General features: G+C 63.8%; 70 protein-coding genes and 1 tRNA gene (2 of these 71 only partly in view). 17 read left to right on the top strand and 54 right to left on the bottom strand.

What is annotated here, in order from left to right:
• The 7 genes from E4S58_RS13465 to E4S58_RS13435 all read right to left on the bottom strand — a co-directional run.
• A protein-coding gene (locus E4S58_RS13465) for a S49 family peptidase (protein ID WP_136637585.1) crosses the window boundary here: on the bottom strand, nt 1-185 show its start. 613 nt of this gene lie to the left of the window's left edge; only the first 185 of its 798 coding nucleotides appear in the window; the start codon lies at nt 183-185; its stop codon lies beyond the left edge, outside the window.
• A 95-nt stretch (nt 186-280) separates the two neighbouring features.
• On the bottom strand, nt 281-1,042 hold the full coding sequence (locus tag E4S58_RS13460) for an ABC transporter permease (protein ID WP_136636957.1): 762 nt from the start codon (nt 1,040-1,042) through the stop codon (nt 281-283).
• Complete coding sequence (locus E4S58_RS13455) at nt 1,039-1,968, bottom strand: ABC transporter ATP-binding protein (RefSeq protein ID WP_136636956.1); 930 nt, start codon at nt 1,966-1,968, stop codon at nt 1,039-1,041. Before E4S58_RS13455 ends, E4S58_RS13460 begins: the two co-directional genes overlap by 4 nt.
• Before the next feature lie 202 nt (nt 1,969-2,170).
• Nucleotides 2,171-2,247, bottom strand: a tRNA-Arg gene (locus E4S58_RS13450).
• 61 nt (nt 2,248-2,308) lie between these two features.
• Nucleotides 2,309-3,709: a sensor histidine kinase gene (locus E4S58_RS13445; RefSeq protein WP_136636955.1), complete on the bottom strand. Its 1,401-nt coding sequence runs from the start codon at nt 3,707-3,709 to the stop codon at nt 2,309-2,311.
• 19 nt (nt 3,710-3,728) lie between these two features.
• Nucleotides 3,729-5,138, bottom strand: a complete 1,410-nt coding sequence (locus E4S58_RS13440) for a dihydrolipoyl dehydrogenase family protein (protein WP_136636954.1) — start codon at nt 5,136-5,138, stop codon at nt 3,729-3,731.
• Complete coding sequence (locus E4S58_RS13435) at nt 5,135-5,857, bottom strand: TVP38/TMEM64 family protein (protein WP_420821283.1); 723 nt, start codon at nt 5,855-5,857, stop codon at nt 5,135-5,137. The genes E4S58_RS13440 and E4S58_RS13435 overlap by 4 nt, the downstream gene beginning before the upstream one ends.
• 278 nt (nt 5,858-6,135) lie before the next feature.
• Between E4S58_RS13435 and rpmH the strand changes: the two genes are divergently transcribed.
• From rpmH to E4S58_RS13410, 5 genes are all read left to right on the top strand, one after another.
• Nucleotides 6,136-6,270 (top strand): 50S ribosomal protein L34, encoded by a 135-nt coding sequence (gene rpmH, locus E4S58_RS13430; protein WP_136636952.1) that lies wholly within the window; start codon nt 6,136-6,138, stop codon nt 6,268-6,270.
• A 96-nt stretch (nt 6,271-6,366) separates the two neighbouring features.
• On the top strand, nt 6,367-6,705 hold the full coding sequence (gene rnpA, locus E4S58_RS13425) for a ribonuclease P protein component (RefSeq protein ID WP_240789560.1): 339 nt from the start codon (nt 6,367-6,369) through the stop codon (nt 6,703-6,705).
• On the top strand, nt 6,702-6,923 hold the full coding sequence (yidD, locus tag E4S58_RS13420; protein WP_136636951.1) for a membrane protein insertion efficiency factor YidD: 222 nt from the start codon (nt 6,702-6,704) through the stop codon (nt 6,921-6,923). The genes rnpA and yidD overlap by 4 nt, the downstream gene beginning before the upstream one ends.
• 108 nt (nt 6,924-7,031) lie before the next feature.
• Nucleotides 7,032-8,177 carry an aromatic ring-hydroxylating oxygenase subunit alpha gene (locus E4S58_RS13415; RefSeq protein WP_136636950.1) on the top strand — a complete coding sequence of 382 codons (1,146 nt, stop codon included), beginning with the start codon at nt 7,032-7,034 and terminating at the stop codon, nt 8,175-8,177.
• Nucleotides 8,174-8,380 carry a hypothetical protein gene (locus E4S58_RS13410; RefSeq protein WP_136636949.1) on the top strand — a complete coding sequence of 69 codons (207 nt, stop codon included), beginning with the start codon at nt 8,174-8,176 and terminating at the stop codon, nt 8,378-8,380. Before E4S58_RS13415 ends, E4S58_RS13410 begins: the two co-directional genes overlap by 4 nt.
• A gap of 4 nt (nt 8,381-8,384) precedes the next feature.
• On the opposite strand, the gene E4S58_RS13405 is transcribed toward E4S58_RS13410, so the two are convergent.
• Nucleotides 8,385-9,620, bottom strand: coding sequence for an NAD(P)/FAD-dependent oxidoreductase (locus E4S58_RS13405; RefSeq protein ID WP_136636948.1), 1,236 nt, complete (start codon nt 9,618-9,620; stop codon nt 8,385-8,387).
• Between the two features lie 90 nt (nt 9,621-9,710).
• Between E4S58_RS13405 and ttcA the strand changes: the two genes are divergently transcribed.
• From ttcA to yihA, 5 genes are all read left to right on the top strand, one after another.
• A complete protein-coding gene (ttcA, locus tag E4S58_RS13400) occupies nt 9,711-10,580 on the top strand; it encodes a tRNA 2-thiocytidine(32) synthetase TtcA (protein WP_136636947.1) in 870 nt (289 codons plus the stop codon).
• 57 nt (nt 10,581-10,637) lie between these two features.
• Nucleotides 10,638-12,182 carry a putative bifunctional diguanylate cyclase/phosphodiesterase gene (locus tag E4S58_RS13395; RefSeq protein ID WP_136636946.1) on the top strand — a complete coding sequence of 515 codons (1,545 nt, stop codon included), beginning with the start codon at nt 10,638-10,640 and terminating at the stop codon, nt 12,180-12,182.
• Nucleotides 12,183-12,307: 125 nt separating this feature from the next.
• Complete coding sequence (gene yidC / locus E4S58_RS13390; protein WP_136636945.1) at nt 12,308-14,128, top strand: membrane protein insertase YidC; 1,821 nt, start codon at nt 12,308-12,310, stop codon at nt 14,126-14,128.
• Nucleotides 14,128-14,865 (top strand): MOSC domain-containing protein, encoded by a 738-nt coding sequence (locus tag E4S58_RS13385; protein WP_136636944.1) that lies wholly within the window; start codon nt 14,128-14,130, stop codon nt 14,863-14,865. The genes yidC and E4S58_RS13385 overlap by 1 nt, the downstream gene beginning before the upstream one ends.
• A complete protein-coding gene (gene yihA, locus E4S58_RS13380) occupies nt 14,862-15,515 on the top strand; it encodes a ribosome biogenesis GTP-binding protein YihA/YsxC (protein WP_136636943.1) in 654 nt (217 codons plus the stop codon). The genes E4S58_RS13385 and yihA overlap by 4 nt, the downstream gene beginning before the upstream one ends.
• On the opposite strand, the gene E4S58_RS13375 is transcribed toward yihA, so the two are convergent.
• The gene (locus tag E4S58_RS13375) at nt 15,516-16,094 is read right to left on the bottom strand and encodes an outer membrane protein (RefSeq protein ID WP_136636942.1); all 579 of its coding nucleotides are present in this window, start codon (nt 16,092-16,094) and stop codon (nt 15,516-15,518) included.
• Between the two features lie 189 nt (nt 16,095-16,283).
• Here E4S58_RS13375 and argB point away from each other — a divergent pair, with 189 nt between their 5' ends.
• The 4 genes from argB to E4S58_RS13355 all read left to right on the top strand — a co-directional run bounded on the left by argB (nt 16,284) and on the right by E4S58_RS13355 (nt 18,771).
• Nucleotides 16,284-17,147: an acetylglutamate kinase gene (gene argB / locus E4S58_RS13370; RefSeq protein WP_136636941.1), complete on the top strand. Its 864-nt coding sequence runs from the start codon at nt 16,284-16,286 to the stop codon at nt 17,145-17,147.
• Nucleotides 17,148-17,150: 3 nt separating this feature from the next.
• On the top strand, nt 17,151-17,807 hold the full coding sequence (locus E4S58_RS13365) for a type 1 glutamine amidotransferase family protein (RefSeq protein ID WP_136636940.1): 657 nt from the start codon (nt 17,151-17,153) through the stop codon (nt 17,805-17,807).
• Between the two features lie 19 nt (nt 17,808-17,826).
• Complete coding sequence (locus E4S58_RS13360; RefSeq protein WP_136636939.1) at nt 17,827-18,339, top strand: SixA phosphatase family protein; 513 nt, start codon at nt 17,827-17,829, stop codon at nt 18,337-18,339.
• A gap of 102 nt (nt 18,340-18,441) precedes the next feature.
• Nucleotides 18,442-18,771 (top strand): DMT family transporter, encoded by a 330-nt coding sequence (locus tag E4S58_RS13355; RefSeq protein WP_136636938.1) that lies wholly within the window; start codon nt 18,442-18,444, stop codon nt 18,769-18,771.
• Here E4S58_RS13355 and E4S58_RS13350 read toward each other — a convergent pair.
• The 20 genes from E4S58_RS13350 to rplO form a co-directional block, all read right to left on the bottom strand.
• Nucleotides 18,768-19,646 (bottom strand): sulfotransferase domain-containing protein, encoded by an 879-nt coding sequence (locus tag E4S58_RS13350; protein ID WP_169052673.1) that lies wholly within the window; start codon nt 19,644-19,646, stop codon nt 18,768-18,770. The two genes, E4S58_RS13355 and E4S58_RS13350, sit on opposite strands and share 4 nt — an antisense overlap.
• Before the next feature lie 208 nt (nt 19,647-19,854).
• Complete coding sequence (locus tag E4S58_RS13345; protein ID WP_136636936.1) at nt 19,855-20,655, bottom strand: amino acid ABC transporter ATP-binding protein; 801 nt, start codon at nt 20,653-20,655, stop codon at nt 19,855-19,857.
• 12 nt (nt 20,656-20,667) lie between these two features.
• Complete coding sequence (locus E4S58_RS13340) at nt 20,668-21,996, bottom strand: amino acid ABC transporter permease (RefSeq protein WP_136636935.1); 1,329 nt, start codon at nt 21,994-21,996, stop codon at nt 20,668-20,670.
• Nucleotide 21,997: 1 nt separating this feature from the next.
• Complete coding sequence (locus E4S58_RS13335; protein ID WP_136636934.1) at nt 21,998-23,266, bottom strand: amino acid ABC transporter permease; 1,269 nt, start codon at nt 23,264-23,266, stop codon at nt 21,998-22,000.
• Between the two features lie 134 nt (nt 23,267-23,400).
• The gene (locus E4S58_RS13330; protein ID WP_136636933.1) at nt 23,401-24,420 is read right to left on the bottom strand and encodes an amino acid ABC transporter substrate-binding protein; all 1,020 of its coding nucleotides are present in this window, start codon (nt 24,418-24,420) and stop codon (nt 23,401-23,403) included.
• Between the two features lie 280 nt (nt 24,421-24,700).
• Nucleotides 24,701-25,414, bottom strand: a complete 714-nt coding sequence (locus E4S58_RS13325; RefSeq protein ID WP_136636932.1) for an ATP12 family chaperone protein — start codon at nt 25,412-25,414, stop codon at nt 24,701-24,703.
• A complete protein-coding gene (locus E4S58_RS13320) occupies nt 25,411-26,076 on the bottom strand; it encodes an HAD-IA family hydrolase (RefSeq protein ID WP_136636931.1) in 666 nt (221 codons plus the stop codon). Before E4S58_RS13320 ends, E4S58_RS13325 begins: the two co-directional genes overlap by 4 nt.
• Nucleotides 26,076-27,122: an RluA family pseudouridine synthase gene (locus E4S58_RS13315; protein ID WP_136636930.1), complete on the bottom strand. Its 1,047-nt coding sequence runs from the start codon at nt 27,120-27,122 to the stop codon at nt 26,076-26,078. The genes E4S58_RS13320 and E4S58_RS13315 overlap by 1 nt, the downstream gene beginning before the upstream one ends.
• Nucleotides 27,119-27,493 carry a fluoride efflux transporter CrcB gene (gene crcB / locus E4S58_RS13310; RefSeq protein ID WP_136636929.1) on the bottom strand — a complete coding sequence of 125 codons (375 nt, stop codon included), beginning with the start codon at nt 27,491-27,493 and terminating at the stop codon, nt 27,119-27,121. Before crcB ends, E4S58_RS13315 begins: the two co-directional genes overlap by 4 nt.
• 111 nt (nt 27,494-27,604) lie before the next feature.
• Entirely contained in the window at nt 27,605-28,912 is a 1,308-nt protein-coding gene (locus tag E4S58_RS13305; RefSeq protein ID WP_136636928.1) for a replication-associated recombination protein A, read from the bottom strand.
• Complete coding sequence (locus tag E4S58_RS13300; RefSeq protein WP_136636927.1) at nt 28,912-30,309, bottom strand: trypsin-like peptidase domain-containing protein; 1,398 nt, start codon at nt 30,307-30,309, stop codon at nt 28,912-28,914. The genes E4S58_RS13305 and E4S58_RS13300 overlap by 1 nt, the downstream gene beginning before the upstream one ends.
• A 117-nt stretch (nt 30,310-30,426) precedes the next feature.
• Nucleotides 30,427-30,846: a 50S ribosomal protein L17 gene (gene rplQ / locus E4S58_RS13295; RefSeq protein ID WP_136636926.1), complete on the bottom strand. Its 420-nt coding sequence runs from the start codon at nt 30,844-30,846 to the stop codon at nt 30,427-30,429.
• A 251-nt stretch (nt 30,847-31,097) separates the two neighbouring features.
• Nucleotides 31,098-32,114 carry a DNA-directed RNA polymerase subunit alpha gene (locus tag E4S58_RS13290; protein ID WP_136636925.1) on the bottom strand — a complete coding sequence of 339 codons (1,017 nt, stop codon included), beginning with the start codon at nt 32,112-32,114 and terminating at the stop codon, nt 31,098-31,100.
• A gap of 112 nt (nt 32,115-32,226) precedes the next feature.
• A complete protein-coding gene (gene rpsK, locus E4S58_RS13285) occupies nt 32,227-32,619 on the bottom strand; it encodes a 30S ribosomal protein S11 (protein WP_136636924.1) in 393 nt (130 codons plus the stop codon).
• A gap of 15 nt (nt 32,620-32,634) precedes the next feature.
• Nucleotides 32,635-33,003 carry a 30S ribosomal protein S13 gene (gene rpsM, locus E4S58_RS13280; RefSeq protein ID WP_136636923.1) on the bottom strand — a complete coding sequence of 123 codons (369 nt, stop codon included), beginning with the start codon at nt 33,001-33,003 and terminating at the stop codon, nt 32,635-32,637.
• Nucleotides 33,004-33,419: 416 nt separating this feature from the next.
• Nucleotides 33,420-33,797 carry a rhodanese-like domain-containing protein gene (locus tag E4S58_RS13275; protein WP_136636922.1) on the bottom strand — a complete coding sequence of 126 codons (378 nt, stop codon included), beginning with the start codon at nt 33,795-33,797 and terminating at the stop codon, nt 33,420-33,422.
• 11 nt (nt 33,798-33,808) lie between these two features.
• Nucleotides 33,809-34,711 carry an MBL fold metallo-hydrolase gene (locus tag E4S58_RS13270; RefSeq protein WP_136636921.1) on the bottom strand — a complete coding sequence of 301 codons (903 nt, stop codon included), beginning with the start codon at nt 34,709-34,711 and terminating at the stop codon, nt 33,809-33,811.
• 138 nt (nt 34,712-34,849) lie between these two features.
• A complete protein-coding gene (locus tag E4S58_RS13265) occupies nt 34,850-35,428 on the bottom strand; it encodes an adenylate kinase (protein ID WP_136636920.1) in 579 nt (192 codons plus the stop codon).
• Complete coding sequence (gene secY, locus E4S58_RS13260) at nt 35,425-36,795, bottom strand: preprotein translocase subunit SecY (RefSeq protein ID WP_136636919.1); 1,371 nt, start codon at nt 36,793-36,795, stop codon at nt 35,425-35,427. Before secY ends, E4S58_RS13265 begins: the two co-directional genes overlap by 4 nt.
• A 106-nt stretch (nt 36,796-36,901) precedes the next feature.
• Nucleotides 36,902-37,375, bottom strand: coding sequence for a 50S ribosomal protein L15 (gene rplO, locus E4S58_RS13255; protein ID WP_136636918.1), 474 nt, complete (start codon nt 37,373-37,375; stop codon nt 36,902-36,904).
• Between the two features lie 216 nt (nt 37,376-37,591).
• Between rplO and E4S58_RS13250 the strand changes: the two genes are divergently transcribed.
• Entirely contained in the window at nt 37,592-38,320 is a 729-nt protein-coding gene (locus E4S58_RS13250; protein WP_136637583.1) for a vWA domain-containing protein, read from the top strand.
• On the opposite strand, the gene E4S58_RS13245 is transcribed toward E4S58_RS13250, so the two are convergent.
• The 17 genes from E4S58_RS13245 to E4S58_RS13165 all read right to left on the bottom strand — a co-directional run bounded on the left by E4S58_RS13245 (nt 38,317) and on the right by E4S58_RS13165 (nt 46,773).
• Complete coding sequence (locus E4S58_RS13245) at nt 38,317-39,039, bottom strand: gamma-glutamylcyclotransferase (protein ID WP_136636917.1); 723 nt, start codon at nt 39,037-39,039, stop codon at nt 38,317-38,319. The two genes, E4S58_RS13250 and E4S58_RS13245, sit on opposite strands and share 4 nt — an antisense overlap.
• A gap of 136 nt (nt 39,040-39,175) precedes the next feature.
• Entirely contained in the window at nt 39,176-39,361 is a 186-nt protein-coding gene (gene rpmD, locus E4S58_RS13240) for a 50S ribosomal protein L30 (protein WP_009805798.1), read from the bottom strand.
• Nucleotides 39,362-39,364: 3 nt separating this feature from the next.
• Complete coding sequence (gene rpsE, locus E4S58_RS13235; RefSeq protein ID WP_136636916.1) at nt 39,365-39,940, bottom strand: 30S ribosomal protein S5; 576 nt, start codon at nt 39,938-39,940, stop codon at nt 39,365-39,367.
• Between the two features lie 204 nt (nt 39,941-40,144).
• Entirely contained in the window at nt 40,145-40,504 is a 360-nt protein-coding gene (gene rplR, locus E4S58_RS13230) for a 50S ribosomal protein L18 (protein ID WP_136636915.1), read from the bottom strand.
• Between the two features lie 12 nt (nt 40,505-40,516).
• Nucleotides 40,517-41,050 (bottom strand): 50S ribosomal protein L6, encoded by a 534-nt coding sequence (gene rplF, locus E4S58_RS13225; protein ID WP_136636914.1) that lies wholly within the window; start codon nt 41,048-41,050, stop codon nt 40,517-40,519.
• Between the two features lie 12 nt (nt 41,051-41,062).
• Nucleotides 41,063-41,455, bottom strand: coding sequence for a 30S ribosomal protein S8 (rpsH, locus tag E4S58_RS13220; protein WP_136636913.1), 393 nt, complete (start codon nt 41,453-41,455; stop codon nt 41,063-41,065).
• Between the two features lie 13 nt (nt 41,456-41,468).
• Nucleotides 41,469-41,774 (bottom strand): 30S ribosomal protein S14, encoded by a 306-nt coding sequence (rpsN, locus tag E4S58_RS13215; RefSeq protein ID WP_136636912.1) that lies wholly within the window; start codon nt 41,772-41,774, stop codon nt 41,469-41,471.
• A gap of 16 nt (nt 41,775-41,790) precedes the next feature.
• A complete protein-coding gene (rplE, locus tag E4S58_RS13210; protein ID WP_136636911.1) occupies nt 41,791-42,354 on the bottom strand; it encodes a 50S ribosomal protein L5 in 564 nt (187 codons plus the stop codon).
• A complete protein-coding gene (gene rplX, locus E4S58_RS13205) occupies nt 42,347-42,658 on the bottom strand; it encodes a 50S ribosomal protein L24 (protein WP_136636910.1) in 312 nt (103 codons plus the stop codon). Before rplX ends, rplE begins: the two co-directional genes overlap by 8 nt.
• Complete coding sequence (rplN, locus tag E4S58_RS13200) at nt 42,658-43,026, bottom strand: 50S ribosomal protein L14 (protein ID WP_009805806.1); 369 nt, start codon at nt 43,024-43,026, stop codon at nt 42,658-42,660. The genes rplX and rplN overlap by 1 nt, the downstream gene beginning before the upstream one ends.
• 78 nt (nt 43,027-43,104) lie before the next feature.
• Nucleotides 43,105-43,335: a 30S ribosomal protein S17 gene (gene rpsQ, locus E4S58_RS13195; RefSeq protein ID WP_136636909.1), complete on the bottom strand. Its 231-nt coding sequence runs from the start codon at nt 43,333-43,335 to the stop codon at nt 43,105-43,107.
• A gap of 12 nt (nt 43,336-43,347) precedes the next feature.
• Nucleotides 43,348-43,548, bottom strand: coding sequence for a 50S ribosomal protein L29 (gene rpmC, locus E4S58_RS13190; protein ID WP_136636908.1), 201 nt, complete (start codon nt 43,546-43,548; stop codon nt 43,348-43,350).
• Nucleotides 43,549-43,777: 229 nt separating this feature from the next.
• Nucleotides 43,778-44,233 (bottom strand): DUF3237 domain-containing protein, encoded by a 456-nt coding sequence (locus E4S58_RS13185; RefSeq protein WP_136636907.1) that lies wholly within the window; start codon nt 44,231-44,233, stop codon nt 43,778-43,780.
• A gap of 120 nt (nt 44,234-44,353) precedes the next feature.
• Nucleotides 44,354-44,908, bottom strand: coding sequence for a VPLPA-CTERM sorting domain-containing protein (locus E4S58_RS13180; RefSeq protein ID WP_136636906.1), 555 nt, complete (start codon nt 44,906-44,908; stop codon nt 44,354-44,356).
• Nucleotides 44,909-45,229: 321 nt separating this feature from the next.
• Nucleotides 45,230-45,682: a DUF3237 domain-containing protein gene (locus tag E4S58_RS13175; protein WP_136636905.1), complete on the bottom strand. Its 453-nt coding sequence runs from the start codon at nt 45,680-45,682 to the stop codon at nt 45,230-45,232.
• A 4-nt stretch (nt 45,683-45,686) separates the two neighbouring features.
• Nucleotides 45,687-46,307, bottom strand: coding sequence for a TIGR02466 family protein (locus E4S58_RS13170; RefSeq protein WP_136636904.1), 621 nt, complete (start codon nt 46,305-46,307; stop codon nt 45,687-45,689).
• A 61-nt stretch (nt 46,308-46,368) separates the two neighbouring features.
• Nucleotides 46,369-46,773 (bottom strand): winged helix-turn-helix transcriptional regulator, encoded by a 405-nt coding sequence (locus E4S58_RS13165; RefSeq protein WP_136636903.1) that lies wholly within the window; start codon nt 46,771-46,773, stop codon nt 46,369-46,371.
• 89 nt (nt 46,774-46,862) lie between these two features.
• On the opposite strand from E4S58_RS13165, the gene E4S58_RS13160 reads away from it, so the two are divergent.
• Nucleotides 46,863-47,702 carry an SDR family oxidoreductase gene (locus tag E4S58_RS13160; protein ID WP_136636902.1) on the top strand — a complete coding sequence of 280 codons (840 nt, stop codon included), beginning with the start codon at nt 46,863-46,865 and terminating at the stop codon, nt 47,700-47,702.
• A 117-nt stretch (nt 47,703-47,819) separates the two neighbouring features.
• On the opposite strand, the gene rplP is transcribed toward E4S58_RS13160, so the two are convergent.
• From rplP to rplB, 5 genes are read right to left on the bottom strand one after another with little or no spacing between them, the layout of a single operon-like run.
• On the bottom strand, nt 47,820-48,233 hold the full coding sequence (gene rplP, locus E4S58_RS13155) for a 50S ribosomal protein L16 (RefSeq protein WP_136636901.1): 414 nt from the start codon (nt 48,231-48,233) through the stop codon (nt 47,820-47,822).
• Between the two features lie 12 nt (nt 48,234-48,245).
• Nucleotides 48,246-48,971: a 30S ribosomal protein S3 gene (gene rpsC, locus E4S58_RS13150; RefSeq protein WP_136636900.1), complete on the bottom strand. Its 726-nt coding sequence runs from the start codon at nt 48,969-48,971 to the stop codon at nt 48,246-48,248.
• Nucleotides 48,971-49,351, bottom strand: a complete 381-nt coding sequence (gene rplV / locus E4S58_RS13145; protein ID WP_136636899.1) for a 50S ribosomal protein L22 — start codon at nt 49,349-49,351, stop codon at nt 48,971-48,973. Before rplV ends, rpsC begins: the two co-directional genes overlap by 1 nt.
• 3 nt (nt 49,352-49,354) lie before the next feature.
• Nucleotides 49,355-49,633: a 30S ribosomal protein S19 gene (rpsS, locus tag E4S58_RS13140; RefSeq protein ID WP_136636898.1), complete on the bottom strand. Its 279-nt coding sequence runs from the start codon at nt 49,631-49,633 to the stop codon at nt 49,355-49,357.
• A 3-nt stretch (nt 49,634-49,636) separates the two neighbouring features.
• Nucleotides 49,637-50,479, bottom strand: coding sequence for a 50S ribosomal protein L2 (gene rplB / locus E4S58_RS13135; protein WP_136636897.1), 843 nt, complete (start codon nt 50,477-50,479; stop codon nt 49,637-49,639).
• A gap of 528 nt (nt 50,480-51,007) precedes the next feature.
• Here rplB and E4S58_RS13130 point away from each other — a divergent pair.
• Nucleotides 51,008-51,202: a hypothetical protein gene (locus E4S58_RS13130; RefSeq protein ID WP_136636896.1), complete on the top strand. Its 195-nt coding sequence runs from the start codon at nt 51,008-51,010 to the stop codon at nt 51,200-51,202.
• Nucleotides 51,203-51,355: 153 nt separating this feature from the next.
• On the opposite strand, the gene E4S58_RS13125 is transcribed toward E4S58_RS13130, so the two are convergent.
• The 3 genes in view from E4S58_RS13125 to rplC are tightly spaced (each overlapping or abutting the next) and all read right to left on the bottom strand, a layout consistent with a single transcriptional unit that may run on beyond the window.
• Nucleotides 51,356-51,652: a 50S ribosomal protein L23 gene (locus E4S58_RS13125; RefSeq protein ID WP_136636895.1), complete on the bottom strand. Its 297-nt coding sequence runs from the start codon at nt 51,650-51,652 to the stop codon at nt 51,356-51,358.
• The gene (gene rplD, locus E4S58_RS13120) at nt 51,649-52,263 is read right to left on the bottom strand and encodes a 50S ribosomal protein L4 (protein ID WP_136636894.1); all 615 of its coding nucleotides are present in this window, start codon (nt 52,261-52,263) and stop codon (nt 51,649-51,651) included. The genes E4S58_RS13125 and rplD overlap by 4 nt, the downstream gene beginning before the upstream one ends.
• Nucleotides 52,260-52,520: the 3' end of a 50S ribosomal protein L3 gene (rplC, locus tag E4S58_RS13115; RefSeq protein WP_136636893.1), read on the bottom strand. It continues 582 nt past the right edge of the window; the window shows 261 of its 843 coding nt (coding positions 583-843); its start codon lies beyond the right edge, outside the window; its stop codon occupies nt 52,260-52,262. The genes rplD and rplC overlap by 4 nt, the downstream gene beginning before the upstream one ends.

The raw sequence follows: 52,520 nt of genomic DNA, 5'->3' as shown, positions 1-52,520 counted from the left end.
GATCCGCCCGGCGAGTTGATGACCAGCGCCACCGCCTTCGGCTTCCCCTTGCGGAAGGCCTTTTCGATCACCGGGGCGAGGCCCTCGTCACTCAGCGGGCCGCGCGGGCCCGAGGCGATCATGCCCTGCAGGCGAATGACGGCCACGACGGGCGGGCGTTTGCGGATGCGGTCTATCAGGTTCATACCGCCGATGTAGAGGCGCACGGGCCCTCCGACAAGGCGGAGAGCCCGTGTTATTCCGATCTTCGGCCCACGTCAGGACGCGGCCCGCCCAAAGCTCAGGCGCGGATGCGCCAGCCGGTGCGGAAGATCAACCAGACAATCGCCAGGCACAGCCCCGTGAAGGCCGCGATGGCCAGCAGGCTGATGCCGATCGGCACGTCGGCCATGTCGAAGAACGCCCAACGGAATCCCGAGATCAGGTAGACCACCGGGTTGAACAGCGTGATCGTCTGCCAGATGTCCGGCAGCATCGAGATCGAATAGAACGACCCGCCGAGGAAGACGAGCGGAGTCACGATCAGCAGCGGCACCAGCTGCAGCTGTTCGAAGTTCCCCGCCCAGATGCCGATGATGAACCCCATGAGCGCGAAGGACACGCAGGTCAGCACCAGGAAGGCAATCATCGCAAAGGGATGCGCGATGGTCAGGTCGACGAACAGCGACGCCGTGCCCAGGATCACCAAGCCGATGAACAGCGATTTCGTCGCCGCAGCACCGACATAGCCGATAACGATTTCCAGAAAGTTGATCGGCGCAGAAAGCAGTTCGTAGATCGTGCCGATGAACTTGGGAAAGTAGATCCCGAAGGACGCGTTCGAGATCGACTGCATGATCACCGACAGCATGATCAGGCCCGGAACTATGAAGGCGCCATAGCTCACCCCCTCGACCTCCTGGATGCGGCTGCCGATGGCGGTTCCGAAGACCACGAAATACAGGGACGTCGAGATGACCGGAGAGATGAAGCTTTGCATCAAGGTGCGGAAGAACCGCGTCATTTCATAGCGATAGATCGCCCAGACTGCCCGGAAGTTCATGCCGCGCCCTCCTTCACCAGACCCACGAAAATTTCTTCCAGCGACGACTGGCGGGTCACCAGGTCGCGCAGCACGATGCCATTGTCCGACAGGGCCGACAGCAGGGTCGTGATCCCCGTGCGTTCCTTGCGGGTGTCATAGCTGTAGGTCAGCGTCTGCCCCTCTTCGCCCAGCTCCAGATCGAACTCGGCCAGGGCCTCGGGAACGGCGCTCAGGGGTTCGCGCAGTTCGATCGTCAGCTGCTTCTGGCCCATCCGTTCCATCAGGGCCTTTTTCTCTTCTACCAGAAGAAGTTGTCCGCCATTGATCACCCCGACCCGATCGGAAATCGCCTCGGCTTCCTCAATGTAGTGGGTCGTCAGGATGATGGTGACGCCCTGCTTTTTCAGTTCGGCCACGATCTCCCACATGTCCTTGCGCAGCTCGACGTCGACACCGGCTGTCGGTTCGTCCAGGAACAGCACGCGCGGTTCGTGGCTCAGCGCCTTGGCGATCAGAACGCGGCGCTTCATGCCGCCCGACAGCTCCTTGATCCGGGTGTCTTTCTTGTCCCATAGCGACAAGCGGCGCAGGATATCCTCAAGCAGCGCGTCGTCACGCTTCTTGCCGAACATCCCCCGTGTGAGTCGCACGGTGTTCCAGACCTTCTCGAACGGTTCGAGGTTGATTTCCTGCGGCACCAGCCCGATCTGGCTGCGCGCGGCGCGGTAATCCGTGATGATGTCGTGCCCGCCGACGGTGACCGTGCCGCTGGTCGGAACGGTGATGCCGCAGACAGTTGAAATGAGGGTGGTCTTGCCCGCCCCGTTCGGACCGAGAAGCGCGAGGATCTCGCCTTCCTCGATGTCCAGCGACACGCCTTTCAGCGCCTCGAACCCTCCGTCATAGGTCTTTTTCAGGTCCGTGATCCGCAAGATCGGTGCCATGGCTCTTCCTTCTCTGTGCGCAGCCTTACCTAGTGTTCCGTCCCCCGCGCTTCCAGAACTAAACCGGGCAGTTCAGGCGCACAAATGCACAGACGCCCTGTCCAAACTGCAGAGATGTGGAAACCAAAGCACTTTGCGCGCAACGACGCACGGCAGGCGTCAGGCGCAAGTGACTGAAATGTTCGGGGAGTTCAGATCAAGGTGGCGGACCGAGGAGGATTCGAACCCCCGACCCCTTGATTCGTAGTCAAGTACTCTATCCAGCTGAGCTATCGGTCCGTAGGGCGTGCATCTAACGGTGGCCCCGAGAGAGTTCAAGCGGAAAGTTTCATCTTTTTTGTCATTCCGCCGCGTCGTCCAGCCGAACAACGCTTTTCGGCAGGTCGATCCGAAACCGCGTCCCCTCGGGCCCGGTGCTCTCAAGCGTCAGCGTGCCTCCATGGCCCCGGATCAATTCGGCCGAGATCGCCAGGCCCAGCCCTGCCCCGCCCCGGGTCACACCGCCCTGGAACGGCGTGAAGAGGTTCTGCTGCGCCTTGGGCGGCAGTCCCGGCCCGGTGTCGGTCACCACGATCCACCAGTGATCGTCGTCTTCCTGCCCCGCGACCGAGATCTCTCCGGGTTTGCCGGTCGCCACGATCGCCTGCCGCGCGTTCCGCACGAGGTTCAGCAACACGCGGTGCAGCTGTTCGGCATCCGCCCGCAGCGACAGGGTCGCCGGGATATCTTCCGAGAAACTGACATCCGCCTCGCCGACGGCCAGCCGTTCGCCGTCGATCACGTCACCCACCAGTTCGGCCAGGGTCACCAGCGTCAGGCGCGGCGCGGGTTCTTCGGCCCGTCCGAAGGCCAGCGTGCTTTCACACAGGTTCACCGCTCGCGTGATCGAATTCACCAGCTTGGGGGCCAGCCGCACAACCGCCGGGTCCTCGGACTGTTCGATCCGGTCGGTGAACAGCTGGGCCGAGGTCAGGATGTTGCGCAGGTCGTGGCTGATCTTGGCCACGGCGCCCCCCAGCTGCGCCAGCCGCTCTTTCTGCTTCAGGGCCGCGGTCAGTTCGGTTTCCAGCGACCGCAGCGCCTGTTCGGCCTCGCGCAGTTCGGTGATGTCGGCCGAGGGCTCGATGATCCGGCGGGCGTCTTCGGGGGCGGCCGCATAGCTTTGCATCTGCCCGATCACATGCTTGATCGGCCGCACCAGCAACATCCGCACGGCCAAAAACAGCAGGACCGAGGTGATGATCGAAATCGCCAGCGACAGCCACAGCACCCGCCAGCCATAGGCGAACATCGCCGAACGCAGGTCATCCGTCGGCATCGTGACCTCGATCAGCAGGCCGGCCTCGCGCACCGGGTTGCCGAAGACCCGGATGATGCGCGGTTCGGGGTCGATCATCCGCGCCAGCGCATCGCGCATCAGCACCCAGGGACTGGGCGCGCGCAGGTCATAGGTATGCGACACCTCTCCGGGAACCGGGGAATTGAGGACCAGCTGCCGCGCCTCGTCGCGCCGCAGCACCACGTTGTAGACCTCGGCGTTGCGCAACAGCTCCTCTTCGACATCGGCGTCGATGTCATCGTCCGCCAGCTTGGCCAGCGATGCGATCTGCGCGCGTTCCAGCCGCGACAGCAGGTAATCCTCCCGGAATCGCGCGACCGAGGGCACGAAGATCATCACCTCGGCCAGCATCACGAAGAGCACCGTGAGGATCAGGAAGCGTCCGGAAAGGGATTTCAGCATATCGCGTCCGTTGCGGGCCTTACGGAAGGACGCGCTGGATAAGACGGACCGCCCGTTCAACCCAAGGATTACCAAAGAGTTTATCCGAGAAATAGGCCCCCGCAGCCCGTTTGCCTAGGTCCGACAGGGTCGGATAGGGCAGAACAAGGCCCGACAGGACCGAAAGGCGGGTGCGAGACGCCAGCGCGACCACCCATGGAGCGATCAGCTCTCCGGCCTCCTTGCCGACGATGGTGACGCCCACGGGACGCCCGCGGTGCAGGACCAGCTTGAGAAACCCGGCCTCGGCGCGATCGGTCCGGGCGCGGTCGATATCGGCATAGGGTTGGCGGATCACCCGGACATCGCCGTGCGCCTTGCGCGCCTCGTCTTCCGTCAGCCCGATATGGGCCAGTTCCGGCGCGACATAGGTCACGCGGGGGATCTTCGTGTGATCGGCCCTGGCAGGCAGACCCAGCATCGTCTGCCGGATCACCACCCCCGCGTGATACCCCGCGACATGGGTGAAGCTGGGCGCCCCCGCGACGATATCGCCCACGGCAAAAACCCGGCGATTGGCCGTCCGCAGGCGCCGGTCGGTCACGATGCACTTGCCGTCGCCCGTGATCCCCGCCGCGTCCAGCCCCAGCCCGTCGGTCGCCGCCCGGCGTCCCGTGGCGACCAGAAGGTGTGATCCCTCGATCCGGTCTGCGCCAATCCGCAGCCAGACCCGGTCACCATCGCGGCCTGCCTCGTCCACATGCACCCCTTCGCGCAGGGTGACGCCGTCCCCGATCAGCGCGGTGCGCACCACCTCGACCGCCTCGGGATCCTCGCGCGCCAAGATCGATCCGGACTGAATCAGCGTGACCTCGGCCCCGAGGCGACGGAAGGCCTGCGCCAGTTCGACCCCGATCGGCCCGCCGCCCAGCACCAGCAGGTGCGACGGACAGGTCCGCAGGGAAAAGATCGTCTCGTTGGCCAGATAGCCCGCATCCGCCAGCCCCGGCACGGGCGGCACGAAGGGGCGCGACCCGGTGGCGATCACGATCCGGCGGGCGTGCAGCGTCTCTCCGTTTACCTCGACCGACTGCGGGCCGGTGAACCGCGCCCAGCCCCGGATGACCCGAACGCCAAGGCCCTCGAACCTTTCCTGGCTGTCGTGCGGCGCGATCCCGGCGATCACATCCGCGACGTGATCCATGACAGCCGCGAAATCAACCTGAGGCACCACAGGGGCGATGCCAAAGCGTCCCGCATCCCGCATCACCTGCGCCGTGGCGGCCGCCGCGATCAGGGCCTTGGAGGGCACGCACCCGTGGTTGAGACAATCGCCCCCCATCTCTCCGGCCTCGATCAGCACGACCCGCGCGCCCATCTGCGCCGCACCCGAGGCCACCGACAGCCCGGCCGCCCCCGCCCCGATCACGATCAGATCCACATGCGTCATTCCGGGGTCCTTTCCCGCAGCAGGACCGGCACCAGCGACAGCGCCGCAAGGCCGAGGATGGGCAACAGGATATGCGGCTCGAAGATGATGCCCAGATCCGGCTCTCCCCCGTCCTGCAGCACCCGGCCCAGCCCGGCCCCGACCGACGTATAGACCAGGGCGCCCGGCAGGATGCCCAGAAAGGTCGAGATCACGAACCGCCGCAGCGGCACATCCAGCAGGGCGGGCAGCAGGTTCGCGGCGAAGAAGGGAATCACCGGGACCAGCCGGATGAAGAACAGCATCGACCACTGGTTGCGATCCAGCCCCCGCTTGATCCTTGCCATGCGCCCGCCCGACGCATCAAGCCGCGCCGCCAGCCCCCGCCCAAGCCCCAGCCGCACCGCAAGGAACAGGGCCGTCGCCCCAAGGGTCGCACCGGTCATGTTCAGCACGACCCCAGGCCAGATCCCGAACAGGAAGCCCCCTGTCAGCGTGGTGATCGTCGCGCCGGGCAGCGACAGGCTGACCACCGCCGCATAGAGGGCGACGAAGACAAGCGCCGTTGGCAGGTAGGCGGCGTCGCGATAGGCAACTAGCGTGGCCTGGCTGTCCCGCAGCGTGTCCAGCGTCAGCCGGTCGCCCACGGCCCAGAACACCGCCACCGCCCCGACGCAAAGCGCCAGCAACGGCCAGAGCCGGGTTGCGCTGCGCGGGGGGATCGGGTCCTGGGGCATCATGTCTCCGTCGGCGGATCGCGGCAGGATGCGCCGGACGCGGGGCCGCGAAAACCCCCTTCACGTGCGCGTGACCGGGGGTGATCGCGGCCGGCACGGCAAAATCGGGGCGGGCGGCGAAAAAACTGCACGATCCGGCTTTGGCCATTTGACAAGACCCGGGGCGCCTCCTATAGGACGGGCTTCTGACAACCGCGGGTCCGAGGGCGATTCCCGCATCGCCCCTGCAGTGCCTGCACCGACCGAACCCGCCACTTGGCGCAATCAGACGGAGATGGGCGATGAAACGCACCTACCAACCCTCGAACCTCGTGCGCAAAAAGCGTCACGGTTTCCGCGCACGCATGGCCACCAAGGCCGGCCGGAAGATCCTGAACGCGCGCCGCGCCCGCGGTCGCAAGTCGCTCTCCGCATAAGCTGTGCCCGCACGGGTGCCGTGCGGACAGCCGTGATGATCTTGAAACCGCCGGGGCACGCGCCCGGGCGGTTTTCGCTTGTCGCAAGGGTGGCCGATGACGATCGAAGTTGAGACGATGCGCAAGCGGGCCGAATTCCTGCGCGCCGCCCGTGGCCGCCGTCAGGGCACGGCCGGCATGCTGGTCCAGGCGATCAGGCGGGACGAAGACGGTCCCGTCCGCGTCGGTTTCACCTGTTCGAAAAAGGTCGGCAACGCGGTCGCCCGCAACCGGGCCAAGCGACGCCTGCGCGAGGTCGCGCGCCTGCTGCTGCCCGACCACGGCCGCGCGGGCTGGGATTATGTCCTGATCGGATCCAAGGACCGCACCGCCGACCGCCCCTTCGAGGATCTCAAGGGTGATCTGCTTTACGCCCTGAAGAAGCTGCACAAGTGACGCCGCTGGCCTGGATCCTGGCCCTGCCCGTCCGGGTCTACCGCAAGGTCTTTTCCCCCTGGGTCGGCCACAACTGCCGCTATGACCCGACCTGTTCGGCCTATGCGCTGGAAGCCCTGCAAAAGCACGGCGGCCTGAAGGGCGGCTGGCTGGCCGCGCGTCGCATCCTGCGCTGCCACCCGTGGGGCGGCATGGGTGTCGACGACGTGCCGGACTAGCGCCGATCAGGCCTCACAGCGACACGGCATGTCGCGAACGCATTAGAGCGTCTTAACCTGCCTCCCCTACCATCGGACATCACCAGCCACCCAGCCCGAGGGAGCCCGATGTCCGACGACCTCTCAGCCGTGATCCGCCCGATCGCCCAGGCCCAGGGCCTGCCGAACGCCCATTACACCGACCCCGACACCTTTGCCGAGGAACGCGAGGCGCTGCTTTTTTCGCAATGGGCCGGGCTGGCCACGGCGTCGGACGTGCCCGAACCGGGCGATGCCAAACCGATCGAATTCCTGGGCACGCCGCTTCTGCTGATCCGCGACCGCGAGGGCCAGGTCCGCGTGTTCCACAACATCTGCCGCCATCGCGGCATGATTCTCGTGTCCGAACCGCGCAAGATCGAGGGCGCGATCCGCTGCCCCTATCATTCCTGGTGCTATTCCACGCAAGGCAAGCTGGTCGCCACGCCCCATGTCGGCGGCCCCGGCATGAACACGCATGACGGCATCGACCGCACCACACTTGGCCTGATCGAGGTGCCCAGCCACATCTGGCGCGACGTTGTCTTCATCAACATGGATGGCACCGCAGCCCCTTTTGCCGAGGTTCACGCCGACCTGATCGCCCGCTGGTCCGATTTCGACACCGACCTGCACCACGGCGGCGGCGACAGCACCTTTACCCTTGAGGTGAAGACCAACTGGAAGCTCGCGGTCGAAAACTACTGTGAAAGCTATCACCTGCCCTGGGTGCATCCCGGGCTGAACTCCTATTCCCGGCTGGAAGATCACTACAACATCGAAGCGCCGGGCCTCTATTCCGGCCAGGGTTCGATCCTCTATCGCCAGATCAGGGCCGAGGATGGCACGGTCTTCCCCGATTTCCCCGGCCTGCCCGAGAAATGGCAGACCGCCGCCGAATATGTCGCGGTCTATCCCAACGTCCTGCTGGGCGTGCAGAAAGACCACGCCTTTGCCATCATACTCGAGCCGCGCGGGATCGAGGAGACGGCGGAACACATCCACCTCTATTATGCCACGCCCCATGTGGACGAGGATCTGCGCAGGGCGAACGCGGCCCTCTGGAAGACCGTGTTCGAAGAGGACATCTTCGTGGTCGAGGGCATGCAAAAGGGTCGCCACGCCCCCGGCTTCGACGGCGGGCGCTTTTCCCCGGCGATGGACGGGCCGACGCATTGCTTCCACGCATGGGCCGCCGACCGGCTGCGCGCCCGCCGCCCCATGGCCGCGGAATGAGCGATCTGGACCATCGCCTGCTGAGCGCCCACGCCGGAGCTGACCCGGCGGTGCTGGCAGGGCTGTATCAGGAGGCCGCGCATGCGACAGGCGGCGACGCCGGCGCCTTCTACCTCACCCACGCCTTCGTCTTCGCGTTGGAGGCCGGGCTGCCCGATGCAGCCCTTATCGAGGCCGACTTGCGCGCCCTGGGCCGCGTCTAAGGTTTCAATAGTACCGCCGCCCCGGCGCGTAGGCCGCAATGTCCGCATTCGGTGCGCGCCCTTCGGCCAGATCCGCAACGATCCGCCCCGTGATCCCGCCCAACGTCAGCCCGAGATGCTGATGGCCAAAGGCATGGATCACCCGGTCCTTCCCCGGCGCGACCCCGATCACCGGCAGCGAATCCGGCATCGTCGGCCGGAACCCCAGCCAGTCCGACGTCGGCTCGGGCAGATCGCCCAGCATCTCGCGCCCCTTGCGCGCGATATAGGCCAGCCGCGCCCTGTTCTTCTGCTTCCCCAGTGCGGCGATTTCGACCGTCCCCGCCAACCGCAGCCCTGCGGCCATGGGCGTGGCATAGAACCCGCCCTCACCCCAGCCGACCGGCCGGGTGACGCGCCCGGCCTCGCCCGCGAACATCAGGTGATAGCCACGCTCGGTGCCCAGCGGCAGGGACTCTGCCCCGCTGCCCGCGATGGCGCGGGAAAACGCGCCCGACGCGATGACGACACGGCCCACGGCGATCTCCTGCCCCGCGAACACGGTGACGCCCTCGGGCGAGTCCACAACCCGTTCGGCCCGCGCGCGCAATGACACGCCGCCCAATTCCACGAACTTCGCGTGCATCCGCCGCACCAGCCCCTGCGGGTCCAGCACGTGCCGCGCCTGCGGGAAATGCACCGCGCGCGTGATCGGCAGCATCAATCCCGGCTCCATCTCCCGCGCCTCATCCGGCGCGACCTCGCGCACCTCGACGCCCAACGCCCGCCGCCGCGCCACACTTTCCGTCGCGCCTGCCGCCCCCTGAGCAGTCGACCAGACCGACAGCTGCCCGCGCGACACGATCAGATCCTCCGCCCCAGCTGTCTCGATCAAAGGATTGAGCCCCGCGTCAGCCTGCCCCAGCAAAGCCGCCAGGGCGCCCGCGATCTCATCGGACCGCCCGGCCCGGCAATTCGCCAGAAACCGCAGCATCCACAACGGGTTGCGCAGGGCATGCCCCCAACTGACCGACAGGGGACTGTCGCCGCCGAAGAGCAACCCCGGCAGGCCACGCAGCACCGACGGATCGTTGACCGGCAAACAGCCATAGTTCGCGATCGTGCCCGCGTTGCCAGACGACGTGCCCGCCCCCGGATCCTCGGGGTCGATCAGCACCACCGACAGCCCGCGCATCCGCGCCCAGAGCGCGCAACTTACCCCGACCACACCCGCGCCGATCACCGCCAGATCATGTGCCATGCCGATCCCCTTTCGCCGCCACTTTGCCTAGTGCCGCAACCAGACGCCAGAGCCCTTCCCCAAACGCCCGCGACATGCGATAGGGGCGCCATGCTCGACGATCTCGACGATATCCACCCGCTCTTTCACGGCGCCCCCAAAAGCACCGAATTCAAGAAGCTGCGCAAACGCATCGTGCAACATGTGCGCGAGGCGGTGGATCAGTACGGCATGATCGAACCCGGCGCGCGCTGGCTTGTCTGCCTGTCGGGCGGCAAGGACAGCTATACGCTGCTCGCCGTGCTGCACGAACTCAAGTGGCGCGGCCTGCTGCCGGTGGACCTGCTGGCCTGCAACCTTGATCAGGGCCAGCCGGGCTTTCCCGCGACCGTCCTACCCGAATTCCTGACCAAGATGGGTGTCGAGCATCGCATCGAATACCAGGACACCTATTCCATCGTGATGGACAAGGTGCCCGCCGGTCGGACCTACTGCGCCCTTTGTTCGCGTCTGCGCCGCGGCAACCTCTACCGCATCGCGCGCGAGGAAGGCTGTTCAGCGGTCGTGCTGGGCCACCACCGCGACGATATCCTCGAGACGTTCTTCATGAACCTCTTCCACGGCTCTCGGCTCGCCTCCATGCCGCCGAAGCTGCTGAACGACGAAGGTGATCTGTTCGTCTATCGCCCCCTCGCCCATGTGGCCGAGGAGGATTGCGAGAAATTCGCCCGTGCCATGCAGTACCCGATCATCCCCTGTGACCTCTGCGGATCGCAGGACGGGCTGCAGCGTCAGCAGGTGAAGGCGATTCTCGACGGGTGGGAAAAGAACGCACCTGGACGGCGGCAAAAGATGTTCCGGGCGCTGATGAACATCCGGCCCTCGCACATGCTGGACCCCAAGCTGTTTGATTTCGCAGGCCTCATGCGCGCCGATCCGGCGGCAGGGGACGAAAACAGCGACATTCCCCTGCTGCGTTAAACCACTGTTGATGATCTGTCGGTAACGTCCCCTTGAATGGCAACGAGGGGACGGTCAATGCACCGCCAGTTGAGTTATCGCGCGCAGCTGCTCAGGTTCCGCCTGCGCCGCATCCTGATCGGCCCGCAAAGCCTTGCCTTCCTTCCGGCGGTGGCCCTGTCGGCCTTCTGGTTCGGCGGCGAACCCTGGCTGATCGGCGTGACTTTGGGCATGCCGCTGGTGATCGCCTCCATCGGCGGGTTCAACACCACGGATCAGCCGGTCCGGGCCGTCGACGGCGTGACCGGCCTGCCCCTGCGCGACAGTCTTGAGGCCGGGTTGTCACAGGCCATGACCGGGACCGAAACGACCCGACGCGCGACGGCCTGCTTCATGCTGACAATCGATGATTTCGATGTCATCGCGGAACGGTATGGTCGAAGTGCGGCGGATCACATCCTGCAACGCACCGCCCTGCGCCTGCGCACCGTACTGCGCGACGACGACATCGCCTGCCGCACCGGAAGCGCCTCTTTCGGCATCGGCCTGGCGCCGGCCCCCCACCTGGATCTGGAAACCGCAATCCAGCTGGCCAGCCGCCTGCAATCCGGGGTGGAGGAACCGATCACCCTCGACAACACCGTGATCTACGTCTCGGCCTCGATCGGGTTCTGCCTGGGCAGCCGCGCCCCCGATCCGTCGGGCGAGGCCCTGATCCAGGCCACCGCCACCGCCCTTGGCGAAGCGTCGCGCAACGCGCCCTCGGCCATCCGAAGCTATTCCGACGACATGCGCCACACCGAACGGGCGCGCCACATCTTTGCCGACGAAGCCGCCGCCGCGTTGGAAAACGGCGAAATCCGCCCCTTCTACCAGCCGCAGATCTCGACGGACACAGGCCGTGTCACGGGATTCGAGGCCCTGGCCCGCTGGACCCATCCTGAACGTGGCGCAATCTCTCCGGCCGATTTCCTGCCTATCCTCGAAAACGCCGGAAAGCTGGCCCGCCTGGGCGAGGTCATGCTGGCCCGGTCCCTCTCGGCGCTCAAGGCCTGGGACGAAGCCGGGCTCGACATCCCCTGCGTCGGGGTCAACTTTTCGTCAGACGAACTGCGAAACCCCAAGTTGATCGACAAGGTGAAGTGGGAGCTTGATCGCCACGACCTTGCCCCCCACCGGCTGGCCGTCGAAGTGCTTGAAACCGTCGTCGCCGCATCGCCCGAGGATGTGGTGACCCGCAACGTCAACGGCCTGGCCCGCCTCGGCTGTCGCATCGACCTTGACGATTTCGGCACTGGCCACGCCTCCATCTCGTCGATCCGGCGGTTTGCGGTGCAGCGGATCAAGATCGACCGCAGCTTTGTCATGAAGGTCGACCGCGATTCCGAACAGCAGCGCATGGTGGCCGCAATCCTGACCATGGCCGAACGCCTGGGGATGGAGACCCTGGCAGAAGGTGTTGAAACCGCTGGCGAACACGCCATGCTGGCCCAACTGGGCTGCGACCATGTGCAGGGCTTCGGCATCGGCCATCCCATGCCCTTCGACGCCGCCGAAGGCTGGGTGCGCGCGCATATGGCCACGGTGCAGGATCTGCCCCGGATTTCGCGCGGCAACGGCTGACGGGGCCTTCGGCCGACGCCCGGACCTGCCCCACGTCGTCGCGTTTTCCCGATTCCGCCTTGACCTTTGGGCTTCTCCTCTGTTGAACCCCGTTACCTTTCGAAAATGGACGGAAACGGCGCGCGATGGACGACCAGAACAAAAACCTCATCCTGGCAACGGTGCTCAGCTTCATCGTGATCGTGGTCTGGTTCCTGCTTTTCCCGCCGCCCGAGCAGGCTCCGAACGATCCGAACGCACCGGCCGTCGCGGAAAGCAGCGAAGGTGCGTCGACCACGATGGCCCCGGGAACCGAACCCGCGGCCGGCACGGCCACCGCCCCCTCGGCAGCGGCAACCACCACTGAAGAAGCCGCACCGCGCCTGACGATCGACACCCCCCGCGTGGCCGGGTCGATCAACCTGCGTGGCGGACGGCTGGATGACCTCAAGCTGAAGGACTACCTGACGAGCCTCGACGATGACGCGACCCGCGTGACCGTCCTGCGCCCCGAAGGCGAACGCGATCCCTTCTACGCCCTTTACGGCTGGGTGCCGGTCAACGGCGTCGATGCAGGCGCGGTTCCCACCGATGACACGCTCTGGTCCGTCGAAGGCACGCCGACCCTGACCGCCGACAGCCCCGTCACCCTGACCTGGGACAACGGCGCTGGCCTGATCTTCACCCGCACGATCTCGGTCGATCAGGACTACATGTTCACCATCGCCCAGACGGTCGAAAACACCACCGACGCCACCGTGTCGCTGCGCCCCTACGCGCTGCTGCGCCGACACGGTATCCCGACGGACCTGAAAAAGTTCTTCATCCTGCATGAAGGCCTGATCCGCATGTCCGACGGAGAGCTGGAAGAAGCCAAGTATTCCCACATGGAAGACTTCGACCGTGACGACCGCGAAGGCGCGTTGGCCGAACGGCTCGAAGTGTCCGAGGGCGGCTGGATCGGCTTCACCGACCACTACTGGATGGCCACGACCATCCCCGACGGCGCCTTCCGCTCGACCGCGAAATATTTCCCCTCGGCCAATATCTTCCAGACCGACGCCGTTCTGCCGGTGGTCGAGGTCGCGCCGGGCGCCACCGCAACCGACGAAAGCCGTCTGTTTGCCGGCGCCAAGGAATGGGAAACCATCCGCACCTATCAGAACGACGAAGGCGTCACCCGCTTTGTCGACGCGATCGACTGGGGCTGGTTCTTCTTCTTGACCAAGCCGATCTTCGCGGTCCTGCATTGGCTGAACAGCCATATCGGCAACATGGGCTGGTCGATCATCGGCCTGACCATCCTGCTCAAGGTCCTGCTCTTCCCGCTGGCCTACAAGTCCTACGCCTCGATGGCGAAGATGCGTGAACTTCAGCCCGAGATGGAGAAGCTGAAGGAACGCGTCGGCGACGACCGCCAGAAGATGCAGAAAGAAATGATGGAGCTTTACAAGAAGGAAAAGGTGAACCCCGCCTCCGGCTGTCTGCCGATCCTTCTGCAGATCCCGATTTTCTTCAGTCTCTACAAGGTGATCTTCGTTACGCTTGAACTGCGCCACGCGCCTTGGGTCGGCTGGATTCACGACCTTTCGGCTCCCGATCCCTCGTCGATCCTGAACCTCTTCGGCCTGCTCAGCTTCGCACCGCCGTCGCCCGACAGCTTCCTGGCGATCATCAGCCTCGGCGTTCTGCCGATCCTGCTGGGGATCTCGATGTGGCTGCAGCAGAAACTGAACCCGGCGCCCACGGACCCGACACAGCAGATGATCTTTGCCTGGATGCCCTGGGTGTTCATGTTCATGCTGGGCAACTTCGCCAGCGGCCTGGTCCTGTACTGGATCACCAACAACACGATCACCTTCATCCAGCAGTACGCCATCATGCGCAGCCACGGGTTCAAGCCGGACGTTTTCGGCAACATCCGCAAGAGCTTCAGCCGCAAGAAGGCGACCGAGGCCAAAAAGTAATGGCCACCGTCGCCGCCATGTATCGCCACCCCATCAAGGCCATCGGCCGCGAAGAGGTGGACGAGGTTGATCTGATCGCCGGGCAGACACTGCCCGGCGACCGTCTTTGGGCGGTCGCGCATGAGGCCGCGAAGCTGGCAGAAGGCGAGTGGAACCGCTGCGTGAACTTCATACGCGGCGCCTCTTCGCCCAAGCTGATGGCGGTGTCGCTGAAGACCGAAGGCAAGAAGCTGCGGCTGTCGCATCCTGATCTGGCCGATCTTCTGATCGATCCGGCCACCGAGGGCCCCGCGCTGATCAATTGGGTCCGGCCGCTGGTCGACAAGGGCCGCGCCGCACCGACCCACGTCTTTCCTGCCCCGATCGCGCGCGGACTGACCGACACCGCCGACCCGACGATTTCACTGGCCGGCATGGCCAGCCACGAGGCCGTCGCGGCCCGGGCCGCTGGCCCCTTCGCCGTGCACCGCTGGCGCTGCAATATCTTCCTTGACGGCCTGACCGCCTGGGAAGAATTCGACTGGGTCGGCCGCACCATTCGCCTGGGCGAGGCCAAGGCCAGGGTCGAAAAACGCATCGACCGCTGCATGGCGACCACCGTGAACACCGAAACCGGCGACCGCGACGTGCCGACGCTCGACATCCTGAAGGACTATGGCCACCAGGATTTCTCGGTCGGCGTGATCGTCACCAAGGGCGGCCGCCTGCGCACCGGCGACAAGGTAGAAGTATTATGACCCCCCTTCCCTTCCCCATTGCCGAAGATCCCGACCACGACGATAGCGAAAAGGGCCGCATCCTGTTCGCGGGCGCGACCGAGTTCGTCAAGGGCGTGGTCGCCATGGACGGCCTGCCCCCCGCCGACCGGATGGAGGTCTGCTTTGCCGGGCGGTCCAACGTCGGAAAATCCAGCCTGATCAACGCCCTGACCGGGCAAAAGGCCCTGGCCCGCGCGTCGAACACGCCAGGCCGCACGCAGGAAATAAACTATTTCACGCTTGGAGAGAAAGGCTATCTCGTCGACCTTCCGGGCTACGGCTACGCCAATGCGCCCCTGCCGGTGGTCGAGAAATGGCAGCGCCTGCTGAAGCAGTACCTCAGCGGCCGCCAGACCCTGCGCCGCGCCTTCGTTCTGATCGACGCACGGCATGGGGCCAAGAAGGTGGACGAGGAGATCATGGACCTCCTCGACAAGAGCGCGGTGACCTTTCAGGCCGTGCTGACCAAGGTCGACAAGGTCCGAAAGTCCGAACTGGACAAAAGTCTCGACGTGACCCGGAAGGTCCTGTCGAAACATCCCGCCGCCTTTCCGGAGCTGGTTCTCACCTCCTCCGACAAGGGCGACGGGATCGCGACGTTGCGCAGCATCATCGCGAATATCGACTGATCAGAAGCGGTAGCCGACGCGCGCTTCGACGGTGTTCCCGGTCAGGCTGTTGCCGCCGACCGAACCATAGTCGTTGTACAGGTATTCGGCACCGACGGTCACGCCGTTGTTGAACTTGTAGTCCATGCCGACACCGGCGACGTAGCCGTCCGAGCTGCCTGCGCTGGTGCTGGCGTTGCCGTAGCCTGCCACACCGTACACAAGCGTGTTACCGGCATCGTAGCCTGCGCGGGCCTTCACGCGGGTCACACCGTCGATCGTGGTGCCGCCGATGTTGACGTCATTGTCGATATACTGGACTTCGCCGCCAAGGGTGTAGCTGCCGAAGTCATAGTCATAACCGGCATAGGCACCATAGTTGCCGCCGTCGCTGTTGGCCGCGCCCAGGTCCCAGTTGCCGAAACCGCCGCTGGCACCGACGTAGCCGCCCGTCCAGTCACCCGAGGTCATGACAGGCGTGACAGGCTGGACGATGACGGGGTCCGCAGGGGCGGACACCGGGTTGCCGGCCATCGCCGCGCCTGTACCAGCGACGATCAGGGCTGCAGAGCCAAGCAGGGCAGATTTGATACGGGTCATAGGAACTCTCCTTTATTATTCCGTGGCGCCTTTCAGACGCTCGGGGGTTAAACGCAGCCGCCCCCCGATCCGGTTCCTGCTTCCGTCGCGTAGGAATTCGCCCGGCGAGATTATGCCGATAGACACCTTGGCAGGCCCGCATCCGCCCCGTATCAAAGTCACAGCACGCACAGCCCATAGGCGCCGAGGATGAGAACACAGACCATGAACCGCGATTGGATCGCCACCGCCCGCACCCTAGCCGAGGCTCTTCCCTACCTGCAGCGCTTCGCCGGATCCGTCGTCGTCGTCAAATTCGGCGGCAACGCCATGGGCGGGGTCGAGGAGATGGCCGACTTCGCCCGCGACATCGTCCTGATGCGCCAGGTCGGCGTGAACCCGGTTGTTGTCCACGGCGGCGGCCCCATGATCAATTCGATGCTCGACAAGCTGGGGATCGAATCCACCTTCGTGCGCGGCAAGCGCGTTACGGATCAGGCCACCGTCGAGGTGGTCGAAATGGTGCTGACTGGCCTGGTCAACAAGCGGATCGTCCAGGCGATCATGGACGAAGGCGGCCGCGCGGTCGGCCTGTCGGGCAAGGATGACGACCTGATGGTGGCCGAGGCCGACGATCCCGAACTGGGCTTTGTCGGGCGCCCCGTCGAAATGAACGTACAGGTGCTGCGCGATCTTTTCGCGGCCGGGATCATCCCGGTCATCGCCCCCGTCGCCACCGGCATGGACCCGAACGAGACCTTCAACGTCAACGGCGACACCGCCGCCGGTGCCATTGCCGGCGCGCTCAAGGCCGATCGCCTGCTGCTGCTGACGGACGTGCCCGGCGTGAAGAACGCCAATGGCGAGGTCGTGACCGAACTGACCTCGGCCGACGTGCGCGCGATGATCGAGGATGGCACGATTTCCGGCGGCATGATCCCCAAGGTCGAAACCGCCCTGAACGCCGTCGACAAGGGCGTTCGCGCCGCCGTGATCATCGACGGCAAGCTGCCCAATGCGACCCTGTTGGAGCTTTTCACCGAACATGGCGCGGGTTCGATCATCCGCGCCTGATCCATGACGCTGGAGGATCTGGAACAGCAGGCGCAGGCGCGTCTGCTGACCATCACCGCCGGTCTGGACCACACCGCCTGCGCGGCCCGGCAGGATCTGCCTGCCGGAACCCGCACACTGCTATTGCTATCCCCGCATGAACCCGCCTTCTGGCCCGGCTTCACCGCCGCGCCCGAAGCCACGGATGGTCAACCCGACGCCATGGACCGCTGGTCTCTCCGGGTGATCACCGACTGGGCGACGGCACTGGGTGCCACGCCGCTCTTTCCCTTCGGCGGCCCACCCTGGGCCCCCTTTGTCGACTGGGCACTGGCCTCGGGGCGGGTCCACAGCTCGCCTCTCGGCATGGTTGTTCATCCCGATGCCGGCCTCTTCCTGTCGTTCCGCGGCGCCCTTGCCCTGCGTGACCCCGTTGCGGTTCCGCCCCGTTGTCCACACCCGTGCAACAATTGCCCGGATCAACCCTGCCGCACCGCCTGCCCGGTCGACACATTTGCCTCGGGACTATACGACGTTCCGCAGTGCAGAAAACATCTTCGCTCGACCGAGGGTTTCGACTGCATGTCAAAGGGTTGCGCTGCACGTCGCGCTTGCCCTTACGGCAAGTCCTATGGCAGGATCGACGCGCATTCAGCCTATCATATGTCCTATTTTATATGAGCGAGAACGTTTCCGAAACATGGTCAAAAGACTGATCCTGCTGCGGCACGCCAAATCAAGCTGGGACGATCCCGCCCTTGCCGACCGCGACCGCCCCCTGAACAAGCGCGGCCGGAAATCGGCCAAGGCCATCGGCCAATGGTTGAACGATATCGGCGTGACCCCCGATGTCACCCTGTGTTCGGATGCAGCCCGCGCCCGTGAAACCTTTGACCGGACCGGGATTGGCGGCGATGTCCGCATCGTGCCCGAACTCTACATGGCGGACCCCGACACGATGCTGGGTGCCCTGCAGAAGGCCGAGGGCGCCTGCGTCATGCTGATCGGTCACAACCCGGGCATCGCGGCCTTCGCCAAGCGCCTGGTCACCCAGGCACCGCCCCATGGCCGGTTCGACGATTATCCGACCGGCGCGGCCCTGATCGTGGACATTCCCATGGATGACTGGCGGGCGGGGCACTTTGGCACCTCGCGGGTGGTGAACTTCATCACCCCGCGCGAACTGATCGGCAAAGACCGCGACGCAGGCTGAACGCGGCGGCAACGACGCTCATGCATCCGGCGCGACGTGACAGTCTGACACCGTGCTGATAGCCCTGCGGCACCCGCGTAACACGCATTGCCGGAGCGTCCCATGCCCTATCTCTATCTGACCATCGCCATCATCGGAGAGGTGATCGGCACCAGCTCTCTCAAGGCGGCCGAAGGCTTCACCCGCCTCTGGCCCTCGCTTCTGGTCGTGGCAGGATATGCCGTCGCCTTCTACTGCCTGTCCCTGACGCTCAAGCACCTGCCGATCGGCACGACCTATGCCATGTGGTCGGGCCTGGGTGTCGTTCTGGTGGCGCTGGTCGGCTGGCTGATCTTCGGACAGAAGGTCGACCTTTGGGGGGCGCTTGGCATGGGCCTGATCATCGCCGGAGTGGTGGTACTGAACTTTGTCTCGAAGACCGCGACCCACTAGGTGTCCGGCGATCCGTATTCCAGCCAGTCCCGTTCGCACGAACTGAGGCTGGCGTCCATGATCGCGTCATAGGCGTCCATCTCGGCCTCGGTCAGGCGTCCCTGCCACTGCCCGCTGCGGCCGCTGTTGAAGAACCCCTCGTCCGACTTGAAGAACCCCTTCCCGCCCGAGGGCGCGAAACGCTCGGCGTTCTGGCGCATGTTGTCGAACCGGGCGGCCGCAACCAGCTGCGCCATGACCGGCGCGGGGTGCGTCACCTGCAGAACCTCGGAAATCCTGTCGAAGGCCAGGGCAAGATCGCGGATCAGGTCGGCGTAGTGCACCAGCCAGACATTCGGGCGATCGGCCAGCGCGCGGGCCGCCTTGTAGTGTTGAATGATGTGGGCCAGCGGCATGGCATCGCAGTCCGCCCCGTCGGCGCTGCCGGCCAGGAACCGGGCAAAGGTGGTGCCGTCGACGTCGACCTCGGGATACCAGTCGTCGAACCATGGCACGGGGATGTTCCGCACGTGGTTCCGCATGGAAAAATGCGCATCCAGTGGGTGACGGAAGACGCAGATATAGGTCGCCTGATCGTCCAGCGGCAACCCGTCCATCGGCGTGTGACTTTTCATGCTGCGGCGATGCGTCATCCCGGTCAGCCGGTCCGAGACCTCGGCAAGGTCGCGCAACTTGATGTCGACCCAGGGCATCTGGATCGAGAATTCGGGCACGACCTGCGGATCCCCGCTCAGCAGCAGCGCGACGATGGTCTGCATCCAGGTCGTCCCGCTTTTCGGCGGGGACACGACGATCACATCGTCCGGCCGGATCGCCACGGCGTCCCAACGGGTGCTGTCGGTCAGGGTGCCAAGATAGATCTTGCGGTTCGTCATGACGGCGGCTCCTTCCTGCGTCAGCGACATGGGCCGACGGGCTGTCCCGGTTATGCCCCCGGACGGGCCCCGGTTTGGGTTAGGACAGAATTGGTCGAATGAGATCGGCGATCACACCGGATCGCAACCGCAAAATGTTGCAAAAGCAAAAGGGGCCGCCAATGGCAGCCCCTTGGTATCGTGTCCTGGCGCCAAGGCGCCGCCCCGGTCAGTGCCCCAGGATCTGGCTGAGGAACAGCTTGGTCCGTTCGCTCTTGGGGTTGTTGAAGAACTCTTCCGGTTCGTTCTGTTCGACGATCTGGCCCTGGTCCATGAAGATCACTCGGTTCGCGACCTGACGGGCAAAGCCCATCTCGTGCGTCACGCAAAGCATGGTCATGCCCTCTTCGGCCAGCTCGATCATGGTGTCGAGCACCTCTTTGATCATCTCGGGGTCAAGTGCCGAGGTCGGTTCGTCGAACAGCATGATCCGCGGCTTCATGCACAGCGACCGGGCGATCGCCACACGCTGCTGCTGGCCACCCGAAAGCTGGCCCGGGTACTTCAGCGCCTGGTCGGGGATCTTCACCTTCTCGAGGAAGTGCATCGCCGTGGCTTCGGCTTCCTTCTTGGGAACCTTGCGGACCCAGATCGGGGCCAGCGTGCAGTTTTCCAGGATCGTCAGATGCGGGAAGAGGTTGAAGTGCTGGAAGCACATGCCGACCTCGGACCGGATCTTGTCGATGTTCTTCAGGTCCGAGGTCAGTTCGGTCCCGTCGACGACGATCTTGCCCTGCTGGTGTTCCTCAAGCCGGTTGATGCAGCGGATCATCGTCGATTTGCCGGACCCCGAAGGCCCCGCGATGACGATCCGTTCGCCCCGGTTCACGGTCAGGTTGATGTCGCGCAGCACGTGGAAGGTCCCGTACCACTTGTTCATGTTGACGATTTCGATGGCGACCTCGTCAGAAACCTTCATCTGGCTCCGGTCGATTTCGCGGTCGGTGACGGCGGCTGATGTATCAGTCATGGATACGGCTCCTTAACGATGGTCGGTCTTGAGGCGGTTCTCCAGGTACATGGAGTAGCGCGACATGCCGAAGCAGAAGATGAAGAACAGCACGGCGATAAAGCCGTAAAGTTCCCAGACGATGCCGTTCCACGCCTGATCGGCGCGGATCGAGTTCGTAAGACCGAGCGGGTCGAGCAGGCCGATCACCGACACCAGCGTGGTGTCCTTGAACAGCCCGATGAAGGTGCTGACGATACCGGGGATCGAGATCTTGAGCGCCTGCGGCATGATGATCAGCCGCTGCGACTGCCAGTAGTCAAGCCCGAGGCTGTCCGCCCCTTCGTACTGACCCTTCGGCAACGCGGCCAGGCCACCCCGGATCACCTCGGCCATATAGGCCGACGCAAAGAGGGTCGCCATGATGATCACCCGCAGGATGATGTCAAAGCTCGTGCCCGGCGGCATGAAGATGTTCAGCAGGGTCGACGCCACGAAAAGCAGCGTGATCAGCGGAACGCCCCGGATGAACTCGATAAAGCCGACGCAGAGCGACTTGACGATCAGCAGGTCAGACCGGCGCCCCAGGGCCAGCACGATGCCAAGCGGCAGCGAACAGGCGATGGCGACGACGCCGATCGTGATCGACAGCATCATCCCGCCAAAGTCGCGCGACGGCACCGACTGGATCGCCAGCGGCAGGATCGAGGCCAGCGCATCCTGAACGGCGCCCGACACGAACAGCCACCAGGCCGCGGCCGCGAGGACCGAGACGATGATCGACGCCAGCTGGCCGATGACGCCCGACAGGTATTTGACCCCTGCGAACAGGATGACAAAGCCAAGAGCGGCACAGATCGGCGACCAGATGGTTCCGCCCCACAGAAGCCAGGGGAACAGGAACGGGTAGATCATGGTGAACATCAGAAGCCGACCCGGAACCTTGTCCGAGAACAGAACCGGCGCCAGCGCCACGAACAGCAGCACGAAGGCCAGGATCGGACGCCAGTAAAGGTCTGCGGGATAGAACCCGAAGAGAAGCTGGATCCAGCGTTCCCGGATCACGCCCCAGCACGCGCCAGAGGCCCCGTGTTCGCCGACACGCCCGGCAGCGACCAGGAATTCGCGGCATTCACCAAGCGACGTGGCATTCCACGTCGGGGACAGGAGCCAGGGGATCAACATCCACAGGAGCCATACGATGAAGACCGAACACAGGACGGTCACGATCGTGTTGAACGGCCCCGTGAACAGGTTGGTCTTGGACCACCCCAGGAAGCCGACCGTCGATGCCGGGGGCTCCTGCTGGGGCAGCATGGTGTCGCGGACGAAGGCGACGGTTTCTGCGTGGGTATCGCTCATGTCACCTCTCCACCAGTTTGACGCGGTTGTTGTACCAGTTCATCAGGGTCGAGATGGACAAGGAGATGATCAGGTAGACCAGCATGCCCAGAAGCAGCGTTTCCAGCTCTTTCCCGGTCTGGTTCAACGTGATGCCCATCAACGTGCCCGTCAGGTCCATGTAGCCCACGGCAATCGCCAGAGAGCTGTTCTTGGTCAGGTTCAGGTACTGCGAGATCAGCGGCGGGATGATCACCCGCATCGCCTGCGGCAGGATGACAAGGCTCATGATCCGGTTGGACCGCAGGCCAAGCGCCGCGGCGGCTTCGGTCTGCCCCTTGGAAATGGCCAGAATGCCCGCACGCACGTTTTCGGCGATGAAGGCGGCCGTATACAGCGACAGGGCCAGCCACAACGCGATCAGCGAGTTCCGAAGATAGGTACCGCCCGAGAAGTTGAAGCCCTTCAGTTCGGGATAGCCCAGGTGGAAACCCAGGGCGACAAGCACGACAAGCAGCGGCACGACAAGGATGCCGAGCGTCAGGTACCAGGTCTTGGGTCGGACGCCGGTCTTTTCCTGCTGCGCATCCGCACGGGTCCGGACGGCCCGGATACCGAAGATGCTGGCGATCAGGACGGCAAGGATCAGAACCAGGTCCAGGCTGATGTCAAAGCGGATGGGGCTGTTCCCGAACAGATGCACATCGCCCAGGCTGCGCGAGAAGAGCGCCTCGGGGACATAGACGCCCCGGTTGGTGACTGCGACACTGTCGAACAGGTTCATCGTGGCCGCCGGGTCCTCGCCGCGGAAATCGCGCGGGGCAGGCAGCGTTTCGATCAGGATCGCCATGCTGAACACGATCCAAAGAAGAACCGGGACGTTCCGGAACATCTCGACGTAGACAGCCGTCAACTTGGCGATCAGCCAGTTGGGCGACAGGCGAAGCACACCGATGATCACACCGATGACGGTTGCGGTGATGCAGCCCAGCACGGCCACCAGCAGCGTGTTCAGCAGACCCACGAAGGATGCGCGGAAGTGCGAGTGCTGGTTGTTGTAGTCGATCAGGGTCTGGTTGATGTCATAACCGGCAGGGTTGGCCAGAAAGCCGAAGCTGACCGTCTTGCCACTGGTGGCAAGGTTCTGCGCTGTGTTGTTCACCAGGAAGCCCACGAGCAGCATGAAGCCGATCAGCGCCACCACCTGGATCGTCATCGACCGGTAGCGGGTGTCGTAGATCAGCATCGATAGCTTGAAGGACTCCGCCGGCGGATCCGATATCGTCGTCATTGATAATCCCCGTTCTCCGGCCTGTTCTTCTGATGCGTCTGATGCGCCGAGGGCCGGTGATTGTGCCGCCGGGGTTCTCCCGGTGGCAGAAGTGAGAAGGGCGCGGGATTGTCCCGCGCCCTCCCCCGATGGTTTTACCGGAACGGCGGTGCGTAGAGCAGACCACCGTTGGTCCACTGTGCGTTCAGGCCGCGCGCCAGGCCGATCGGCGTGGATTCACCGATGGTCGAGTCGAAGACTTCGCCGTAGTTGCCGACGGACGCGATGATGTTCTTGGCCCAACCAGCGTCGAGGCCCAGCATCTCGCCAAGGTTGCCCTCGGTGCCCAGCAGACGGTTGACTTCCGGGTTGTCACCGGCAGCCGACGCCATTTCTTCAACGTTTGCCGAGGTCACGCCGTACTCTTCGGCGGCAACCATCGCGTTGAAGGACCAGCGGACGATGTCAGCCCATTCGCTGTCGCCGTGGCGAACCAGCGGACCGAGCGGCTCTTTCGAGATGATCTCGGGAAGGATGACGTGATCGCTCGGCGTCTCGAAGGTCGAACGGCTGGCCGCGAGGCCCGATGCGTCCGTGGTGTAGGTGTCGCAGGCACCGGCAAGGTACTGCTGCTGCGCTTCGGCGTTGGTTTCGATCGGAACCGGCTCGTAGCTGATGTTGTTGATGCGGAAGAAGTCCGCCAGGTTCAGCTCGGTGGTGGTGCCGGTCTGGATGCAGACCGTCGCGCCGTCCAGTTCTTTCGCCGAGGACACGCCCAGTGCCTTCGGAGCGATGAAGCCCTGACCGTCGTAGTAGTTCACGCCGACGAATTCGAACTTCAGGTCGACATCGCGCGAGAAGGTCCAGGTGGTGTTCCGGGCCAGCATGTCGATTTCGCCGGACGCCAGAGCGGTGAAACGGGTCTTGCCGGTCGTCGGCACGAATTCGACGGCTTTCGGGTCACCGAAGATAGCCGCAGCAACTGCGCGGCAGACGGAGACGTCGAAGCCGGCCCATTCACCGTTTGCATCAGGCGCAGCGAAACCGGGGACGCCGGTCGCGACGCCGCAGTTCAGCTTGCCGCGCGCTTTGACATCGTCCAGCGTTGCAGCGGCAGCTGCACCAGCGGCAAGACCTGCAACGGTCAGAGCGCCGAGAAATACGGTTTTTTTCATTTTAACCTCTTCCTGTTGTCCGCCCGTGAGTGCGGGCGGTTCTTTCGATGCCGCAGGGGCACCGGTGAGACAACTGTCGGGTATCCTCCCTTCAGCATGGCCCAAGTTTGGTCGGATTCATTCCGAACGGTCAAGCGGAACATAAGGAAATCCGAACGATCGGGCGCTGACTTAGAGTCATTTGACGCCGAAATTGCCCCCAATCAGGGACAACATTCGGCATCGCATTGAAACATAGGTAGATTTGCCCATATCCGATCGGATAGGCGGACCGTTAGCGTCAGACAATCCGGGCCGAATCGTAGAACCGCTTGGCATCAAGGAAGGATCCACGCTTCACCGCTTCGGCCTCGGCCGCTTCCTCGTCCACGCCCCATTGTTCCGCCTGCCAGGTCTCGTCGATGCGCGACAGCGCCCAGAGATCTTCGATCGGCTGCGCATCCCGCGTGGCGGCCAGACCCAGCACCAGGGATCCGGAAATGCTGACAAGATCGTGAAATCCGGCCAGCTGGAATTCGGACATGCCGTGCACCTCGTCCCGCAACCGCGACAGGGCATCGGGGGATTGGGCGACATGCATCACCCCCGCCCAGACTGACAGGCGCGCGCCATAGGTATCTTCCAGCCAGTCCAGCAGCGGATCCCAGCCCTCGGCCTGACGGGCCACCAGTTCCTCGGGACCGTCCGCGCGATAGCACAGCAGGTCGCTGTCGCCGTAGGCCGCCAGCATGTCCGCGACTTCGGCGTGCTGAAGACGCACCTTGTCGATCGCCGCATTGGCCCCGCGCGTCACCGGCATGGTCATCGGGTCGACCTTGTCGGCCTGCGCGTCCCATTCTGCGGCAATCGCATCAGCCAGCGCGCGGGTTGGCACGATCAGCGGCGCCTTCGCAGGCGTCTTTACCGGACGGCCATCCAGCGCAACGCCGAAGCCTTCGGCCTCGTCACGCACTTCGGTGATTTTCCAGAACCTTTTTGGCGCCCATTCGGTCATGCGGATGCTCCTGTCGCGCGGGTGATGGCGGAAAGCAGATCACCGGCCGAGCCCACGATCTCGCGTGCGCCGGTCAGCGCGGCGGGCGCGTGATAGCCCCAGCCCACACCGATGAACCCGACGCCAGCCGCCGCCGCCATCTCCATGTCATAGGTCGTGTCGCCGATCATGACCGCCTGCGTGGCCTCCATGCCGGTCTCAGTCAGCGCGGCGTGCAGCATCGACGGATGCGGTTTCGACGGATGATCGTCGGCGACCTGCAGGCTGACGAAGGTCTTCTGCCAGCCGTGATTGTCCAGAAGCGCCAGCAGCCCGCGCCGGGACTTGCCCGTCGCGATGGCCAGCAGCGTCTCGTCCTCGGCAGCCAGTTGGTCGATCACCTCGCGGATGCCGGGATAAAGCGGGCTGGAGGTCGCCCCGTTCTGGACCCGCAACCGCTGGTAGGAGGCCTTGTAGTCTTCGACCATCCGGTCCCACTGCCCCTCGGCCTCGGGTGCCAGCTGCGCCATGGCACGGGGCAGTGACAGCCCGACGATGCCCAGGATCGCCGCGCGCGGCGGTACTGGCAGGCTGGATGCCTCGAAAGCCGCCGTCATCGAGGCGACGATATCCCCCTGGCTGTCGACCAGCGTGCCGTCGACGTCGAAGATCACCAACCGCATCAGCGCAGCGCCTCGAACGGATCGTCGGCGGCGATGTCTTCGGCCCAGCCGAGCGTTTCCCAGCTGTGCGCCATGTGGTCGGGCAGCGGCGCATCAACCGTGATCGGCTTTTTCGTCACCGGGTGCAGGAAGGTCATCGACCGCGCATGCAGGTGCAGTTTTTTCGAGATCACGCCGCCCAGCTGCGCGCCCCAGCCGTCGCCCAGGTTTTCCTGACCCGACCCGCCGTATTTGCCGTCGCCGATGATCGGATGCCCGATCTCGGCCATATGCGCCCGAAGCTGGTGCGTCCGGCCCGTCAGCGGCTCCATCGCGACCCAAGAGGCACGCGAGGCGACGCGGTAGAGCGTCGCGTAAAGCGTATGCGCGCGCTTGGCGCCTTCGGTGCGGGCGACCTCTGCGGGGTGGATGGCGATCATCTTTTCGCCCTCGCCCGACTTGCCATGCCCCGGGGCCTTGACCAGCCCGAAGCGGATTTCGCCCAGGTAGGGCGTCGGCACCCCGGCGACGAGCGCCCAGTAGATCTTGCGCGTCTCGCGGTGCCGCAGCGCCGCCGTCAGCCCCTGCGCGGCCTCACGCGTGCGGGCCAGCATGAGGACACCCGAGGTGTCCTTGTCCAGACGGTGCACCAGCCGGGGCTTTTCGTCATAGCCGAACTTCAGCGCCTCGGAGAGCCCGTCGATGTGGCGGGTCTGCTTGCTGCCGCCCTGCGTCGGAAGACCGGCAGGCTTGTTGATCGCGATGATGTGGTCGTCGCGGTAGATCACGCAGTCCTGCATCATCTGCGCATCCGCATCCGTGACCTCGGCCTTGGGTTTCGGCTTGGGCGCGGTTTCGGCGGCGGGGATCGGCGGCACGCGCACGACCATGCCTTCCTCGAGCCGGTGGTTCGATTTCACCCGCCCCTTGTCGACCCGCAGATCGCCCTTGCGGCACATCTTTTCGATCCGGCCCTGCGTCACCTGCGGGAAGATCCGCCGCAGCCAGCGATCCAGCCGCTGGCCCGCGTCCTCGGCCCCGATGGTCAGCATCTGCACACCGCTCATGTCATTGCCCTCGCAATCAAAAGTCCCGCGACCAGCGCCGCCAGCGACAGCGCCACCGACAGCGCCACATACGTCACAGCCTGACCCGTCGCCCCGCGTTCCCACAGCGTCACCGCATCCAGCGAAAAGGCCGAAAAGGTGGTGAACCCACCCAGGAGCCCGGTCATCAGCAGCGGTGCGAACCTGTTGGCCGACAGATGCCCCAGCACCACGACCAGCACGCCCATGGCGAACGATCCGATCACGTTGACCGCCATCGTGCCAAAGGGAAACCCCGGCCCCATGAGGCGCAGCGCCCCGAGCCCCACGAGGTACCGCCCGGAGGCCCCGACGGCCCCGCCGAGGGCCACGTATATCAGGTTCTGGATCATGGCGCGGTCATGGCCCCTGCCCCGGTCGGAGTCAATGCGGGCCAGCGGCGGAAGGGGGCGCTGCCCCCGCCCTTCGGGCCCCCCCGGAGTATTTTCGGGAAGGTGAAGGGATCAGTCGGACTGGCGCTTCTGGCGCAGCTTGTCGAAATACTCGACCCGTTTTTTCAGGTCGCGTTCGAACCCGCGTTCGACCGGCTGGTAAAGACCGGGCCGCGCGACGCCGTCGGGGAAGTAGTTCTGGCCCGAAAAGGCATCTTCGGCGTCGTGGTCATAGTTGTAGCCCGACCCGTAGCCCAGATCCTTCATCATGCTGGTCGGCGCATTCAGGATATGCGCGGGCGGCATGGCGCTTCCGGTCTTCTTGGCCAGGTTCATCGCGCCCTTGTAGGCCACGTAGTTGGCATTCGATTTCGGCGCGAGGGCAAGGTAGATCACCGCCTGGCTCAGCGCCAACTCCCCTTCGGGCGAGCCGAGGCGTTCGTAGGTGTTCCAGCTGTCAAGGCAAACCGACTGGGCCTGCGGATCGGCCAGTCCGATGTCTTCGACCGCCATGCGGACAAGGCGGCGTGCCAGGAACCGCGGATCTTCGCCCCCCGCCAGCATCCGCGCGAACCAGTAGAGGGCTGCGTCGGGGTCGGAACCGCGCACCGATTTATGCAGCGCGGAGATGAGGTTGTAGTGCTCTTCGCCATTCTTGTCGTATTTCGCGGCGCGGCGCATCAACCGGGCCGACAGGGCGTCGCGGTCCAGCGGCTGCGCGACCTTCCAGGCGGCGACCTGTTCGACGAGGTTCAGAAGCGCCCGGCCATCGCCATCCGCCATGTCCTTGAGCGCCCCGCGCGCCTCTGCATCCAGCGGCAGGCTGCGCTCCAGTACCGCTTCGGCGCGCTCGAGCAGATGTTCCATATCCTCGGGCCCAAGCCGTTCCAGCACCAGCACCTGCGATCGGGACAGAAGTGCGGCGTTCAGCTCGAACGAGGGGTTTTCGGTGGTGGCGCCGACCAGCAGGATCGTGCCGTCCTCCATGTGCGGCAGGAAGCCGTCCTGCTGTGCCTTGTTGAAGCGGTGGATCTCGTCCACGAACAGCAGCGTGCCCTGCCCGACGCGGCGGCGCTGGCGGGCGGCCTCGAACACCTTTTTCAGGTCCGCCACGCCCGAAAAGATCGCCGAGATCTGTACGAATTCAAGATCCGTCTCATCCGCCAGAAGCCGTGCGATGGTGGTCTTGCCCACCCCCGGCGGCCCCCAGAGGATCAGCGATGACAGGCTGCCCGAGGACAGCATCACGCCAAGCGGCGCATCCTCGCCCAGCACCTGCCGCTGGCCGATGACCTCGGACAGGGTGGCAGGGCGCAGGCGATCGGCCAGCGGACGGGGGGCGGCGCCTTCGGATCCGGGTGTGTCGAACAGATCCGCCATCAGAGCCGCAGCCGCAGAACCATCTGCCGCCCCTGTCGCAGCAACGTCAGGTCCAGCCGTCGGGGCGCAGACATCAGCGCGCCCTCCAGCGCCTCGCCACGATCGACGGTGACGCCGTTGACCTGCTGGATCACGTCGCCCACCAGAAGGCCGACGCGCAGCCCGACCGGGCCGGGGTCGGTGACGATCACGCCCGTCACCTCGGTCGGCAGGCCGCGTTCGGCGGCGACCGCGGGGTTGACGGTTTCCAGCTGCAGCCCCGGCAGGGCACTGTCAGCCGAGGTGCGCAAGGGGTTGCGCGGCGGATCTTCGGGGGCGCCGACAAGGGCCACCGTGACCTCGCGCAGGCGACCGTCGCGGACATAGCCGATCCGGGCCTTGGCATCGAGGCCCGCCACCGACATGCGATAGATCATCTCAGGCGGGGTGTTCACCGGCTGGCCATCGACCTCGCGGATGACATCGCCGACCTCGATCCCGGCCTTGGCAAAGGGGCTTTCGGGATGCAGATGCGCCACGATCACGCCCCCCGGCACCGCCAACCCGAGCGTTTCGGCCATGGCGGCGTCGACCTCCTGTCCGGCCATGCCGGCCCAGGGCCGCACGAAGCGCGTGTTGCCCTGCCGCGCCTGGTCGACGAACAGCGCCACCAGCGCCGCCGGGATGGCAAAGCCGATGCCGTTGGAGCCGCCCGACCGCGACAGGATCGAGGTGTTCACGCCGATCAGGTCCCCGTTCATGTCAACGAGCGCCCCGCCGGAGTTGCCGGGATTGATCGGCGCATCGGTCTGCACGAAATAGCCGCGCCCGTTGCCAAGCGCCGCGCCGGACCGGGCCAGCCCCGACACGATCCCGGAACTGACCGTCTGCCCGACGCCGAAGGGGTTGCCGATGGCCAGCACCAGTTCGCCCACCTCGACATCATCGCTGTCGCGCAGTCGCAGGTGGGCCATGTCGTCGGGCGCGTCGTTCAGTTGCAGGATCGCCAGATCGCTTTCGGCATCCGCCAGCAGCACCCGCGCGGTGAATTCGCGGCGGTCGGTCAGCACCACGCGGATGTCGTCGGCCTGCCCCACCACGTGGTAGTTGGACACGACGATCCCGTCGTCTGACAGCACCACGCCCGAGCCGAGCGAATTCTGGACCTGCGGCCGCGCCTGCCCGAAGTTCTGGAAGAAATCGCGAAAGAACGGGTCATCCGCGAAGGGCGACTGCCGCGTGGTCACGACGCGCTTGGCATAGATGTTGACCACCGCCGGGGTCGCTGCCTTGACGACAGGCGCAAAGCTGAGCGCGATCTCGCCCCGGCTGCGCGGCACGAGGCTTTCGGCCAGTGCGGGGGCAAGGGGCGCAACGACCAGCGTGGCGGCGAGGGCGGCAAGAGCGATCCGTGTCATCACGCGAAGATATGCGGAGCGTCCGGGCAAAACGCAAGGACCGCACTGATGACTGCTGACATGAAAAAGGCCCCTGCCGTGGGACAGGGGCCTTTCGAAACATCGTGAAGCGGGGGATTACTCCTCGCCGGCTTCCTCGGCTGCGAGGCGGGCCTTGTCGCCTGCGCCTTTCGCGTCGACATCGCGGTCGACGAATTCGATGATCGCCATCGGCGCCATGTCACCATAGCGGAAACCGGCTTTCATGATGCGAATGTAACCGCCGGGACGGTCGGCATAGCGCGGGGCCAGCACGTCGAACAGTTTGACCACGGAAGCATCCAGCTTCAGGCGCGAGGCCAGAACGCGGCGGGAATGCAGGTCACCCTTCTTCGCCATGGTGATCATCTTTTCGACGATCGGGCGCAGTTCTTTTGCCTTGGGCAGGGTGGTTTTGATCTGCTCATGTTCGATGAGCGAGTCGGCCATGTTCGAGAACAGCGCCTTGCGGTGTTCGTGGGTACGGTTGAGGCGGCGGTAGCCTTTTGCGTGACGCATTGGTGTATCTCCAATCAGGTGCCCTCTACGGGCGGTTTTGCTTTGTCTGGCCGGGGATGCGTGTCACCGGCTCTCCTTGGGGTGAGCGCCTTGCGTCAGCAAAACGCGGTACCCGGAAGATGTCCGCCTAAGGCAAACATCCAAAGGGGCGGATGTGGCGGGGTGACCCCCGCCCTACCCTGTGTCCGGTGCGGCGGGATAAACCCACACGACCCGATGTCCGTAGGGCGGGGCTCACCCCGCCGCCACGATCAGAACTGGTCTTCGAACTTCTTCGCCAGATCTTCGATATTGTCCGGCGGCCAGTCCTCGACATCCATGCCAAGGTGCAGACCCATGCCCGACAGAACCTCTTTGATCTCGTTCAGCGACTTGCGGCCGAAGTTCGGGGTGCGCAGCATCTCGGCTTCGGTCTTCTGGATCAGGTCGCCGATATAGACGATGTTGTCGTTCTTCAGGCAGTTTGCCGAACGGACCGACAGCTCGAGCTCGTCGACCTTCTTCAGCAGCAGCGGGTTGAACTCCAGCCCGTCGTCGTCGTCCTGGCGGGACGCCGATTCCGGCTCGTCGAAGTTGACGAAGATCGACAGCTGGTCCTGCAGGATGCGCGCGGCGTAGGCCACGGCGTCGTCCGGCGTGACCGACCCGTCGGTTTCAATCTTCATGGTCAGCTTGTCGTAATCCAGCACCTGGCCCTCACGGGTCGGCTGCACGTCATACGACACCTTCTTGATCGGCGAATAGATCGCATCGATCGGAATCAGGCCAATCGGCGCGTCTTCCGGCTTGTTCTTGTCCGCGGGGACATAGCCCTTGCCGGTGTTGACCGTCAGTTCCATGAACAGCGACGCACCTTCGTCGAGGTGGCAGATCACGTGATCCTTGTTCAGAACCTCGATGCCCGCGCTCTCGGAGATCTCCGCAGCCGTGACGGCACCCGGGCCCTTGGCATTGATCGACAGGCGCTTGGGCCCTTCGACGTCCATGCGCAGGGAAACGCCCTTGAGGTTCAGGACCACGTCGGTCACGTCCTCGCGGACACCCGCAATCGAGGAGAATTCGTGCAGCACGTTGTCGATCTGCACGGAGGTGATGGCAGCCCCTTGCAGCGACGACATCAGAACGCGGCGCAGCGCGTTGCCAAGCGTCAGACCGAAGCCGCGTTCCAGCGGTTCGGCAACGACGGTGGCCTGACGCGACGGGTCGAAGCCCGGCTTCACGTCAAGCTGCGTCGGCTTGATCAGTTCTGCCCAGTTTTTATGGATCATGTACGTCCCTCCATGCTCGTCTCGTCCCCATGTCCCTAAGGACGAAACACCCGAGGTTAAAATGACGACAGGAGGCCGCGAGTCTCGCGGCCTCCTCTAACCTTGTCTGGTATCAGACGCGGCGACGCTTCGGCGGGCGGCAGCCGTTGTGCGCGATCGGGGTCACATCACGGATCGAGGTGATGTTGAAACCGACGGCAGCCAGGGCGCGCAGCGCGGATTCACGACCCGAACCGGGGCCCTGAACTTCGACTTCCAGCGTCTTCACACCGTGTTCCTGCGCCTTCTTGCCTGCGTCTTCGGCAGCCATCTGGGCAGCATAGGGGGTCGACTTGCGCGAACCCTTGAAGCCCATGGTCCCGGCCGAGGACCAGGAAATGGCGTTGCCCTGAACGTCAGAGATCAGGATCTTGGTGTTGTTGAAGCTGGAGTTCACATGTGCGACGCCAGCTGCGATGTTCTTGGAGACCTTTTTCTTGCCCCCACGACGGGTATCACGTGCCATATCGGTGGACCTCCCTTACTTCTTCTTGCCGGCAATGGCCTTTGCGGGGCCTTTGCGGGTACGAGCGTTGGTGTGCGTCCGCTGACCGCGAACAGGGAGACCGCGACGATGGCGCAGGCCGCGATAGCAGCCAAGGTCCATCAGGCGCTTGATATTCATCTGCGTTTCACGACGCAGGTCGCCTTCAACGGTGAAGTTCGCGTCGATGTGCTCGCGGATGGCGAGAACTTCGGCGTCGGACAGTTCGTTGACGCGGCGAGTCAGGTCGATGTTGACGGCTTCGCAGATCTCTTTTGCGGAGGCCGGGCCAATACCGGTGATATAGGTGAGGGCGATCGGAACCCGCTTTGCAGTCGGGATGTTAACGCCGGCAATACGTGCCAATGGGTATCTTCCTTTTGTTGCGAGCCCGTAGTCCCAGGCCCTTTTTTCACAACACGCCGATCATGGTCGAAACCGGATCAGTGGGTCATATTCACATAACACGAAGAAGGGCCGGAATCGGCCCTACGTTCGAGATAGCGCGTGGTATGAGTGTTTGCCCCCCGGGTCAACCCCCGAATGCGCAATTGCGCAGGGCACTGCTCGGCCCCCTGCCCTGCCCCCGGGCAAAGGCCCGCGTGTCAGGGAAAGCGCCAAGCTGATCTAGCGTCTTCGCGGGCCGTGTCGGGCCCTCATTTCACTATCAGATCAGATTTGCCATCCCTCTGCCAGCCCGATCGCACCACACCGGCAAAGCCATGCCTCAATCGGCAGGCGCATGCCTAAATCGACAGGAGGGTACCTGTGACTCGGAACGATCAGCCCGCGACGCCCTTGGGGGCCCCGGTCGCCATGTCGGTGCCGATATAGGGCTGCTTTGCCTCTTTCCACTTGCCGAAGCCGCCCTGCAGATGGGCGATCTTGTCGGCCCCTGCCGCCAGCGTCTTTTCGGCCATCTTGCCCGACCGCATCGAGGATCCGCAGTACAGAATGATCCGCTTGCCCTCCTGCGAAGGCAGCGCGGCCGGGTCGAAGAAGGCCATCGGGAACAGCAGTGCGCCCTCGATATGTTCGAACATGTATTCCTGCGGGGTGCGGACATCGATCAGCACGATCTCCCCTGCCCGCTTGGCGGCCGCGACCTCTTCCGGGGTCCAGACCTCGATATCGCCTGCGTCGGATGTCTGAATGTCCATTGGCGTGCTCCTCAGAACTTGTTGGCCGGTATCTTGAAATAGCTCTGCCCGTCCGCCTCGGGCGCGGGCAGCCTGCCGCCGCGCAAGTTCACCTGCAAGGCATGCAGCATCTGGGTCGGCAAAGACAGCGTCGCATCCCGCTTGTCGCGCAGGGCGCGGAACTCGGCCTCGGTCACGTCGCCGCCGACATGCGGGTTGTTGGCCTTGTGGTCGGCGACCGTGGCTTCCCATGCGGGATCATCCCGATCCCCGACGGGCGGGTAGTCATGGCCAACGAACAATCGCGTCTCGGCCGGCAGCGCCAGGATCGCCTGAAGCGAATGCCACAGGTCTTCGGACGAACCGCCGGGAAAATCCGCCCGTGCCGTGCCGCTGTCCACATGCATGAAGGTGTCGTGCACGAAGGCCGCGCCCCCGATGACATAGGTGATCGATCCAAGCGTATGGCCGGGCGACAGCATCACCCGCACGTCCAGATTGCCCAGCTTGAAGGTCTCGCCTTCGGTGAAAAGCCGGTCGAAATCGGCTTTCGGGTCGAAGGCGTCGGGCAGATGATAGATCTTGCGCCAGAGCGCGGCGATGTCCTCGACCATCTCGCCGATCCCGGTCGGCGCGCCTGTCTGATCCTTCAGCCAGGCCGAGGCCATCAGGTGATCGGCGTGGGGATGCGTGTCCAGCACCCAGGCCACGGTCAGCCCCTCGGCCTTCACGAAATCCAGGATCTCCTGCGCACTGTCATGAGAGGTCGCCGCCGCCTTGGGGTCGAAATCCTGCACCACGTCGATCAGGGCGCACTGCCGGGTCGCCTCGTCGATGACGAGGTACTGGATGCTGCCGGTGACCTTTTCATAGAACCCGACAACCCGTGGGCTACCCGCGCCGGTCGAGCCACTGTCGCGTCGAAACATCGTCATGAGACTTCTCCTTTAGGCAAACATATATCGCTTTATGAATGCATCAAGAGGCCACGCGCCGATCCCGTCCCGAAAACGAAAATCCCCGCCGACACCAGGGGTGCGGCGGGGATCGTGGATTTCAGGTTTTCGAACCTGTCAGGCGTCAAGCAGGGCCGCGATCGAGGCACTGACGACCGGAACTTCCTGAAGGCCGTCAACACGCTTGAGCTTTTGCTTCGCGTGGTAGTAGCCCAGAAGCGGCGAGGTCTTCTTGTAGTATTCCATCAGACGGATCTTCAGGCTTTCCTCATTGTCGTCCGCGCGCACCGGCTGCCCTGCAGCGGCGGCTTCTTTCGCACGGTTGACGATCCGGTCGACCAGGATCTCGTCCCGGACCCGCAATTCGATCGCGGCGTCCAGCGACATGCCCATCTCGTCCAGCAGCGCCTCAAGCGCGTCGGCCTGGGCCAGCGTCCGGGGGAAGCCGTCGAAGATGAAGCCGCCCTTGGCGTCGCCTTCCAGCTTCTCACGGATCAGGCCGATGACGATTTCGTCCGTGACCAGTTCACCGCGATCCATCACGGCGGCGACCTTCTGGCCCATTTCGGTGCCCGAAGTCCGCGCCTCGCGAAGCATGTCGCCGGTGGAAAGCTGGATCATGTCCCGCTCTGCGACCAGTTTCGCGGCCTGAGTGCCCTTGCCGGCGCCCGGCGGTCCAAGAAGAATAATGTTCATCGGCGTGCTGCCCCCCTCCGTTTGCTGCGTCTGCTCCCCTTGCCACGCAGCTGAGATTTTTCAATCAGACCTTCGTACTGGTGCGCCAGAAGATGCGACTGCGCCTGCTGGATCGTATCCATGGTCACCGACACGACGATCAGCACCGAGGTACCGCCAAAGTAGAAGGGAATGGCCAGCTGGCTGCGCAGGATCTCGGGAAGGAGACACACAGCCGCAAGGTAGGCCGACCCCAGCACGAGGATCCGGTTTGCCACGTACTCAAGGTACTCGGCGGTTTTCTTGCCCGGACGAATGCCCGGCACAAAGCCGTTCTGGTTCTTCAGGTTGTCCGCCACGTCGTCGGGCTTGAACGCCACGTTGAACGTGTAGAAATACGCGAAGAAGACGATCATGCCCGTGAAGAACAGCAGGTAAAGCGGCTGTCCGGGCCCAAAGTAGGCCAGCAGCGTCGACATGATCGGCGAGGTCGAATTGCCCGAGAAGGTCGAGATCGTGACCGGCAGCAGCAGAAGCGAGCTGGCGAAGATCGCCGGAATCACGCCCGCCGGGTTGACCTTGATCGGCAGGTGCGACGACCCGCCGTCATAGACCTTCATGCCGACCTGGCGGCGCGGATACTGGATGTGGATCTTGCGCAATGCGCGTTCCATGAAGACCACGAAGGCAATCGTCGCGATCACCATCACGATCACACCGACGATCACGGCGGGCGAAATCGCACCGGACCGGCCCGAGGCGAAGAACTGCGCCAGCGCCGCGGGCAGTTCCGCGATGATGCCGACGAAGATGATCAGAGAGATGCCGTTGCCCAGGCCCCGTGCGGTGATCTGTTCGCCCAGCCACATCAGGAACATGGTGCCCCCGATCAGCGTGGTCATGCAGGTCGCGACGAAGAACCAGTACGGAATGTCGGCCTGAACCAGGTCACCCGATTGCAGCGATACGGCCAGGCCGTAGGACTGAAGCGTCGCCAGGAACACGGTGCCGTAGCGCGTGTACTGGTTCATCTTCTTGCGGCCCTGTTCGCCTTCCTTCTTCATCTGTTCCAGCGCGGGCACCATGGAGCCCAGCAGCTGAACGATGATCGAGGCCGAGATGTAGGGCATGATGCCCAGGGCGAAGATGCCCATGCGGCCAAGCGCGCCACCGGTGAACATCGACAGGATGCCGCCGATCCCCTGCCCCGCGCCTTCCATGAAGTTGCGCAGCGCCGCGCCGTCGATGCCCGGAACCGGGATCCACGTGCCCAGGCGGTACACGATCAGAAGCACGATGGTGAAAAGGATGCGGTTGCGCAGGTCGGTCGCTTTGCCGAGCGCGGCCCAGCTCGTGTTGGCCGCCATCTGTTCTGCTGCGGATACCATGCGGGTCTCTCTTTCAGACAAACGCCGCCGGACCGGTCTTCCGGCACGGCGGCGCTATTGGAAAACTCGTGGATATGTAAGCGGCGCTGACGCCGCCCACAACCACTTACTCGGCTGCTGCTTCCACAGCCGCGACCTTGAGCGACCCGCCGGCCTTCTCGACAGCCTCGATGGCTGCTTTGGAGGCACCGGTCACTTCGATGGTCACCTTCGTGCCCAGCTCGCCCTTGGCGAGGACACGAACACCGTCCAGCTTGCGGCGAACGGCACCGGACGCGACAAGCGTGTCTTCGGTGATGTTGGCGGCGTCAAGCTTGCCGGATTCGATGTACTTGGCGATGATGCCCAGGTTGATCACGGCGAACTGCTTGCGGTTCGGCTTGTTGAAGCCGCGCTTGGGCAGACGCTGGTAGAGCGGCATCTGGCCGCCCTCGTAACCCTTGATGGCCACGCCCGAACGGGATTTCTGACCCTTGATACCACGGCCACCCATCTTGCCCTTGCCAGAGCCGGGGCCACGGCCAACGCGCATCCGCTTTTTGGTTGCGCCGGGATTGTCACGAAGTTCGTGCAGTTTCATATCGCTTCTCCTTGGCCGGAACACCCTCCCGGAAGCGATATGGAGGGGACACGGCATTAACGGTTGTCATGAATCGGGCCAGGGACTCACATCCCGGGCCACCGGGGGCGTATAGGCCCTTCGCGCGGGCGTTTCAAGCGGGCAATTCCGGGGCGCGCCGGGGCCGATCAAGTGGATTGATTTGCTGGCTGACCCATGGTCAACTTGGTCATGGGCATGTGGCGCACATCGGTTCTTGGGCTGGCCCTGGCAGCGATGTCAGGGGTCGGCGCCGGTCGCGCCACCAGTGACTGCGCCACCGACGCCATGCTGGTGTTCGACGGGTCCGGGTCCATGGTCGAATTCGGCTATGACTGGCGCCAGATCACCCGCATCGCCGAAGCCCGGGTCGCCGTCGCGAAATCCATGCCCCAGATCGCCCCGCACCGCCGGATCGGCCTGTTGATCTACGGCCCCAACACCGGCGACAGCTGCACCGGCATCGACGTCCGCTTCGGTCCGCGCGCAAATGCCGCAGAGCCGATCATCAGCGCTGTCAACGCCCTGTCGCCCGGCGGGCTGACGCCGCTGGCCAATTCGGTGCAGGTCGCGGCCGAGGTTCTGCAATATCCCGACCGCCCCGGCGTGATCGTCGTCGTCACCGACGGCAACGAAACCTGCGGCGGCCGCCCCTGTGCCACCGGCACCGCGATTTCCGCAGCCGCCAAGGACCTGACGATCCACGTCATCGGCTTTCGCGCCGTCGTCGACTACTGGACCTGGGACAACCCCGAACAAGAGGCGCATATCCGCGGCGACATGGTCGCCCGCTGCCTCGCCGACATGACCGGCGGGCTCTACGTCAAGACCGAGACGGTGGACGAGCTGGTCGAGGCGCTGAATGCCACGCTAGGCTGTCCGATCTACGGCGCGCGCCCCGAGGACCTGGCAATCCTGCCCGGCTAGCCCCGCGCGCCCCGCACATCCGCCAGAAGCCTCTGCAAGGCCGGGTCTTCGACCTGCATCGCGTCGAACTGGATCAGCATGTTTTCCAGGTATTCGTAGCTGGACCCCAGAAACCCTTCCCCGGTCGCGATGTAATCGACCTGCATCTCGTGGCAGAGCGTGGTGTCGATCATGTCGGCCTCGGGGTCCGCCACGAAACACAACGCCTGTACCGGGCCTTCGGCCGTCCGCGCCTCGGCAAAGGCCGGGTAATAGGCATGGGCGATCATCTCGCGCCGCCAGAGCCGCTCCGTCTCGGCCTCGACCAGCGGCGCGGGGATCCGGAAGACCAGCCCGTCGCAGGTGCCACCCTCGGCCAAGCCCGCCATCAGGCCCGGCGCCTCGGCCGACCCGCGCGCCCCGCGCCGATCCACCAGGCACATCGACCGGCTGTACCCCTGCACCTTGGTGTGCCGGACCTCATCGAAAATCACGGCCGGGTCCCACATGAGCGAGCCATAGGCAAAGACCCAGAGCGGCCCGTCGTGCCCCGCGAGGAACGCGGTCCGGGTCGCTTCGCGGTCGGCATCTGGTCTGCGCCACGGCAACTCGACGCCCCGCTCGGCCATGCGGCGGTCCATCTCCTCCATGTCGAGGTCGCGAAAGAAGCTCTGCTCCGGGTCGCGGATCAGGGATTTCAGCTCGGGGTGATGGCGAAAGGCGCGGTCGGGGATGGTCATGCCTTATCCTTTTGTGGAAATGGGACCGCCGCAAGGTCCGAAATCGGCAAGACCGGTATGACAAAGAAAACACCCCGGACCTTTCGGACCGGGGTGCTGAATTCTTGTCGTAGGGCGGGGTTCACCCCGCCAGCCCTCAGGCCTTTTCTTCGACGATCTCGACCAGATGCGGGATCTTGTTGATCATGCCGCGGACGGAAGGGGTATCTTCCAGTTCACGGGTCTTGTGCATCTTGTTCAGGCCCAGACCGATCAGCGTCTTGCGCTGGATTTCGGGGCGACGGATCGGGGAGCCGATCTGCTTCACAACGATAGTAGCCATGGATCAAGCCTCCTCGGCGACGTGAGAGCTGTCCGCCGGCGCGTCATCGCGCTTGGGCAGGATGTCAGCCACTTTCTTGCCGCGACGCTGAGCCACCTGACGGGGCGAGGACTCTTTCTGGAGACCGTTCAGCGTGGCGCGGATCATGTTGTAGGGGTTCTGCGACCCGATCGACTTGGCGACGACGTCCTGAATGCCCAGCATTTCGAACACGGCACGCATCGGACCACCGGCGATGATACCGGTACCGGTCGGTGCGGTGCGCATCACGACGCGGCCAGCGCCGTGGCGGCCTTCCATGTCGTGGTGCAGGGTGCGGCCTTCGCGCAGCGGAACGCGGATCATCTGGCGCTTCGCCTGCTCGGTGGCTTTGCGAATGGCCTCGGGGACCTCTTTCGCTTTACCTTTGCCAAAGCCGACGCGGCCCTTCTGGTCGCCCACGACGACGAGGGCTGCGAAGCCGAAACGCTTACCACCCTTGACGGTCTTGGACACACGGTTGATCGCGACAAGGCGATCTGCGAATTCCGGTGCTTCGTCGCGATCGCGACGGTCCCGGCGGTTGTCTTCACGAGCCATGGGCTCTCCTTTTCATCGTGGGTCCTGCCCTGCGGCGACCCGGGTTATCCAATCCAGGTGAGGTCCTTGCGGAACGCTCCCGGATCATCGGGGCCTCGGGGCCCTCAAATACCGAAGGCGGGGTGAACCCCGCCCTACGGCGTCGGTCGAAGCGGGGTGACCCCCGCCCCGGGGTGGTAGGGCGGGGTTGACCCCGCCACGACCTTAGATCTTCAGACCGCCTTCACGGGCAGCGTCGGCCAGGGCCTTCACCTTGCCGTGGAAGAGGAAACCGCCGCGGTCGAAGTATGCTTCTTCCACACCGGCTTTCTTCGCGCGCTCGGCAATCGCCGCGCCGACCTTTGCGGCCGCCTCGACGTTGTTCTTGCCGACAACACCCAGGTCCTTCTCGAGAGAGGAAGCGGATGCCAGGGTCACGCCCTGCACGTCATCGATCAGCTGAACAGAAATGTTCTTGTTCGAGCGGTGAACCGAAAGGCGAACGCGACCAGCGTTGACCTTGCGGAGTTTGCTCCGGACGCGCATGCGGCGCTTCTGGAACAGTTGTCTTTTGCTAAGAGCCATGTCCGTGCGTCCTTACTTCTTCTTGCCTTCCTTGCGGAAGATAAACTCGCCCTTGTAGCGGATGCCCTTGCCTTTGTACGGCTCGGGACGGCGCCAGTCGCGGATGTTTGCCGCAACCTGGCCCACCAGCTGGGGGTCGGAACCTTCCACGACGATTTCGGTCTGCTTCGGGCAGGTGATGGTCACACCGGCCGGAATGTCGAAATCGACGTCATGGGAATAGCCGAGGTTCAGTTTCAGAACGTTGCCCTGGACGGCGGCACGATAACCGACACCCTGGATTTCCAGTTCCTTCTTGAAACCGTCGGTCACGCCCTGAACCATGTTCGCGACGCGGGTGCGGGACATGCCCCACTGCTGACGCGCACGCTTGGACGAGCCACGCGGGGTTACCGTGATGGCATTGTCTTCCTGCACGATGGTCACATCGTCGGTGGCGGTGAAGCTGTGGTTGCCTTTCGGCCCCTTCACTTCAACGGTCTGGCCCGAGATCGTCGCGGTGACGCCAGAGGGCAGCTCGACCGGTTTTTTACCAATACGAGACATTGATGGACCTCCTTAGAAGACGGTGCAAAGCACTTCGCCGCCAACGTTCTGGCTGCGTGCGTTTGCATCCGACATCACGCCCTTGGACGTGGAGACAATCGACACACCGAGGCCCTGACGGACCTGCGGGACGTCCTTGACACCCATGTACACGCGACGGCCGGGGGTCGAGACCCGCTTCAGTTCGCGAATGACCGGGGTGCCTTCGTAGTACTTCAGGCTGATTTCCAGGGTCGGGTGACCGTTGGCATCGGTGCCTTTTTCATAGCCGCGGATATAGCCTTCGTCCGCCAGCACATCCAGGACCCATGCCCGCAGCTTGGACGCCGGGGTGGAGACGGTGGATTTGCCGCGCAGCTGGCTGTTGCGGATACGGGTGAGCATATCGCCGATAGGATCGTTCATATCTTACCCTCCCTTACCAGCTGGATTTCACGAGGCCGGGGATCTGGCCGTTGGAGCCGAGTTCCCGCAGCATGATCCGGGAGACCTTGAGCTTACGGTAGTAAGCGTGGGGACGGCCGGTCAGCTGGCAGCGGTTGTGAAGACGGGTCGCGGACGAGTTGCGGGGCAGCTCGGCCAGCTTCAGGGTGGCGCGGAAACGCTCTTCCATCGGCTTCGACTGGTCGTTGATGATTTCTTTCAGCGCTTCACGCTTCGCGGCGTACTTCTTGACCAGCCGCTCACGCTTCTTTTCGCGCTCGATCATGGATTTTTTAGCCATAACTCTCTCTCCCGCGTCAGCTGTTGAAGGGCATGTTGAAAGCTTTCAACAGCGCCTTTGCTTCCGCGTCGGTTTTCGCGGTGGTGGTGATGATGATGTCCATGCCCCAGACCTCGTCGACCTTGTCGAAGTTGATCTCGGGGAACACGATGTGTTCCTTGAGGCCCATGGCATAGTTACCACGACCATCGAACGATTTGCCGGAGACACCGCGGAAGTCGCGGATACGGGGCATTGCGATGGTGATCAGGCGGTCCAGGAATTCGTACATGCGATCAGCGCGCAGGGTCACTTTGGTCCCAAGCGGCATCTCTTCACGAACGCGGAAACCAGCGATCGACTTCTTGGCCGTGGTGATGACGGCTTTCTGGCCTGCAATCGCGGTCAGGTCTTCCTGAGCGGATTTGGCTTTCTTGCTGTCTTTCACCGCTTCGGCGCCGCAGCCGATGTTCAGGACGATCTTGTCCAGACGCGGGATTTCCATGTCGTTCTTGTAGCCGAATTCTTCCTTCAGGGCAGCGCGGATGCTGTCCTTGTAGGCGGCCTTCAGACGCGGGGTGTAGTTCGCGGTATCAAGCATCGATCACGTCTCCGGTCGTCTTGGCAAAGCGGACTTTCTTGTCGCCTTCCATGCGGAAGCCCACGCGGGTCGGTTTGCCGTTGGCATCGACGAGCGCGAGGTTCGAGATGTCGATCGGCAGAGCCTTGGGCAGACGGCCGCCCTGCTGGGTCTGCGTCTGGCGGGTGTGGCGGATGGCGACGTTGATGCCGTCGACGATGGCCTTGCCGTCCTGCGGCAGAACCTTCGTGATCTCACCGGTCTTGCCCTTGTCCTTGCCGGCAAGAACGATGACCTTGTCACCTTTGCGGAGTTTCGCAGCCATTACAGCACCTCCGGAGCAAGCGAGATGATCTTCATGAAGTTCTTGGCACGAAGCTCGCGGACAACCGGCCCGAAGATACGGGTACCGACCGGCTCACCTGCGTTGTTCAGGATGACGGCGGCGTTGCGGTCGAAGCGGATGGAGGTGCCGTCTTCACGACGAACTTCCTTGGCGGTGCGAACGACGACGGCCTTGCGGACGTCACCCTTTTTCACACGGCCGCGCGGAATGGCTTCTTTCACCGACACAACGATGATGTCGCCAACCGACGCGTAACGACGGTGGGAACCGCCGAGGACCTTGATGCACTGAACCCGGCGAGCGCCGGAGTTGTCAGCAACATCCAGATTGGTCTGCATCTGGATCATTTGGTTTCTCCCGACCTATGGGGGGGCGTGCAGTCTGCCCTATTCCCCAGGGTTTCGCTAAAGCTGGTCAGCCGCCGCTTACGCGGTGATGACTTCCCAACGTTTGGTCTTCGATTTCGGTGCGCATTCCTGAATGCGGACCTCGTCACCTTTCTTGAAGGTGTTCTGCTCATCGTGAGCCCGGTACTTCTTGGACTTACGGATGGTTTTCTTCAGAACCGGGTGCGTGAAGCGGCGTTCCACCGACACGGTGACGGTCTGGGCGTTGGCGTCAGAAGTGACGACGCCGGACAGGATACGTTTGGGCATCTGGATCTTCCCTTATTCAGCAGCCGCAGCGGCTTTTTGGTTCAGCACGGTCAGGACGCGGGCGGCCTCGCGGCGCGCGGCACGCATACGTGCGGGGTTTTCCAGTTGGCCGGTGGCCTGCTGAAAGCGCAGGTTGAACTGCTCTTTCTTCAGCTCGGTCAGCTGCTCGCGCAGCTGGTCGGGCGTCTTTTCACGAAGGTCATTCGCGCTCATGTCTTTATCCTTTCAACATCACCGGAAGGCCCCATAGCGCGCATGCGCCGGGTCACCCTGATTCCGGTGGAGTCATGATGAGCGGGCCGTATAGGAGGGATTCGCCTTCCTGGCAAGCCCTTGCGGTACTTTTCGCCCTGCCCCGCCCGGCGCGGATCACCGTGACGTTCGGGGGCATGCGCAAAGGCCCGTTCAAGGCGTCGGAAATCGGCGGCCACGGCCCGCCGGATCACAGAACCTCGAACACCTCGTAGGACACCCCGGCCGCGCTGCGCGTGCCCACGCCGACTGCCACGACGCGGGTCAGCCAGTCGTAAGGGCCCGGCTTCACCTCGAAATAGGGTGTCGTACGGAAATAGTAGCTAGCGGGATCCAGCGGCTCGCCCTTCGCCAGTTGCGCCCGGTGCGAGGCGTTCAGGGTGTTCACCCCTTGATAGGCCATGTAGATCGCCGCACCTTCGTCGGTCTCCATCATCAACCGCACGTCTATCCGGGCGTGCCCCCTGTGCACGCTCACCCAGTCTCCGCTGACGGGCAGGACCCTGCCCCGCAGCCGGTCCCCTTCGAACCGCCCGCCGGTGACATGATAGATCAGACGTCCCGTCCCATCCGCGCCGCACAGATCGAACCCGGGGCCAACCTCAAGGTCAAGCTTGAACAGATGACGTGTCTCGATGCCTGACATGATCCCCCCGGGTGCAACACCAAGGGATGCTAGACGGAGGTGTAAGGCGCAGCAACCTGAACCCAATAAAAAACGGCCGCGTCACCGCGACCGTTTCTACCCCCAACCAATCAGGTCTGATCAGCTGTTTTTCTTTTTCCGGCGAATGACGCCCATGGCGCCAAGCGCGCCGACCATCAGGAAGCCGGCTGCAGGCAGCGGAACCGCAGGCGTTTCCGTCGTTTCGACCGCGAAGGTCACTTGGTTGCCCGACTGACCAGATTCACCAGAAACACGGAACTCAACAGTTTGGCCCGCAAGGAGGTAGAATCCGACGCCACCCGATCCGACAGTACCTGTCGGAGTGATTCCCGCAAGGATCGCCAGATCTACCGGAGCACTTCCATCGATCGAATAGGCGATAGCGATCGAGTTCGCAGGGTTGCCTTCAAGGTCGGTGTTATAAGGGTTGATGGTGAACTGCGTCAGGGCATACAAATTGTTGTCCGCCGTAAACGACAGGCCAATATAGTTCTTACCGTCAGCCGCAAATTCAGAAAACTTCGGAATACCGACGTAAGCAGACGTGTTTTCGCCAGCTGCCATTGGCGTATCGAAGTCGATGGTTATAGCCGAAGCCGCTGTCGCGCTGAGGGCGAGAGCGGAAGCAGCAATGAAAGTCTTGTAATGCTTCATGTTACTTTCCTGGTTGAGGGTTGCCTTTAGGTTGTCAAATAGGCTGCCACACAATTATTCAAGAGCGGACTTACTTTCGCCACAACTTTTTGGTGACCGCACACCTTATCGCAACAAAACTTTGTGTGAGCGACCTACTGTTTCTCAGAATACCGAGGTTCAACGCGGGAACCCGCCGATCGGTTCCGGCCATCGGCAACAATCCCCGCCAAATCGCCCTATAGTTGCCGCAAGGTAAGTGGAACCCGCCACGACGCACGCCGGATGCCATCCAGAGTCGCGCGCGCCCGGCCCTCGCAGCGCCGGTCCGCGACCGGAACCTTAGTCTTCTTCGAAAACGTGGTAATCGATGTGGTCGGCATACCGCGTGCCGACCCCGAACACCGACACTGCGGTCAGCCAGCTCAGGCGGTCGGACCGGCTCAGGAACTTCGGAGAGACGCGGAAATAGTGGCCGGCCTGTTCCAGCGATCCGCTTTGACGGAACCGCTCGCGCTCCTCGGGGGTCAGGTCCGAGATGCTTTCGTAGACCATCAGGATCCGGTCACCGTCGTCGGTCTCAAGCTCGACCCGGACGTCCATCGATATGGCACCATCCTTGACCCGGACCCAGTCGCCGGTCACGGGCAGCACCCGGCCCTTCAGGCGTGGGCCGGTGAAGTGGCCGCCCTTGACGTGGTAGATCAGGCGCGTCTCGCCGGTCGCATCCGTGATCTGCTGCGCCGGCCCCATGTCCAGGTGCATGACGATGAGCGGGTCCCTGCCCTCGGTCATCGGGTCAGTCCCACTTGTAGTTGAAGCTTACCGAAATCCGGTCGTCTTCGGACATGTTCATCGGAACCTCGTGGCGCAGCCAGCTTTCCCACAGCAGCACCTCGCCGGGTTCCGGCGCAATATAGATGAAGGGCTTCAGGTCTTCCGATGCGCCCTTCCGCCGGGTCGGCGCGGCCATCATCATCTGCAGGCGCGGATCTTCCAGCTTCAGCGCGGATGCACCGTCCGGCATGGCGACATAGGTCGTGCCCGAGATCACCGAATGCGGGTGGATATGGGACGAATGGGTGCCGCCTTCGGGCAGGATGTTGATCCAAAGATCCTCCAGCACCAGCGCCTTGTCCCCCAGATCGAACTGGCAGGTCTCGGCAAAGGCGGCGACGTGCTTGTCCAGCGCCTTCACCACATCCGCGAAGATCGGGAAACGCCAGGGCAGATCGGTCAGCGACGCATAGGAGGTATAGCCGGGATAGCCGTTTTCCTCGCACCACGCCTGCCCGGCTTCGTCATCCTCGGCGATGGAATAGCACGAGGTTTCAAGCTCGTCCGTATCCACCTTCGGGCCATGTTCGGACAGCTTGGCGCGATACAGCGGGGTGACGAAAAGGGTGCGGATGTCGGCCATGGGATTCTCCGGGGTGTTCCGGGGCCTCCTACCGCATCGCGCGGGGCAATGCGAGGTCTCGCTAGCCTTGACGCGACTGCCAGTGCTGATTGATCGCGGGCATGTTCCCCTCGATCCAATCGGCCAGGATGCGCACCTTCGCCGCGCCCTCCTGCCCCAGTGGAGTCAGGCGGTATTCGACATGCGGCGGGACCACGTCATATTCGATCCGTTCGACCAGCCCGTCGCCTTCCAGCCACTTCAGCGTCTGGGCCAGCATCCGCTCGCTGACCCCGCCGACCATCCGGCGCAATGCGCTGAAGCGCAGGGTCTGATGCTCAAGCGCAATCAGGACAAGAACGCCCCACCTGCTGGTCATATGCTTGAGAACATCGCGTGACGGACAATTCGCGGACAGCAGGTCGCCGCGCAGGAAACGCCCGGACAGGCTGGCATCATCAAGGGGTGTGGAAGCGGCGTCAGACATTTTCTTGATACTTACATTTCTGTGCGTACTTACGAACCGTAAGCGTCATCCGTATATCGCAGGTCATCGGAAACGGAAAGGATATTCCCATGACCATCGCAGTCACCGGCGCCACGGGCCAACTTGGCCGCCTTATCATCACAAAGCTTGTCGCGGCCGGTCAGCCCGTCATAGCCCTGGCCCGGTCGCCGGAAAAAGCCGCCGATCTGGGCACCGAGGTCCGGGCGTTCGACTATGACCAACCCGACACCCTCGCCCCGGCCCTGAACGGTATCGACACGCTGATGCTTGTCTCGGCCAGCGAGATCGGCAAACGCACCGCCCAGCATCAGAACGTCATCACCGCCGCCAAGGCCGCCGGCGTCGCACGTATCGTCTATACCAGCGTGCTGCATGCCGACCGCTCGACCCTCGGCCTGGCGCAGGAACATCGTGACACCGAAGCCGCGCTTGCCGCCGCGGGCATCCCGACCACCATCCTGCGCAACGGCTGGTACACCGAAAACTACGCGGCCTCGATCCCCTCGGCACTGGAACACGGCGCCTTCGTCGGCAGTGCGGGCGACGGCAAGATCGCCTCGGCCAGCCGCGAGGACTATGCAGACGCCGCCGTCGCGGTCCTGACCGCCTACGGTCACGATGGCAAGGTCTATGAACTGGCGGGCGACACGGCCTACACCCTGTCAGACCTCGCGGCCGAGCTGTCGTCCCAGTCCGGAAAGACCATCCCCTATGCCGACATGCCCGAGGCCGACTATGCGGGCGTTCTGACCGGCGCGGGCTTCCCGGCCCCGATGGCGCAGGCCTTCGCCGGGTTCGACACCGCGGCCGAGGGTGGCGCACTGCATGATGACGGGCGCCAGTTGTCGGCGCTGATCGGCCGCCCGACGACCCCGATGGCCGCGACGGTCAAGGCGACGATCGCCTGACCCCCTGCCCCCGGCGCCTTGGCCCGGGGGCATTCGGGCCAAGGACATGGAAAAACCCCCGCTGGCGACAGCGGGGGTTCTTTTCTTGTCCCGATCCGGTCCAAGGACCGGTGCGGTTTACCAGTCTTCGCGAACCACGACGCGGGTCTTGACCGGAAGCTTCATCGCGGCCAGGCGCAGCGCCTCGCGTGCGACGTCTTCCGAGACACCGTCAAGTTCGAACATGACCCGGCCCGGCTTCACTTTGCAGACCCAACGGTCCACGGAGCCTTTACCCTTACCCATACGAACTTCGATGGGCTTTGCGGTGACGGGCACGTCGGGGAAAATCCGGATCCAGACACGACCCTGACGCTTCATGTGACGCGTCATGGCCCGACGGGCGGCTTCGATCTGACGGGCGCTGACACGCTCGGGCTGGGTGGCCTTGAGGCCGAAGGTTCCGAAGTTCAGGTCAGAGCCACCTTTGGCGTCGCCCTTGATGCGACCCTTGAACTGCTTACGGAATTTTGTGCGTTTCGGTTGAAGCATCTTACGCTCTCCTTACCGGTCGCGGTCGCGGCGGTTACCACCACCGGCGCCACGGGGGGCGGGACCGTCCTGAAGCTCTTGCGCACGGCGATCACGCGCCTGCGGGTCATGCTCCATGATCTCGCCTTTGAAGATCCACACCTTGATGCCGATGATGCCATAGGGGGTCATCGCTTCGGACAGGGCGTAGTCGATGTCGGCACGCAGCGTGTGCAGCGGAACACGGCCTTCACGGTACCATTCGGTACGCGCGATTTCCGCACCACCCAGACGACCCGCGACGTTCACCCGGATACCCAGGGCGCCCATGCGCATGGCGTTCTGCACGGCCCGCTTCATCGCGCGGCGGAAGGAAACCCGGCGCTCGAGCTGCTGGGCGATGGACTCGCCGACCAGCTGGGCGTCCAGTTCCGGCTTCCGGACCTCGACGATGTTCAGGTGCAGTTCGCTGTCGGTCATCTTGGCCAGCTTGCCGCGGAGAACTTCGATGTCCGCGCCCTTCTTGCCGATGATGACACCCGGACGTGCGGTGTGAATGGTCACACGGCACTTCTTGTGCGGGCGTTCGATGATGATGCGGGCCACACCGGCCTGCTTGCACTCTTCGCGAATGAATTCGCGGATCTTGACGTCTTCCAGAAGAAGATCGCCGTAATCCTTGGTATCGGCGTACCAGCGGCTGTCCCAGGTGCGGTTGACCTGCAGGCGCATGCCGATCGGATTGACTTTCTGACCCATTAGGCTTGCTCCTCGATCTGGCGGACCTTGATGGTCAGCTCCGAAAACGGCTTCATGATCTTGCCATAGCGGCCACGAGCCCGGGGACGCCCGCGCTTCATGATCAGGTTCTTGCCCACATAGGCCTCGGCGACGATCAGGTCATCGACGTCCAGGTTGTGGTTGTTTTCGGCGTTCGCGATCGCGGACTGAAGGCATTTCTTCACGTCCTCAGCAATCCGCTTTTTCGAGAAGGTCAGGTCCGTGAGGGCCTTGTCCACCTTCTTGCCGCGGATCAGCTGCGCAACCAGGTTGAGTTTCTGCGGGGAGGTACGGAGCATGCGCACTTTGGCCATTGCTTCGTTGTCCGCCACGCGACGGGGGTTCTTTTCCTTCGCCATGACTTACTTCCGCTTCGCTTTCTTGTCGGCAGCATGCCCGTAGTAGGTACGGGTCGGCGAATATTCACCGAACTTCTGGCCGATCATGTCTTCGGTCACGTTCACCGGAACGTGCTTCTGGCCGTTGTAGACGCCGAACGTCAGGCCCACGAACTGGGGCAGGATCGTCGAACGGCGGGACCAGATCTTGATGACTTCGTTCTTGCCCGACTCGCGAACCTTCTCGGCCTTTTTCAGGACGTAGGCGTCGACGAACGGACCCTTCCAAACAGAGCGCGACATGGATTACCGCCCCTTCTTCTTGGCGTGACGCGACCGGATGATCAGTCGGCTGGACGCCTTGTTGCGGTTACGGGTCTTGGCACCTTTGGTCGGCTTGCCCCACGGGGTCACCGGGTGACGACCACCAGAGGTCCGGCCTTCACCACCACCGTGCGGGTGGTCGATCGGGTTCATGACGACGCCGCGGACGCTCGGGCGGATGCCCTTGTGGCGCATGCGGCCGGCCTTACCGTAGTTCTGGTTGCTGTTGTCGGGGTTCGACACGGCACCGACAGTCGCCATGCATTCCTGGCGAACCATGCGAAGTTCACCGGACGACAGGCGGATCTGGGCGTAGCCACCGTCACGGCCGACGAACTGGGCATAGGTGCCCGCGGCGCGTGCGATCTGACCACCCTTGCCGGGCTTCATCTCGATGTTGTGGACGATGGTACCGATCGGCAGACCCGAGAAGGGCATTGCGTTGCCCGGCTTGATGTCGGCCTTTTCCGAGGCGATCACCTGATCGCCAACGGCCAGACGCTGAGGCGCAAGGATGTACGCTTGCTCACCGTCTTCATATTTCACCAGCGCGATGAATGCGGTCCGGTTCGGGTCATATTCGATCCGTTCAACGGTTGCCGCGATGTCGAACTTGTTGCGCTTGAAATCGACGATCCGATAGAGGCGCTTTGCCCCGCCGCCTTTGCGGCGCATCGTGATCCGTCCGGTGTTGTTCCGGCCGCCGTTCTTCGTCAGACCCTGGGTCAGGGCCTTGACGGGGCGTCCTTTGTACAGCTCCGAACGGTCGATCAGCACCAGCCCGCGCTGGCCCGGCGTCGTCGGCTTATACGACTTGAGTGCCATGCTTTCTGTCTTCCGTTTAGCAATGCCGGATGTTTGCACCCGGCTATGTTTGAGGCCCCCATGTACGAGAGGACCAGTGGTGTAGGGCCCCGAAGGTCCCCGGTTAGGCACGCGAGCCATGTCCGAGACGCAGCCTGCGCAAAACACAGAGCCCCGGACGAATCCGGGGCTTCTGCGGATGGGGTCGTGTAGGGGGTTTGCCCCCCATGGTCAAGCCCCGCGACACCACGCAGACCCCTGCCCGCCGTGGCGGACCATCAAGCCCTTCCGACCACAGCCCGCAAGGACCCTCAAGTCGATACGCGCAGCGGTCAAAGTGGGCGTCGATTTAGACCACCCAGGACCGCGATCCCTGCGGAGAACAGCCAGAAAATCGCCCCGCATCAGCATGCCACCGCCATTTCCGCCACCCCGGGTAGAGCAGCAGAAATCCTTGCGCAACCTCAGGTTTTTAAGGGTCACGAGAGGCTTGACCGATGCCGTGTCACCCACCAGATTGCGCGAAATTTTCAAAATGTGCGCTCTTCGATGGACTCTGTAGTTACCCTGCTCATCTGGCTCGTGGCCCTGATCCTCTTCGTCTGGCTCTGCGTCCTCTTCCCCGCCGAGCTGGCCGAGAAGCGGAACCGCAGCCAGTTCCTGTGGGTCCTTGTGGCCATTCTTGGCACCCCCATGGTGGCAGTCGGGCTGCTCCTCTACCTCGGAGAGAAGAAGGCCGACTGAGCCCCCACGGCATGACCGGCCCCAACAGCCCTGCACGTGGCCCTCTGCGCCTACAGGCCTGGCCACAGAACCGCCATCCACATGCAAAAAGCCCCCCGCATCACTGCGAGGGGCTTTCCGTTATCGTAGGGCGGGGTTCACCCCGCCATCCGTTCAAAGACCGGTCGAGACGTCGATCGTGTTGCCCTCTTCGAGCGTCACGTAAGCCTTCTTGACGTCTTTCCGCGTGCCGAGGCGACCGCGGAACCGCTTGCTCTTGCCCTTGGTGATGGTCGTGTTCACGGCCTTCACCTTCACACCGAAGAGAGCCTCGATGGCTTCCTTGATCTGCGGCTTGTTCGCTTCCGGGGACACTTCGAAGACAACGGCGTTCTGTTCGGACGCCATGGTGGCCTTCTCGGTGATGACCGGCTTGCGGATCACGTCGTAATGTTCTGCCTTCGCGCTCATTTCAGTCGAGCCTCCAGTGCTTCGACACCCGCCTTCGTGATCACCAGGGTGTCACGCTTCAGGATGTCATAAACATTCGCGCCGATCGAGGGCAGCACGTCCAGCCCTGCGATGTTCGCAGCGGCCTTGGCGAAGCCTTCGTTCACGGCACCGTCGATGACCAGTGCGCGCTTCCAGCCCAGGTTCTTGACCTGCTTGGCCAGCGTCGAGGTCTTGCCGTCAGCTTCGGCGGTGTCGATGATGACCAGCGACCCTTCCTTGGCTTTGGCGGACAGCGCGTGCATCAGGCCCAGCTTGCGGAACTTCTTGGGCAGGTCGTGCGCATGGCTGCGCGGCGTCGGGCCCTTGTAGATACCGCCGTGACGGAAGATCGGGGCCTTCTTGGACCCGTGGCGTGCGCCGCCGGTGCCCTTCTGGCGATAGATCTTCTTGGTCGAGTAGCTGACTTCCGAGCGGGTCAGGACCTTGTGGGTCCCCTGCTGCGCCTTGTTACGCTGCCAGCGCACAACGCGGTGCAGGATGTCCGCACGCGGTTCCAGGCCGAAGATCTCGTCGCCGAGATCGACAGAACCGGCTTTGGAGCCGTCCAGATTGATCACGTCGAGTTTCATTCGTCGCCTTCCTTCTTCTCGGCCTCGATGTCGGCCTCGGCCTCTTTCAGGGCTGCTTCTTCAGCGACTGCGGCTTCGGCTGCGGCGGCTTCTTCAGCTGCCTTGGCTTCTGCTTCGGCCTGCGCAGCGGCTTCTTCAGCGGCTTTGCGGGCTTCTTCAGCTGCGGAACGCAGGGCGGCAGGCAGGATCGCGTTCTCGGGGAACGGCTTCTTCACGGCGTCTTTCACCGTGACCCAGCCACCTTTGGTGCCCGGAAC

Source organism: Pseudooceanicola onchidii (assembly GCF_004959925.1).
Classification (GTDB): domain Bacteria; phylum Pseudomonadota; class Alphaproteobacteria; order Rhodobacterales; family Rhodobacteraceae; genus Pseudooceanicola; species Pseudooceanicola onchidii.
The sequence above is the reverse complement of the archived record's forward strand: the minus strand, read 5'-3'. Positions and strand labels throughout refer to the sequence as shown.

Bases quoted from the DNA above. Each gene is read 5' to 3' on its own strand.
- E4S58_RS13410 (WP_136636949.1), top strand. From the start codon at position 8,174: ATGAGCGATCTGGACCATCGCCTGCTGAGCGCCCACGCCGGAGCTGAC.
- rplQ (WP_136636926.1), bottom strand. From the start codon at position 30,846: ATGCGTCACGCAAAAGGCTACCGCCGCCTCAACCGTACCCACGAACAC.
- argB (WP_136636941.1), top strand. From the start codon at position 16,284: ATGAGAACACAGACCATGAACCGCGATTGGATCGCCACCGCCCGCACC.
- rpsN (WP_136636912.1), bottom strand. From the start codon at position 41,774: ATGGCTAAAAAATCCATGATCGAGCGCGAAAAGAAGCGTGAGCGGCTG.
- E4S58_RS13385 (WP_136636944.1), top strand. From the start codon at position 14,128: ATGGCCACCGTCGCCGCCATGTATCGCCACCCCATCAAGGCCATCGGC.
- E4S58_RS13130 (WP_136636896.1), top strand. From the start codon at position 51,008: ATGGACTCTGTAGTTACCCTGCTCATCTGGCTCGTGGCCCTGATCCTC.
- rplD (WP_136636894.1), bottom strand. From the start codon at position 52,263: ATGAAACTCGACGTGATCAATCTGGACGGCTCCAAAGCCGGTTCTGTC.
- rpsC (WP_136636900.1), bottom strand. From the start codon at position 48,971: ATGGGTCAGAAAGTCAATCCGATCGGCATGCGCCTGCAGGTCAACCGC.
- E4S58_RS13185 (WP_136636907.1), bottom strand. From the start codon at position 44,233: ATGTCAGGCATCGAGACACGTCATCTGTTCAAGCTTGACCTTGAGGTT.
- E4S58_RS13360 (WP_136636939.1), top strand. From the start codon at position 17,827: ATGGTCAAAAGACTGATCCTGCTGCGGCACGCCAAATCAAGCTGGGAC.
- E4S58_RS13335 (WP_136636934.1), bottom strand. From the start codon at position 23,266: ATGACGACGATATCGGATCCGCCGGCGGAGTCCTTCAAGCTATCGATG.
- rplR (WP_136636915.1), bottom strand. From the start codon at position 40,504: ATGGCTCTTAGCAAAAGACAACTGTTCCAGAAGCGCCGCATGCGCGTC.
- E4S58_RS13440 (WP_136636954.1), bottom strand. From the start codon at position 5,138: ATGACGCATGTGGATCTGATCGTGATCGGGGCGGGGGCGGCCGGGCTG.
- rplN (WP_009805806.1), bottom strand. From the start codon at position 43,026: ATGATCCAGATGCAGACCAATCTGGATGTTGCTGACAACTCCGGCGCT.
- E4S58_RS13270 (WP_136636921.1), bottom strand. From the start codon at position 34,711: ATGACGATGTTTCGACGCGACAGTGGCTCGACCGGCGCGGGTAGCCCA.
- crcB (WP_136636929.1), bottom strand. From the start codon at position 27,493: ATGATCCAGAACCTGATATACGTGGCCCTCGGCGGGGCCGTCGGGGCC.
- E4S58_RS13455 (WP_136636956.1), bottom strand. From the start codon at position 1,968: ATGGCACCGATCTTGCGGATCACGGACCTGAAAAAGACCTATGACGGA.
- rplO (WP_136636918.1), bottom strand. From the start codon at position 37,375: ATGAAACTGCACGAACTTCGTGACAATCCCGGCGCAACCAAAAAGCGG.
- E4S58_RS13345 (WP_136636936.1), bottom strand. From the start codon at position 20,655: ATGACTGATACATCAGCCGCCGTCACCGACCGCGAAATCGACCGGAGC.
- rnpA (WP_240789560.1), top strand. From the start codon at position 6,367: ATGACGATCGAAGTTGAGACGATGCGCAAGCGGGCCGAATTCCTGCGC.
- E4S58_RS13245 (WP_136636917.1), bottom strand. From the start codon at position 39,039: ATGACCATCCCCGACCGCGCCTTTCGCCATCACCCCGAGCTGAAATCC.
- E4S58_RS13375 (WP_136636942.1), bottom strand. From the start codon at position 16,094: ATGACCCGTATCAAATCTGCCCTGCTTGGCTCTGCAGCCCTGATCGTC.
- rpsK (WP_136636924.1), bottom strand. From the start codon at position 32,619: ATGGCACGTGATACCCGTCGTGGGGGCAAGAAAAAGGTCTCCAAGAAC.
- rplF (WP_136636914.1), bottom strand. From the start codon at position 41,050: ATGTCTCGTATTGGTAAAAAACCGGTCGAGCTGCCCTCTGGCGTCACC.
- E4S58_RS13415 (WP_136636950.1), top strand. From the start codon at position 7,032: ATGTCCGACGACCTCTCAGCCGTGATCCGCCCGATCGCCCAGGCCCAG.
- E4S58_RS13315 (WP_136636930.1), bottom strand. From the start codon at position 27,122: ATGAGCGGTGTGCAGATGCTGACCATCGGGGCCGAGGACGCGGGCCAG.
- rplB (WP_136636897.1), bottom strand. From the start codon at position 50,479: ATGGCACTCAAGTCGTATAAGCCGACGACGCCGGGCCAGCGCGGGCTG.
- E4S58_RS13445 (WP_136636955.1), bottom strand. From the start codon at position 3,709: ATGCTGAAATCCCTTTCCGGACGCTTCCTGATCCTCACGGTGCTCTTC.
- rpsH (WP_136636913.1), bottom strand. From the start codon at position 41,455: ATGAACGATCCTATCGGCGATATGCTCACCCGTATCCGCAACAGCCAG.
- E4S58_RS13290 (WP_136636925.1), bottom strand. From the start codon at position 32,114: ATGATCCATAAAAACTGGGCAGAACTGATCAAGCCGACGCAGCTTGAC.
- E4S58_RS13125 (WP_136636895.1), bottom strand. From the start codon at position 51,652: ATGAGCGCGAAGGCAGAACATTACGACGTGATCCGCAAGCCGGTCATC.
- rplP (WP_136636901.1), bottom strand. From the start codon at position 48,233: ATGCTTCAACCGAAACGCACAAAATTCCGTAAGCAGTTCAAGGGTCGC.
- E4S58_RS13395 (WP_136636946.1), top strand. From the start codon at position 10,638: ATGCACCGCCAGTTGAGTTATCGCGCGCAGCTGCTCAGGTTCCGCCTG.
- E4S58_RS13405 (WP_136636948.1), bottom strand. From the start codon at position 9,620: ATGGCACATGATCTGGCGGTGATCGGCGCGGGTGTGGTCGGGGTAAGT.
- E4S58_RS13300 (WP_136636927.1), bottom strand. From the start codon at position 30,309: ATGACACGGATCGCTCTTGCCGCCCTCGCCGCCACGCTGGTCGTTGCG.
- E4S58_RS13325 (WP_136636932.1), bottom strand. From the start codon at position 25,414: ATGACCGAATGGGCGCCAAAAAGGTTCTGGAAAATCACCGAAGTGCGT.
- E4S58_RS13305 (WP_136636928.1), bottom strand. From the start codon at position 28,912: ATGGCGGATCTGTTCGACACACCCGGATCCGAAGGCGCCGCCCCCCGT.
- rplX (WP_136636910.1), bottom strand. From the start codon at position 42,658: ATGGCTGCGAAACTCCGCAAAGGTGACAAGGTCATCGTTCTTGCCGGC.
- rplV (WP_136636899.1), bottom strand. From the start codon at position 49,351: ATGGCGAAGGAAAAGAACCCCCGTCGCGTGGCGGACAACGAAGCAATG.
- E4S58_RS13320 (WP_136636931.1), bottom strand. From the start codon at position 26,076: ATGCGGTTGGTGATCTTCGACGTCGACGGCACGCTGGTCGACAGCCAG.
- E4S58_RS13165 (WP_136636903.1), bottom strand. From the start codon at position 46,773: ATGTCTGACGCCGCTTCCACACCCCTTGATGATGCCAGCCTGTCCGGG.
- rpsE (WP_136636916.1), bottom strand. From the start codon at position 39,940: ATGGCTCGTGAAGACAACCGCCGGGACCGTCGCGATCGCGACGAAGCA.
- rpmH (WP_136636952.1), top strand. From the start codon at position 6,136: ATGAAACGCACCTACCAACCCTCGAACCTCGTGCGCAAAAAGCGTCAC.
- E4S58_RS13435 (WP_420821283.1), bottom strand. From the start codon at position 5,857: ATGATGCCCCAGGACCCGATCCCCCCGCGCAGCGCAACCCGGCTCTGG.
- E4S58_RS13365 (WP_136636940.1), top strand. From the start codon at position 17,151: ATGACGCTGGAGGATCTGGAACAGCAGGCGCAGGCGCGTCTGCTGACC.
- E4S58_RS13180 (WP_136636906.1), bottom strand. From the start codon at position 44,908: ATGAAGCATTACAAGACTTTCATTGCTGCTTCCGCTCTCGCCCTCAGC.
- E4S58_RS13355 (WP_136636938.1), top strand. From the start codon at position 18,442: ATGCCCTATCTCTATCTGACCATCGCCATCATCGGAGAGGTGATCGGC.
- ttcA (WP_136636947.1), top strand. From the start codon at position 9,711: ATGCTCGACGATCTCGACGATATCCACCCGCTCTTTCACGGCGCCCCC.
- E4S58_RS13250 (WP_136637583.1), top strand. From the start codon at position 37,592: ATGTGGCGCACATCGGTTCTTGGGCTGGCCCTGGCAGCGATGTCAGGG.
- E4S58_RS13175 (WP_136636905.1), bottom strand. From the start codon at position 45,682: ATGACCGAGGGCAGGGACCCGCTCATCGTCATGCACCTGGACATGGGG.
- E4S58_RS13330 (WP_136636933.1), bottom strand. From the start codon at position 24,420: ATGAAAAAAACCGTATTTCTCGGCGCTCTGACCGTTGCAGGTCTTGCC.
- E4S58_RS13275 (WP_136636922.1), bottom strand. From the start codon at position 33,797: ATGGACATTCAGACATCCGACGCAGGCGATATCGAGGTCTGGACCCCG.
- E4S58_RS13265 (WP_136636920.1), bottom strand. From the start codon at position 35,428: ATGAACATTATTCTTCTTGGACCGCCGGGCGCCGGCAAGGGCACTCAG.
- yihA (WP_136636943.1), top strand. From the start codon at position 14,862: ATGACCCCCCTTCCCTTCCCCATTGCCGAAGATCCCGACCACGACGAT.
- rplE (WP_136636911.1), bottom strand. From the start codon at position 42,354: ATGCTTGATACCGCGAACTACACCCCGCGTCTGAAGGCCGCCTACAAG.
- rpsS (WP_136636898.1), bottom strand. From the start codon at position 49,633: ATGTCGCGCTCTGTTTGGAAGGGTCCGTTCGTCGACGCCTACGTCCTG.
- secY (WP_136636919.1), bottom strand. From the start codon at position 36,795: ATGGTATCCGCAGCAGAACAGATGGCGGCCAACACGAGCTGGGCCGCG.
- E4S58_RS13160 (WP_136636902.1), top strand. From the start codon at position 46,863: ATGACCATCGCAGTCACCGGCGCCACGGGCCAACTTGGCCGCCTTATC.
- E4S58_RS13170 (WP_136636904.1), bottom strand. From the start codon at position 46,307: ATGGCCGACATCCGCACCCTTTTCGTCACCCCGCTGTATCGCGCCAAG.
- E4S58_RS13340 (WP_136636935.1), bottom strand. From the start codon at position 21,996: ATGAGCGATACCCACGCAGAAACCGTCGCCTTCGTCCGCGACACCATG.
- yidC (WP_136636945.1), top strand. From the start codon at position 12,308: ATGGACGACCAGAACAAAAACCTCATCCTGGCAACGGTGCTCAGCTTC.
- rpmC (WP_136636908.1), bottom strand. From the start codon at position 43,548: ATGAGCGCGAATGACCTTCGTGAAAAGACGCCCGACCAGCTGCGCGAG.
- E4S58_RS13350 (WP_169052673.1), bottom strand. From the start codon at position 19,646: ATGACGAACCGCAAGATCTATCTTGGCACCCTGACCGACAGCACCCGT.
- rpmD (WP_009805798.1), bottom strand. From the start codon at position 39,361: ATGGCTACTATCGTTGTGAAGCAGATCGGCTCCCCGATCCGTCGCCCC.
- E4S58_RS13460 (WP_136636957.1), bottom strand. From the start codon at position 1,042: ATGAACTTCCGGGCAGTCTGGGCGATCTATCGCTATGAAATGACGCGG.
- rpsQ (WP_136636909.1), bottom strand. From the start codon at position 43,335: ATGCCCAAACGTATCCTGTCCGGCGTCGTCACTTCTGACGCCAACGCC.